This is a genomic window from Ruegeria sp. CF4 (assembly GCF_056537345.1).
Genome location: NZ_JBQFRJ010000012.1, coordinates 56,036 through 108,535, shown reverse-complemented (window position 1 = coordinate 108,535; position 52,500 = coordinate 56,036). Strand labels below are relative to the sequence as shown.

The 52,500-nt window shown below is 60.7% G+C and carries 69 protein-coding genes; 31 read left to right on the top strand and 38 right to left on the bottom strand.

The window, feature by feature from the left end; translation table 11 throughout:
- Window positions 1-275: 275 nt before the first annotated feature.
- Entirely contained in the window at window positions 276-518 is a 243-nt protein-coding gene (locus ACR0NF_RS19110; protein ID WP_480470673.1) for a hypothetical protein, read from the top strand.
- Between the two features lie 111 nt (window positions 519-629).
- A complete protein-coding gene (locus ACR0NF_RS19105) occupies window positions 630-1,094 on the top strand; it encodes a hypothetical protein (protein WP_480485043.1) in 465 nt (154 codons plus the stop codon).
- On the opposite strand, the gene ACR0NF_RS19100 is transcribed toward ACR0NF_RS19105, so the two are convergent.
- The gene (locus tag ACR0NF_RS19100) at window positions 1,091-1,855 is read right to left on the bottom strand and encodes a sulfite exporter TauE/SafE family protein (RefSeq protein WP_480470675.1); all 765 of its coding nucleotides are present in this window, start codon (window positions 1,853-1,855) and stop codon (window positions 1,091-1,093) included. The genes ACR0NF_RS19105 and ACR0NF_RS19100 overlap by 4 nt on opposite strands.
- A 144-nt stretch (window positions 1,856-1,999) precedes the next feature.
- On the opposite strand from ACR0NF_RS19100, the gene ACR0NF_RS19095 reads away from it, so the two are divergent.
- From ACR0NF_RS19095 to ACR0NF_RS19085, 3 genes are all read left to right on the top strand, one after another.
- Complete coding sequence (locus ACR0NF_RS19095; RefSeq protein ID WP_480470676.1) at window positions 2,000-3,691, top strand: acyl-CoA dehydrogenase family protein; 1,692 nt, start codon at window positions 2,000-2,002, stop codon at window positions 3,689-3,691.
- A 215-nt stretch (window positions 3,692-3,906) separates the two neighbouring features.
- Window positions 3,907-4,449 (top strand): hypothetical protein, encoded by a 543-nt coding sequence (locus ACR0NF_RS19090; protein WP_480668043.1) that lies wholly within the window; start codon window positions 3,907-3,909, stop codon window positions 4,447-4,449.
- 12 nt (window positions 4,450-4,461) lie between these two features.
- Window positions 4,462-4,854 carry an META domain-containing protein gene (locus ACR0NF_RS19085; protein WP_480668044.1) on the top strand — a complete coding sequence of 131 codons (393 nt, stop codon included), beginning with the start codon at window positions 4,462-4,464 and terminating at the stop codon, window positions 4,852-4,854.
- Here the strand turns inward: ACR0NF_RS19085 and recO are convergent.
- Window positions 4,838-5,563 (bottom strand): DNA repair protein RecO, encoded by a 726-nt coding sequence (gene recO / locus ACR0NF_RS19080; RefSeq protein WP_480470679.1) that lies wholly within the window; start codon window positions 5,561-5,563, stop codon window positions 4,838-4,840. The genes ACR0NF_RS19085 and recO overlap by 17 nt on opposite strands.
- A gap of 169 nt (window positions 5,564-5,732) precedes the next feature.
- Between recO and ACR0NF_RS19075 the strand changes: the two genes are divergently transcribed.
- Window positions 5,733-6,122 carry a VOC family protein gene (locus ACR0NF_RS19075; RefSeq protein WP_480470680.1) on the top strand — a complete coding sequence of 130 codons (390 nt, stop codon included), beginning with the start codon at window positions 5,733-5,735 and terminating at the stop codon, window positions 6,120-6,122.
- Window positions 6,123-6,131: 9 nt separating this feature from the next.
- Here the strand turns inward: ACR0NF_RS19075 and ACR0NF_RS19070 are convergent, their stop codons facing one another.
- The 3 genes from ACR0NF_RS19070 to era all read right to left on the bottom strand — a co-directional run bounded on the left by ACR0NF_RS19070 (window position 6,132) and on the right by era (window position 7,861).
- Entirely contained in the window at window positions 6,132-6,455 is a 324-nt protein-coding gene (locus ACR0NF_RS19070; protein WP_480470681.1) for a SemiSWEET transporter, read from the bottom strand.
- Between the two features lie 112 nt (window positions 6,456-6,567).
- Window positions 6,568-6,897 (bottom strand): DUF1491 family protein, encoded by a 330-nt coding sequence (locus tag ACR0NF_RS19065; protein WP_480668045.1) that lies wholly within the window; start codon window positions 6,895-6,897, stop codon window positions 6,568-6,570.
- A 55-nt stretch (window positions 6,898-6,952) separates the two neighbouring features.
- On the bottom strand, window positions 6,953-7,861 hold the full coding sequence (era, locus tag ACR0NF_RS19060; protein WP_480470682.1) for a GTPase Era: 909 nt from the start codon (window positions 7,859-7,861) through the stop codon (window positions 6,953-6,955).
- A 214-nt stretch (window positions 7,862-8,075) separates the two neighbouring features.
- Between era and ACR0NF_RS19055 the strand changes: the two genes are divergently transcribed.
- Entirely contained in the window at window positions 8,076-8,216 is a 141-nt protein-coding gene (locus ACR0NF_RS19055) for a multicopper oxidase domain-containing protein (RefSeq protein ID WP_480470683.1), read from the top strand.
- A gap of 110 nt (window positions 8,217-8,326) precedes the next feature.
- Here the strand turns inward: ACR0NF_RS19055 and rnc are convergent, their stop codons facing one another.
- The 3 genes from rnc to acpS are packed head-to-tail and all read right to left on the bottom strand — an operon-like array spanning window position 8,327 to window position 10,319.
- On the bottom strand, window positions 8,327-9,007 hold the full coding sequence (gene rnc, locus ACR0NF_RS19050; protein WP_480470684.1) for a ribonuclease III: 681 nt from the start codon (window positions 9,005-9,007) through the stop codon (window positions 8,327-8,329).
- Complete coding sequence (gene lepB / locus ACR0NF_RS19045; RefSeq protein ID WP_480660219.1) at window positions 9,004-9,840, bottom strand: signal peptidase I; 837 nt, start codon at window positions 9,838-9,840, stop codon at window positions 9,004-9,006. Before lepB ends, rnc begins: the two co-directional genes overlap by 4 nt.
- A 59-nt stretch (window positions 9,841-9,899) precedes the next feature.
- Window positions 9,900-10,319 carry a holo-ACP synthase gene (acpS, locus tag ACR0NF_RS19040; protein ID WP_480470686.1) on the bottom strand — a complete coding sequence of 140 codons (420 nt, stop codon included), beginning with the start codon at window positions 10,317-10,319 and terminating at the stop codon, window positions 9,900-9,902.
- 114 nt (window positions 10,320-10,433) lie between these two features.
- Between acpS and ACR0NF_RS19035 the strand changes: the two genes are divergently transcribed.
- The gene (locus tag ACR0NF_RS19035) at window positions 10,434-11,282 is read left to right on the top strand and encodes an alpha/beta hydrolase family protein (RefSeq protein WP_480470687.1); all 849 of its coding nucleotides are present in this window, start codon (window positions 10,434-10,436) and stop codon (window positions 11,280-11,282) included.
- A 2-nt stretch (window positions 11,283-11,284) separates the two neighbouring features.
- Here ACR0NF_RS19035 and ACR0NF_RS19030 read toward each other — a convergent pair whose 3' ends face one another.
- The 8 genes from ACR0NF_RS19030 to folK all read right to left on the bottom strand — a co-directional run bounded on the left by ACR0NF_RS19030 (window position 11,285) and on the right by folK (window position 18,138).
- A complete protein-coding gene (locus ACR0NF_RS19030) occupies window positions 11,285-12,262 on the bottom strand; it encodes an NADPH:quinone reductase (protein WP_480778785.1) in 978 nt (325 codons plus the stop codon).
- Window positions 12,259-12,882, bottom strand: a complete 624-nt coding sequence (locus tag ACR0NF_RS19025) for a LysE family translocator (RefSeq protein ID WP_480668047.1) — start codon at window positions 12,880-12,882, stop codon at window positions 12,259-12,261. The genes ACR0NF_RS19030 and ACR0NF_RS19025 overlap by 4 nt, the downstream gene beginning before the upstream one ends.
- Complete coding sequence (locus ACR0NF_RS19020) at window positions 12,879-13,499, bottom strand: LysE family translocator (protein ID WP_480668048.1); 621 nt, start codon at window positions 13,497-13,499, stop codon at window positions 12,879-12,881. Before ACR0NF_RS19020 ends, ACR0NF_RS19025 begins: the two co-directional genes overlap by 4 nt.
- Window positions 13,496-14,242, bottom strand: a complete 747-nt coding sequence (locus tag ACR0NF_RS19015; RefSeq protein ID WP_480470691.1) for a pyridoxine 5'-phosphate synthase — start codon at window positions 14,240-14,242, stop codon at window positions 13,496-13,498. Before ACR0NF_RS19015 ends, ACR0NF_RS19020 begins: the two co-directional genes overlap by 4 nt.
- Window positions 14,235-14,933 carry a DUF2062 domain-containing protein gene (locus tag ACR0NF_RS19010; protein ID WP_480778784.1) on the bottom strand — a complete coding sequence of 233 codons (699 nt, stop codon included), beginning with the start codon at window positions 14,931-14,933 and terminating at the stop codon, window positions 14,235-14,237. Before ACR0NF_RS19010 ends, ACR0NF_RS19015 begins: the two co-directional genes overlap by 8 nt.
- Before the next feature lie 16 nt (window positions 14,934-14,949).
- Window positions 14,950-17,082, bottom strand: coding sequence for a RelA/SpoT family protein (locus ACR0NF_RS19005; RefSeq protein WP_480470693.1), 2,133 nt, complete (start codon window positions 17,080-17,082; stop codon window positions 14,950-14,952).
- Between the two features lie 26 nt (window positions 17,083-17,108).
- Window positions 17,109-17,462, bottom strand: coding sequence for a DNA-directed RNA polymerase subunit omega (rpoZ, locus tag ACR0NF_RS19000; protein WP_010437681.1), 354 nt, complete (start codon window positions 17,460-17,462; stop codon window positions 17,109-17,111).
- Window positions 17,463-17,556: 94 nt separating this feature from the next.
- The gene (folK, locus tag ACR0NF_RS18995; RefSeq protein ID WP_480778783.1) at window positions 17,557-18,138 is read right to left on the bottom strand and encodes a 2-amino-4-hydroxy-6-hydroxymethyldihydropteridine diphosphokinase; all 582 of its coding nucleotides are present in this window, start codon (window positions 18,136-18,138) and stop codon (window positions 17,557-17,559) included.
- 126 nt (window positions 18,139-18,264) lie between these two features.
- Here folK and ACR0NF_RS18990 point away from each other — a divergent pair, with 126 nt between their 5' ends.
- The 7 genes from ACR0NF_RS18990 to ACR0NF_RS18960 all read left to right on the top strand — a co-directional run bounded on the left by ACR0NF_RS18990 (window position 18,265) and on the right by ACR0NF_RS18960 (window position 22,730).
- The gene (locus ACR0NF_RS18990; protein WP_480470695.1) at window positions 18,265-18,840 is read left to right on the top strand and encodes a LabA-like NYN domain-containing protein; all 576 of its coding nucleotides are present in this window, start codon (window positions 18,265-18,267) and stop codon (window positions 18,838-18,840) included.
- Window positions 18,841-19,046: 206 nt separating this feature from the next.
- Complete coding sequence (gene ispH, locus ACR0NF_RS18985) at window positions 19,047-19,997, top strand: 4-hydroxy-3-methylbut-2-enyl diphosphate reductase (RefSeq protein ID WP_480470696.1); 951 nt, start codon at window positions 19,047-19,049, stop codon at window positions 19,995-19,997.
- Entirely contained in the window at window positions 19,994-20,446 is a 453-nt protein-coding gene (locus tag ACR0NF_RS18980) for a DUF3429 domain-containing protein (RefSeq protein ID WP_480778782.1), read from the top strand. The genes ispH and ACR0NF_RS18980 overlap by 4 nt, the downstream gene beginning before the upstream one ends.
- Window positions 20,443-21,030, top strand: a complete 588-nt coding sequence (locus tag ACR0NF_RS18975; RefSeq protein WP_480778781.1) for a class I SAM-dependent methyltransferase — start codon at window positions 20,443-20,445, stop codon at window positions 21,028-21,030. The genes ACR0NF_RS18980 and ACR0NF_RS18975 overlap by 4 nt, the downstream gene beginning before the upstream one ends.
- Entirely contained in the window at window positions 21,023-21,490 is a 468-nt protein-coding gene (gene rnhA / locus ACR0NF_RS18970) for a ribonuclease HI (protein WP_480660227.1), read from the top strand. Before ACR0NF_RS18975 ends, rnhA begins: the two co-directional genes overlap by 8 nt.
- Window positions 21,487-22,110: a trimeric intracellular cation channel family protein gene (locus ACR0NF_RS18965; protein ID WP_480470700.1), complete on the top strand. Its 624-nt coding sequence runs from the start codon at window positions 21,487-21,489 to the stop codon at window positions 22,108-22,110. The genes rnhA and ACR0NF_RS18965 overlap by 4 nt, the downstream gene beginning before the upstream one ends.
- A gap of 17 nt (window positions 22,111-22,127) precedes the next feature.
- Entirely contained in the window at window positions 22,128-22,730 is a 603-nt protein-coding gene (locus tag ACR0NF_RS18960) for a COG3904 family protein (protein ID WP_480778780.1), read from the top strand.
- Here ACR0NF_RS18960 and ACR0NF_RS18955 read toward each other — a convergent pair.
- The 5 genes from ACR0NF_RS18955 to def (ACR0NF_RS18935) are packed head-to-tail and all read right to left on the bottom strand — an operon-like array spanning window position 22,727 to window position 25,134.
- Window positions 22,727-22,963 (bottom strand): GlsB/YeaQ/YmgE family stress response membrane protein, encoded by a 237-nt coding sequence (locus ACR0NF_RS18955; protein ID WP_480470702.1) that lies wholly within the window; start codon window positions 22,961-22,963, stop codon window positions 22,727-22,729. The genes ACR0NF_RS18960 and ACR0NF_RS18955 overlap by 4 nt on opposite strands.
- 1 nt (window position 22,964) lies before the next feature.
- On the bottom strand, window positions 22,965-23,201 hold the full coding sequence (locus tag ACR0NF_RS18950; protein ID WP_039541692.1) for a hypothetical protein: 237 nt from the start codon (window positions 23,199-23,201) through the stop codon (window positions 22,965-22,967).
- 6 nt (window positions 23,202-23,207) lie between these two features.
- Window positions 23,208-24,122: a methionyl-tRNA formyltransferase gene (gene fmt / locus ACR0NF_RS18945; protein WP_480778779.1), complete on the bottom strand. Its 915-nt coding sequence runs from the start codon at window positions 24,120-24,122 to the stop codon at window positions 23,208-23,210.
- 2 nt (window positions 24,123-24,124) lie between these two features.
- A complete protein-coding gene (gene def / locus ACR0NF_RS18940) occupies window positions 24,125-24,619 on the bottom strand; it encodes a peptide deformylase (RefSeq protein ID WP_480778778.1) in 495 nt (164 codons plus the stop codon).
- Window positions 24,616-25,134, bottom strand: a complete 519-nt coding sequence (gene def, locus ACR0NF_RS18935) for a peptide deformylase (protein WP_480778777.1) — start codon at window positions 25,132-25,134, stop codon at window positions 24,616-24,618. The genes def (ACR0NF_RS18940) and def (ACR0NF_RS18935) overlap by 4 nt, the downstream gene beginning before the upstream one ends.
- A 94-nt stretch (window positions 25,135-25,228) precedes the next feature.
- Between def (ACR0NF_RS18935) and ACR0NF_RS18930 the strand changes: the two genes are divergently transcribed.
- Both ACR0NF_RS18930 and ACR0NF_RS18925 read left to right on the top strand, forming a co-directional pair.
- The gene (locus tag ACR0NF_RS18930; protein ID WP_480778776.1) at window positions 25,229-26,401 is read left to right on the top strand and encodes a MalY/PatB family protein; all 1,173 of its coding nucleotides are present in this window, start codon (window positions 25,229-25,231) and stop codon (window positions 26,399-26,401) included.
- 30 nt (window positions 26,402-26,431) lie between these two features.
- A complete protein-coding gene (locus ACR0NF_RS18925; RefSeq protein ID WP_480668056.1) occupies window positions 26,432-27,130 on the top strand; it encodes a fumarylacetoacetate hydrolase family protein in 699 nt (232 codons plus the stop codon).
- Between the two features lie 97 nt (window positions 27,131-27,227).
- Here ACR0NF_RS18925 and ACR0NF_RS18920 read toward each other — a convergent pair whose 3' ends face one another.
- Window positions 27,228-27,581, bottom strand: coding sequence for a hypothetical protein (locus ACR0NF_RS18920; protein WP_480470707.1), 354 nt, complete (start codon window positions 27,579-27,581; stop codon window positions 27,228-27,230).
- A gap of 212 nt (window positions 27,582-27,793) precedes the next feature.
- Here ACR0NF_RS18920 and ACR0NF_RS18915 point away from each other — a divergent pair, with 212 nt between their 5' ends.
- A complete protein-coding gene (locus tag ACR0NF_RS18915) occupies window positions 27,794-28,783 on the top strand; it encodes a glutathione S-transferase family protein (protein ID WP_480778775.1) in 990 nt (329 codons plus the stop codon).
- Here ACR0NF_RS18915 and ACR0NF_RS18910 read toward each other — a convergent pair.
- Entirely contained in the window at window positions 28,765-29,127 is a 363-nt protein-coding gene (locus tag ACR0NF_RS18910) for a response regulator transcription factor (protein WP_480778774.1), read from the bottom strand. The genes ACR0NF_RS18915 and ACR0NF_RS18910 overlap by 19 nt on opposite strands.
- Before the next feature lie 181 nt (window positions 29,128-29,308).
- Between ACR0NF_RS18910 and cobD the strand changes: the two genes are divergently transcribed.
- The 3 genes from cobD to ACR0NF_RS18895 are packed head-to-tail and all read left to right on the top strand — an operon-like array spanning window position 29,309 to window position 32,365.
- A complete protein-coding gene (cobD, locus tag ACR0NF_RS18905) occupies window positions 29,309-30,274 on the top strand; it encodes a threonine-phosphate decarboxylase CobD (RefSeq protein WP_480778773.1) in 966 nt (321 codons plus the stop codon).
- Complete coding sequence (gene cbiB, locus ACR0NF_RS18900; RefSeq protein WP_480470711.1) at window positions 30,271-31,191, top strand: adenosylcobinamide-phosphate synthase CbiB; 921 nt, start codon at window positions 30,271-30,273, stop codon at window positions 31,189-31,191. The genes cobD and cbiB overlap by 4 nt, the downstream gene beginning before the upstream one ends.
- A 10-nt stretch (window positions 31,192-31,201) precedes the next feature.
- Window positions 31,202-32,365, top strand: coding sequence for a lytic murein transglycosylase (locus ACR0NF_RS18895; RefSeq protein WP_480778772.1), 1,164 nt, complete (start codon window positions 31,202-31,204; stop codon window positions 32,363-32,365).
- 74 nt (window positions 32,366-32,439) lie between these two features.
- On the opposite strand, the gene ACR0NF_RS18890 is transcribed toward ACR0NF_RS18895, so the two are convergent.
- From ACR0NF_RS18890 to ACR0NF_RS18870, 5 genes are all read right to left on the bottom strand, one after another.
- Entirely contained in the window at window positions 32,440-32,871 is a 432-nt protein-coding gene (locus ACR0NF_RS18890; protein ID WP_480470713.1) for a hypothetical protein, read from the bottom strand.
- A 310-nt stretch (window positions 32,872-33,181) separates the two neighbouring features.
- Window positions 33,182-33,532, bottom strand: a complete 351-nt coding sequence (locus tag ACR0NF_RS18885; RefSeq protein WP_480470714.1) for a hypothetical protein — start codon at window positions 33,530-33,532, stop codon at window positions 33,182-33,184.
- A 54-nt stretch (window positions 33,533-33,586) separates the two neighbouring features.
- Window positions 33,587-37,042 (bottom strand): chromosome segregation SMC family protein, encoded by a 3,456-nt coding sequence (locus tag ACR0NF_RS18880; protein ID WP_480778771.1) that lies wholly within the window; start codon window positions 37,040-37,042, stop codon window positions 33,587-33,589.
- Between the two features lie 141 nt (window positions 37,043-37,183).
- Entirely contained in the window at window positions 37,184-37,579 is a 396-nt protein-coding gene (locus ACR0NF_RS18875; protein ID WP_480660242.1) for a hypothetical protein, read from the bottom strand.
- 44 nt (window positions 37,580-37,623) lie between these two features.
- Window positions 37,624-38,817, bottom strand: a complete 1,194-nt coding sequence (locus ACR0NF_RS18870; RefSeq protein ID WP_480660243.1) for an aminotransferase-like domain-containing protein — start codon at window positions 38,815-38,817, stop codon at window positions 37,624-37,626.
- A gap of 151 nt (window positions 38,818-38,968) precedes the next feature.
- Between ACR0NF_RS18870 and ACR0NF_RS18865 the strand changes: the two genes are divergently transcribed.
- Window positions 38,969-39,739, top strand: a complete 771-nt coding sequence (locus ACR0NF_RS18865) for a FadR/GntR family transcriptional regulator (protein ID WP_480470718.1) — start codon at window positions 38,969-38,971, stop codon at window positions 39,737-39,739.
- A gap of 85 nt (window positions 39,740-39,824) precedes the next feature.
- Here the strand turns inward: ACR0NF_RS18865 and ACR0NF_RS18860 are convergent, their stop codons facing one another.
- From ACR0NF_RS18860 to ACR0NF_RS18840, 5 genes are all read right to left on the bottom strand, one after another.
- Window positions 39,825-40,385, bottom strand: a complete 561-nt coding sequence (locus ACR0NF_RS18860) for a F0F1 ATP synthase subunit B (RefSeq protein WP_480470719.1) — start codon at window positions 40,383-40,385, stop codon at window positions 39,825-39,827.
- 5 nt (window positions 40,386-40,390) lie between these two features.
- Entirely contained in the window at window positions 40,391-40,942 is a 552-nt protein-coding gene (locus ACR0NF_RS18855; protein ID WP_480470720.1) for a F0F1 ATP synthase subunit B', read from the bottom strand.
- Between the two features lie 86 nt (window positions 40,943-41,028).
- Complete coding sequence (locus ACR0NF_RS18850) at window positions 41,029-41,253, bottom strand: F0F1 ATP synthase subunit C (RefSeq protein WP_005981269.1); 225 nt, start codon at window positions 41,251-41,253, stop codon at window positions 41,029-41,031.
- A 48-nt stretch (window positions 41,254-41,301) separates the two neighbouring features.
- Window positions 41,302-42,060, bottom strand: a complete 759-nt coding sequence (locus ACR0NF_RS18845) for a F0F1 ATP synthase subunit A (protein WP_480470721.1) — start codon at window positions 42,058-42,060, stop codon at window positions 41,302-41,304.
- Between the two features lie 2 nt (window positions 42,061-42,062).
- Window positions 42,063-42,395: an AtpZ/AtpI family protein gene (locus ACR0NF_RS18840; protein ID WP_480778770.1), complete on the bottom strand. Its 333-nt coding sequence runs from the start codon at window positions 42,393-42,395 to the stop codon at window positions 42,063-42,065.
- A 232-nt stretch (window positions 42,396-42,627) separates the two neighbouring features.
- On the opposite strand from ACR0NF_RS18840, the gene ACR0NF_RS18835 reads away from it, so the two are divergent.
- Window positions 42,628-42,960, top strand: a complete 333-nt coding sequence (locus tag ACR0NF_RS18835) for an ArsR/SmtB family transcription factor (RefSeq protein ID WP_480470723.1) — start codon at window positions 42,628-42,630, stop codon at window positions 42,958-42,960.
- A 3-nt stretch (window positions 42,961-42,963) separates the two neighbouring features.
- On the opposite strand, the gene ACR0NF_RS18830 is transcribed toward ACR0NF_RS18835, so the two are convergent.
- The 3 genes from ACR0NF_RS18830 to ACR0NF_RS18820 form a co-directional block, all read right to left on the bottom strand.
- Window positions 42,964-43,377: a universal stress protein gene (locus tag ACR0NF_RS18830; RefSeq protein ID WP_480470724.1), complete on the bottom strand. Its 414-nt coding sequence runs from the start codon at window positions 43,375-43,377 to the stop codon at window positions 42,964-42,966.
- 90 nt (window positions 43,378-43,467) lie between these two features.
- The gene (locus tag ACR0NF_RS18825; protein WP_480470725.1) at window positions 43,468-44,379 is read right to left on the bottom strand and encodes a DMT family transporter; all 912 of its coding nucleotides are present in this window, start codon (window positions 44,377-44,379) and stop codon (window positions 43,468-43,470) included.
- Complete coding sequence (locus ACR0NF_RS18820; protein WP_480470726.1) at window positions 44,376-45,254, bottom strand: LysR family transcriptional regulator; 879 nt, start codon at window positions 45,252-45,254, stop codon at window positions 44,376-44,378. The genes ACR0NF_RS18825 and ACR0NF_RS18820 overlap by 4 nt, the downstream gene beginning before the upstream one ends.
- 119 nt (window positions 45,255-45,373) lie before the next feature.
- Here ACR0NF_RS18820 and ACR0NF_RS18815 point away from each other — a divergent pair, with 119 nt between their 5' ends.
- Window positions 45,374-45,955, top strand: a complete 582-nt coding sequence (locus ACR0NF_RS18815; RefSeq protein ID WP_480470727.1) for an FMN-dependent NADH-azoreductase — start codon at window positions 45,374-45,376, stop codon at window positions 45,953-45,955.
- Between the two features lie 68 nt (window positions 45,956-46,023).
- Window positions 46,024-46,764 carry an aspartate/glutamate racemase family protein gene (locus ACR0NF_RS18810; RefSeq protein ID WP_480470728.1) on the top strand — a complete coding sequence of 247 codons (741 nt, stop codon included), beginning with the start codon at window positions 46,024-46,026 and terminating at the stop codon, window positions 46,762-46,764.
- Here the strand turns inward: ACR0NF_RS18810 and ACR0NF_RS18805 are convergent, their stop codons facing one another.
- Entirely contained in the window at window positions 46,765-47,295 is a 531-nt protein-coding gene (locus ACR0NF_RS18805) for a prolyl-tRNA synthetase associated domain-containing protein (RefSeq protein WP_480778769.1), read from the bottom strand.
- An 88-nt stretch (window positions 47,296-47,383) separates the two neighbouring features.
- On the opposite strand from ACR0NF_RS18805, the gene ACR0NF_RS18800 reads away from it, so the two are divergent.
- A complete protein-coding gene (locus ACR0NF_RS18800) occupies window positions 47,384-47,902 on the top strand; it encodes a hypothetical protein (protein ID WP_480470730.1) in 519 nt (172 codons plus the stop codon).
- A gap of 3 nt (window positions 47,903-47,905) precedes the next feature.
- Here the strand turns inward: ACR0NF_RS18800 and ACR0NF_RS18795 are convergent, their stop codons facing one another.
- Window positions 47,906-48,793 (bottom strand): sulfotransferase domain-containing protein, encoded by an 888-nt coding sequence (locus ACR0NF_RS18795; protein ID WP_480470731.1) that lies wholly within the window; start codon window positions 48,791-48,793, stop codon window positions 47,906-47,908.
- A gap of 257 nt (window positions 48,794-49,050) precedes the next feature.
- On the opposite strand from ACR0NF_RS18795, the gene ffh reads away from it, so the two are divergent.
- Genes ffh through ACR0NF_RS18770 form a run of 5 tightly spaced genes read left to right on the top strand, consistent with a single transcriptional unit; the run spans window position 49,051 to window position 52,490 of the window.
- Complete coding sequence (ffh, locus tag ACR0NF_RS18790) at window positions 49,051-50,559, top strand: signal recognition particle protein (protein ID WP_480470732.1); 1,509 nt, start codon at window positions 49,051-49,053, stop codon at window positions 50,557-50,559.
- On the top strand, window positions 50,556-51,113 hold the full coding sequence (locus tag ACR0NF_RS18785; protein ID WP_480660266.1) for a GNAT family N-acetyltransferase: 558 nt from the start codon (window positions 50,556-50,558) through the stop codon (window positions 51,111-51,113). The genes ffh and ACR0NF_RS18785 overlap by 4 nt, the downstream gene beginning before the upstream one ends.
- Window positions 51,110-51,661 (top strand): GNAT family N-acetyltransferase, encoded by a 552-nt coding sequence (locus ACR0NF_RS18780; RefSeq protein ID WP_480470734.1) that lies wholly within the window; start codon window positions 51,110-51,112, stop codon window positions 51,659-51,661. The genes ACR0NF_RS18785 and ACR0NF_RS18780 overlap by 4 nt, the downstream gene beginning before the upstream one ends.
- Window positions 51,658-52,197: a GNAT family N-acetyltransferase gene (locus ACR0NF_RS18775; RefSeq protein ID WP_480470735.1), complete on the top strand. Its 540-nt coding sequence runs from the start codon at window positions 51,658-51,660 to the stop codon at window positions 52,195-52,197. The genes ACR0NF_RS18780 and ACR0NF_RS18775 overlap by 4 nt, the downstream gene beginning before the upstream one ends.
- Window positions 52,194-52,490: a chorismate mutase gene (locus tag ACR0NF_RS18770; RefSeq protein ID WP_039541590.1), complete on the top strand. Its 297-nt coding sequence runs from the start codon at window positions 52,194-52,196 to the stop codon at window positions 52,488-52,490. Before ACR0NF_RS18775 ends, ACR0NF_RS18770 begins: the two co-directional genes overlap by 4 nt.
- Window positions 52,491-52,500: the final 10 nt, after the last annotated feature.

Below are 52,500 nucleotides of genomic sequence, written 5' to 3'. Positions count from 1 at the left end.
GAAACCGCATGCACACGGACAAGTGCATTGCCTGTAAGCTCAACTTGAGCTATCCCAGCCTATCATCAGAAAACCGGTTGATCCGAGCGTCCTCACTCACACCAGCGCTTGGGCGACCCGACAAAGTAACGATTAAATCCACTTGGGGATGGTGTCGGACCGACAATAACAAAAGGGCTCGACCCTTTCACAATACTCAGTCCGATGCAGAACATGACAGGTAGACCATGACCGAAATTTCAAAGCTCACCGAATTACGCAAATTGATGCAGAGTATGGAACGCACCCTTGGGCTCGAAGAGCTATCTCCGGTCGAGCGTGACATTTATTATGCTGCGGAAGAGCTGTCAAAAGACGACAAAGAGGTGCGTACGTTTGGTCTGATCGAGCATACCCTGGTCCAGAGCGTCTCGCGCCCGACTTTCTTCCGCGCACTGAAATCGCTGGTGCAGAAAGGCTATCTGTCCCAAAGCGGCAGCGCCAACCGCGGGCGGTATCTGGTTCATGCGCCCAGGTGATTTTCGCCCACCTGTCGACAACGGCTGAACCCCGTGCGCAGATGGGCCTCTGACACATTTTTTGCCTCTTTGGCCTATGTGGCGGCATCGTTTCTCACATTCGAGGTTCTGATGCCCCTGCAAAACGTGTTCTTTCCAGAATATCCCAGCCACGCCAGCCTGCTGTTCCTGCCACATGGCGTTCGTGTATTGGCAGCATGGTTATTGGGCTGGCGCGCGATCTTCGCACTGCTGCCCGGCGTCTTCATCGTCTTTGCCATGATCGGCGGCTGGGATGTCTTCATGCCCAGCAGACTGCTGGCAATCGCCATAGCGGTCACCACGGTTCCGGCAGCATTCTATGCCTGCAAAGCGCTGGGATGGGATCTGTTCCCCCGCGCAGACCGGAGCCCGTGCTGGTCGTGCATCATGGGCATCGGTGTCGTGACTTCATTTCTGGTCTCGGGCCTAACCAACATGGCGTTCGGCAGCGCCACCGCCGAATACATCGCTTATCTGATCGGAGATATCTCGGGCTTGTTCTTCCTGATGCTGGGCCTACACTTCGCTTTCCGTTTTGCCGAGAGACGCAGCTAACCCATAATGCCGCGCCTCAGCAGGTTCATCCCGGCAATCAGCAGAACCAGCAATGTGAGCCGTCGGAATTGCGCCTGATCAATGCGGTCCTGCAGAAACTGGCCGCCGCGCATTCCGGCCAGTGCCGGTACAATCAGCAACGCAGAAAACACCGCCGTCTCGGTCCGCAGAATTCCTGAACCCAGATGCGCCACGACAAGCGCCACGGCTCCCAAACCATAGATCACACCCTGAACCCGCATCTGATCCTTTTTCGGCGTATTCAGCGCCGTCAGATAGGCCACGGTTGGCGGCCCCCACACGCCTGAGATGCCACCGACGGCGCCAGCCACTGCGCCGACCATGGCTTCAACCCGCAGGGAAGGTCCCTGCAGCGTCAGCTTCAGACCAAGCAGTTGCACTAGGGCGAAGAACGAGACCGGCGCGCCGAGGATCAGCAGAAAAGCCTTGGGAGACAGTAGGTTGATCAGCTGAGCACTGGCCAGAAGGCACACCAGCCCGACGCCGAGAAACACCCTGAATTTTCGGACCGATGCCACAGCGGCAGGTACACCTTCGCGCAGGGCTTGCACCCCGTTGGTCACCAACGTGGGCAGGATCAGACCCGCCAGCGCCAGTTCGGGCGGCAGCATCATGCTGAGCCCCGACACCAGCACCATCGGCATGGCAAAGCCAACCATGCCTTTGACCCAGCCAGCGACGAAAGCCACGACCAAAGCAAGGTAAAATTCCTGCGGGGACATCAGCGAAAACAGTTCCATCGGCCCTTCATATCAGCCCAAGATTTTTCTGCATTGCAAAATTAACTGAGAAATATTTGAACTTTTCACCGGCTATTTGCGTATTTTTGTTGCGCTGCACGTGCAGCATGATATGACCAGACGACCCAGCAGAGGACGTGATTCATGGCCCATGACGGACAGGATATGACGAACATGACGCAGCCAGCGGTTTTGCCCGACCTTCTGACACTCAGCGCGGCTGCATTACCCGCTGTTGAAACGGTGTTCGACAAAGCGCTCGTTTCCGTGCGCGCGATGGTGACCAGCGAAGGCCGCATCTCGGGCGCGTTGATCGAAGCACACCAGACGGCTGCGCATGGGCTGGCATGGCTGGCGACCTATCACCAGTCGCTGCAGCAGATGCAACGCTGGGCCGAAGCGCTTCAGGCCGAAGGCAAATTCGGCGAGATGGAGCAATTGCTGCACCAGATCGCATTCGGCGAATATCTGCACCAGATCGCCGGTGGTATCCCGATGAACCAAGGGGAAGTTGTGCGTTTGCAAGACCTTGGCCTCGGCTGGGACGCATTGTCGGGCTTCCAGTGCAGCGAAGTGCAGACCCTGATGGCGCAGGCCAATTCTCAGGCCGCCCGCATCCGTCTGGTTGAGCTGATGCAGGACCAGTCCGGCGCCACCATGTTTGGCGCTTCGGGTCTGGACGAAGAACTAGAAATGATCCGCGACCAGTTCCGCCGCTATGCCGTTGAAAAAGTTGAGCCAAATGCTCATGACTGGCATCTGAAGGACGAGCTGATCCCGATCGAGATCATCGAAGAACTTGCCGAAATGGGCGTGTTCGGCCTGACCATCCCCGAGGAATTCGGTGGGTTTGGCCTGTCCAAAGCCTCAATGTGCGTGGTGTCCGAGGAACTGTCGCGCGGCTATATCGGTGTGGGCTCTCTGGGCACCCGCTCTGAGATTGCTGCAGAGTTGATTATCGCGGGTGGCACGGATGAGCAAAAGGCCAACTGGCTGCCCAAGCTGGCCAGCGCCGAAATTCTACCGACTGCCGTTTTCACTGAGCCCAACACAGGCTCGGATCTGGGCAGCCTGCGCACGCGGGCCGTCAAGGACGAAGACGGTAACTATAAGATAACAGGCAATAAAACATGGATCACGCACGCGGCGCGCACCCATGTGATGACCTTGTTGGCGCGGACTAATCCCGACAGTACCGATCACCGTGGGCTGTCCATGTTCCTGGCTGAAAAGACACCTGGAACCGACGAGAACCCCTTCCCCACGCCCGGCATGACTGGTGGTGAGATTGAGGTGTTGGGTTATCGTGGCATGAAGGAATACGAGCTGGGATTTGACGGCTTCGAAGTGAAGGGTGAAAACCTGCTGGGCGGCGAAGAAGGCAAAGGTTTCAAGCAGTTAATGGAAACCTTCGAGTCTGCCCGCATCCAAACGGCTGCCCGCGCCATCGGCGTGGCGCAGAGCGCTTTGGACATTGCCATGCAATACGCGCAAGACCGCAAGCAGTTCGGCAAATCGCTGATCAACTTCCCCCGGGTCTCGGGCAAGCTGGCGATGATGGCGGTCGAGATCATGATCGCCCGACAGTTAACCTATTATTCTGCATGGGAAAAAGACCACGGCCAGCGCTGTGATCTTGAGGCCGGGATGGCCAAGTTGCTGGGCGCTCGGGTTGCCTGGGCGGCTGCAGATAACGGGTTGCAGATCCATGGCGGCAACGGCTTTGCGCTGGAGTACAAGATCAGCCGCGTGCTATGTGACGCACGTATCCTGAACATCTTTGAAGGCGCCGCAGAAATTCAGGCGCAAGTCATCGCGCGTCGATTGCTGGGCTGACGCCCTATCCGACGCGGTTTCCCCAACTGAACCCGGCCTCGCGCCGGGTTTTCTTTTTCTTCCGTGTTGTACAGGCCCCCAAGCGGCAATCTTCCGAGTTGTACAACTTGGTTTTGCGGTCACATGAGCAGAACTTCCCCCTCGGATCGGGTGCAGAAATCGGGTAAAGGGCGTCAACCAACCCAGCGCCCAAGCTGGCCAGAGGAGAATCGAGCGTGAAGATCATCATCGCAGTTTTGGCCACCTGCCTGACCCTTGCCGGATGCGCCATGGCACCGAGCACCGGGTCCGATGACGTGGACCAGCTGGCACAGGCAATCCAGCAGCTTGACGCCAAGGTTGATCCGGCTGAGGCGCGGCGTGCGGCCGAGATATCCTATGCCTATTCCAGCCAGCTGAAACAGGAATGGAACGTCACCGATTCGGCCATCATTCACAACGCGAAGATCATCAACGGGTTTCGTGAAAAAGGCCTGTGTAACGACTGGGCGCAGGCCATGACCACACGCCTGAAGCAAGAGAACTTTCAGACGCTGGACCTGCATTGGGCTACCTCTCCCCCAACCGCGTTCCGGATCATCCACCATTCGGCCCTAATCAGTGCCAAGGGAGATTCGATGTATGAGGGCATCATCCTCGACCCGTGGCGCAACAGCGGTGTGTTGTATTGGGATCAGGTGCGCGAGGATACCAAATACAATTGGCGACCCCGCCTTGAGGTGCGCGAAGAGCTGATCAGCGGCGCGAACCCCTACTGACAGGATACTGCGATGTTACGTCTGACCTTGCTCCTGCCCTTGCTGACCTTGTTCCAATGTAAAGAGGATGAGACGGTTGCCGCCTATGGCGCGGCGGATCAGACATGGGCGCTGCAGGAGATCGACGGACAGCCTTTTGAGGCCAGCGCCCTGCTGCGCTTTCCCGAGGAAGGGCGGATCGAGGGCAACGCCCCCTGCAACACCTATTCGGGCAAGCTGAACGCGCCGTATCCGTGGTTCGAGATCGCTGATCTGGCCGCCACCCGTGCGGCTTGTGCCGGGCTTGAGGCCGAAGGGTTCTATTTCGCCGCGCTGATGGCGATGACGCAATCCGAAGTGTCCGGCGATGTGCTGATCCTGCGCAACGAGGACGGGCACGAGATGGTGTTCAAAGCCGTCGAGTAAACTGCGCCACAAAGCGCGCGCGCGCCTCTGGCAGCGGAGTGTGGCCCAGCGACGGGGCCAGATGGTTTTCCAGAAAATACCCAGTCGTGCGCAGCGCATCGGCAATCTCGTCATCCGGTGCAGCGCCTTCGCCGCGCAAACAGGGTGGCAACGGCAGCAGCTTGTCGGCCCACTCCCCTGCCCCCGCCGCACTGACAGCGCGGCCTGTTTTCGGAGAGACATAGACCAGCCCCTCGGTCGCGCCCGTCACTGCGCAGCTTGAGAGGTCGAGGCCAAAGCCCAGCTCTTCCAGCAGGGCCAGTTCCCAGCGCAGATAGGCCAGTGGCCAGACCTCATCCTGCCCCAGCAAATCCATCAGCTGTTCGGTTTGCTTGTAGATCGCAGGGTGCGGTTCGCGTTCGGGCAGGCAGAAAGACAGAAGCGCCACCACCGCGTTCAGACCCGCCAGCGCCAGCCGCCCCGAAAACGCGGCCGCCGCGCGCGAGCGCAGGGGTTCGACCTGAAAGGTGCCCAGATGTTCCTCAAGCCGCGCGCGCCAGAGCACGTCCAGCTGCGCGCCGGGTTGCAGAATCGGTGCAATCTTGCGGCTGGTTCCCCCGCGCACGACACCCGCGTGACGACCGTGGGCTTCGGTGAAGACCTCGATAATCGCCGCCGTCTCACCATGGCGGCGAGAGGTCAGAAGTATGCCGTGATCACGCCAGTCCAAGCTTGGCCTCGTTCAGTCCCAGATATGTCCGCAGGAAATCTTATGGCCGTTACAGGTGCAAGGTACAAACGGGTCAGGTCAGCTTTGTGGAAGATCTTTTAAACACGTTGCGGTTCTGTGCTTCAGCTGTTAATGTTCACTTTATGTTCTTATCAATGGGATTTCAGAAATGTCACTCAACTATGTCATGATCGGTTCAAACGACGTCGCCAAAGCACGCACTTACTATGACGCGGTTGTGCCCCGGATTGGTGGGAAAGTTATCGCCGAATACATGCCGCACGCTGTCTGTTATGGGCTGCGCGACGGCGGATCGATGTGGGTTGCAACGCCGTTTGACAAAGAAGCGGCCACCGTCGGGAACGGCAATATGGTTGGCCTGTTGTGCCAAAGCGAAGCGGAAGTGCGAGAAGCGCATGCGGCGGCGCTCGCCAATGGCGGAACGAATGAAGGTGATCCGGGCGATCGCCCCCAATATGGCCCGAACTTCTTTGGGGCCTATGCGCGCGACCCGGATGGCAACAAGATGAGTTTTGTCTATCTCGGCGACGAAGGGTGAAGCTGTTCTTCAGAACGTCATACCTGCGTGGATCAGAATTCCGATGACCATCAGCAGGTTCAGCACCATCGAGATCCCGTTGCCCACATAGATGGGCAACTTTCCCACCACCAATCCGTAGGCGAACCACAGAAACGACAGTGCGGCATAGAGCGACCACGAGAGCAGCGACTGACCCGTCGCGTGTTGCGAGTGGGTAAAGTAGAGCTTGATCAGCTGCGGAAGCGTGGCGAATGGACCGACGACGCCGACAAAGACCATGAAACCCTCGAACCGCTGCATCCAGTGGCCAAGTTCCGATTTTTCCAGTTTCTCAGCAATCGTTTCAGCCACGCAAATACCTCATCGTCTTGCGCCATACTAAGGTCAGGCCTGTTCTGACCGCCCGGGTTCTGCATCAAAATAGCCGCTTTGATCCGCGCGTAAAAGGCCCATCCAGCGGGGCTTATTCAAGCCCTTCTTCACCCAGCAGGTGCCGCCCCTGACGGTCTTCGACCTCAATCACCCAGAGATCGGGGTCAAAGCTGCGTTGTCTGGTAACGGCGGCATCCACATCAGCCTCGGGGCCGCTGGAGAGTTCCACCCATTTTCGTTCGCCGCTCATCAGGTCGAAACTGCGTTGGAATGCTATTGCCCGACCATCGAGCGTATTGAGTTTGACCAGCACCGCGCCCGCAGTGTCATCGCCATGGGCCACGACGAAGGCCGGGATTTCCTGAAACCGCAGCCGTGCGAGATAGGCATGCACCCAGAATTCCGCCGTCAGCCGGGTCATCGCACGGACCTCGCCACCAGGTATAAGAATTTTCGGCGAAAATTCTTGGCCTCAGTCATGCGTTGCCGTCTTTGAAATCCAGACCCATTTCCGAGTAACGCTCGGATTCCTCCAGCCAGTTGGGCCGGACTTTCACCTGCAGGAACAGGTGGATCTTACGGTCGAGGAACTCTTCGAGTTCGGCCCGCGCCGCCTGACTGACCGCCTTGATAGTCTCGCCCCGTTTGCCCAACACGATGCCTTTGTGGCCGTCACGCATGACATAGATGACCTGATCAATCTTGGCCGAACCGTCTTTGCGCTCTTCCCAGTTCTCGGTCTCGACCGTCAGCTGATAGGGCAGTTCCTGATGCAGGCGCAGCGTGAGCTTCTCGCGCGTCATCTCGGCGGCGATCATGCGCATTGGCAGATCAGCGATCTGGTCTTCGGGGTAGAGCCACGGACCTTCGGGTAGTTCCGAGGCGAGCCATTTACGCAGGTCGTCGACGCCGTGGCCTTTTTCGGCCGAGATCATAAAGGTTTCGGCAAAGGGATAGCGTGCGTTCAGGTCGCTGGTGAGGGCCAGCAGCTTCTCAGACGGAACCTTGTCGATCTTGTTGATCGCCAGCGCGATGGTGCGGCCCTGCCCGATCTCTTCGAGCCCTTCGAGGATGCGTTCGACCCCTTCGGTGATGCCGCGATGGGCCTCGACCATCAGCACGACCACATCCGCATCAGCCGCCCCGCCCCAAGCGGCGGCGACCATCGCACGGTCCAGACGGCGGCGGGGTTTGAAGAGGCCCGGGGTGTCGACAAAGACTAGTTGCGCGTCACCTTCCATCGCCACGCCCCGGATGCGGGCACGGGTGGTTTGCACCTTGTGGGTCACGATCGAAACCTTGGCCCCGACCATGCGGTTCAGAAGGGTGGATTTGCCTGCGTTGGGCTCTCCGATCAGGGCGATAAATCCGGCGCGTGTGGTCATGTGTTCTGCGATCCTGTTTGCAAGTGCGCACCCCTATAGCAGAATGCCCGGGCGGGCCAGAGGGATTTGTCGCATTGCGACCCGGCCTGTGGATTGGGTCAAGGTGGTGCGCCGCGCCAAAGCCAGCCAAGCGATCATCCTTTCAGTGAGGCAAGACGTGAGACGTCACGGGTTTCTCCCGGGCAGCGAAACTGCTGCGGGAGTGCTTGACCTGATGACGGATACGATGTTGCCGTCGAAGGGTAAGACGGTCGAGATCGGCCTGGTCGCGGACAATCCCGGTGGCTGGGCGTTTCATTGTCATGTGATTGAACGCCAGAAAACGGGTCTGACCGGATTTCTTCGGGTTGCTTGAAGATCGAACTGGCTGCGCCAACCCGATCGATTGGGGGGCCAGCCCCCTAACCCCCTGAGATATTCTTGGCCAAATGAAGGAGGGATCCGGTACCGGGGTGGATGGTGTTGCTATTGCGTCAGCGAATCCAGAAGTGCTTTGGCCGCCGCCTGTTCAGCCTGACGTTTAGAGCCTGCGGTGGCTTGCGCTTCGGTGCCGTCCTGCAGGCGGGCGGCGATGGTGAAGATGGGGGCGTGGTCGGGGCCGGTGCGTTTGACCTCAACATAAGCAGGCGGTTTCTGGCCGCGTGCTTGCGCCCATTCCTGTAGAGCGGTTTTGGCGTCGCGCGCGTCGGCCTCGACCTTGTGGATGCGGTCGCCCCAGAGGGCGAGGATGACGTCTCGGGCCGCCTCGAAGCCTGCGTCGCGGTAGATGGCGGCGATGACCGCTTCCATCGCGTCGCCCAGCAGAGCCTGTTTGCGGCGGCCTCCAGACAGCATCTCGGACCGGCCCAGTTTCAGAACTGCTCCGAGGTCGATCTGGCGGGCGACATCGGCGCAGGCCTCTTTGCGGACCAGCGCGTTGAAACGGGGGGCAAGTTGGCCTTCGGAGGCCTTCTTGTCGGCTTCGAGCAGGGCCGTGGCCATGACAAGGCCCAGTACGCGATCACCCAGAAATTCGAGCCGCTGATTGTCAGGGCGCGTGGGCGAAGACACCGACCCGTGGGTCAGCGCGCGCACCAGCAGTTCGGGGTCGGAGAATTCGTACCCCAATCGCTGCTGGAATGCCTTTATATCGGCCGATAACTTCAATTGACCGCCTTGAAGAAGCGATCACCGCGCCATGTCCAGAAGAACAGCATCGACCGGCCTGCAGAGGAGAACATGATGCGGTCGGCGCGACCGATCAGGTTTTCGTATGGGACGTAACCGACCCCGCCAGCAGATTGCGGCAGGCGGCTGTCGGCCGAGTTGTCGCGGTTGTCGCCCATGAAGAAATAGTGACCTTCGGGCACGGTGTAGATGCCGGTATTGTCGGACCCCTGATTGCCGATGTTCAGTACATCGTATGACACGTCATTGGGCAGGGTTTCGATCAGGCGGGTCTTTTCGCATTCTCCACCAAAGCCTACGGGGCCGTTTTCGCAGCGCGGGCGCAGGCCTTGCGGGCCTTGTGGTTCGGCCAATTCACTAAAGACGCCATCGGGTTGTTGCGGCACAGGGGTGCCATTCAGGATGATCTGGCCCTGACGCACCTGAACCCGGTCACCCGGCATGCCGATCAGGCGCTTGATATAGTCGCGGCCCGTGACCGGGTGGCGGAAAACGATGACGTCGCCGCGTTCAGGCTCGCCGCCCAGAATGCGGGTGTTGTCGCCTTTCATCCAGCCGCAGATATCTTCTGCGTCGATGTTCAGTCCGACGCTGGGGATGATCAGGCTGGGGCAGGACGCGTAGGAATAGCCATAGGCCATCTTGTTGACGAACAGGAAATCCCCGATCAGCAGGGTCTGCTTCATCGAGCCGGACGGAATCCAGAACGGCTGAAAGAACAGGGTGCGGAAAACGCCCGCGATCAGCAGGGCGTAGACGATGGTTTTGATCGTCTCCCAGACGGCGTTTCCGGATTTGGCTTCCTCGGCCATACTGCTCTCTCCAGTCTGTGCGTGGTTGGGGTGCTACATGCGGGTCGGTTGGGGGCAAGTCAAGGCTGCGCGGGCGCTTCGTGAAGCGGGCGGGCCTCGATCACCACAAAGGCCTGCGCCCAGGGGTGATCGTCGGTCAGGGTGACGTGGATGATTGCCTCATGACCTTCGGGGGTCATCTCGTTCAGGCGTTCGGCGGCCCAGCCGGTGACATGCATGACGGGTTGGCCGGTGCGCAGATTGGTCACCGCCATATCCTTCCACGCGATGCCCATGCGCAAGCCGGTGCCCAGCGCCTTGGAACACGCCTCTTTCGCGGCCCAGCGCTTGGCGTAGGTGCCTGCGGTGTCGTGGCGGCGTTCGGCCTTTCGCTGTTCGGTTTCGGTAAAGACGCGGTTGCGAAACCGGTCGCCGAAGCGGTCGAGCGTGCCTTGAATGCGGTCAATATTGGCGAGGTCGGTGCCGATGCCCAGGATCATGCGTTTCTCAAGTCTAAGGTGGTGCCAATCAACTTTAAATGAGACCCAATGGCAAGCAGATCGCGGGACATGTGCTACAGTCGACCTGTTTTGTGTAGTCTGGTGGAGCTGGCCATGTTGAGAAAGGCGTTCATTTCAATCCTTGCACTCACCATTGGCCCAGTTGTCCCTGTGCTGGCCGAGCCTCAGCCTTGTGGCTCCGAGGCAGATCCCTGCCGCGTCGACGCGCTGAGCTATCGGGTGGTTTTACCTGAAAATCCCGAGAACGCGCCGAGTGTCATCTTCTTGCACGGCTATGCAGCGACGGCAAACGCAGCCGTCAATCGCGCCGCACTGGTCGATGCCTTTACCAGCCGTGGCATCGCATTCATCGCCCCCGACGGACAGGTTGATGTCGGCAATCCAAAAATCCTGGATTGGGGTGTGCACGATGGGCACCGCTGGCCTAGGGATGATTTGATTGCTCTGCAAAAGATCAAAGAAGATGCTCTGGCACGGTTTAATCTCGATCCGGGCAGAATCCTGTTGGCAGGTTATTCGCGCGGCGGGTCTATGGTATGGGACAAGGCTTGCACCGATCACGAGTTTGCGGCCGCCTACGCCTCGGCCTCTGGCGCGTTCTGGGAACCGATGTGGCGGCGCTGCAGCGGCCCCGTGCATATGCATCACAGCCATGGCTTTGCGGATCGCACCGTCCCCTTCGAAGGGCGCGAGGCAGTCTTTGGCGGCCTGCATTTCGAGCAAGGCAGCGTCATGAAATCCGTCGGCATTCTGAACCGCACAAACGGCTGCGGGCAGATGGCAAACAAGGTAAAAACCGAAGGGCCAAACTGGGACAAGCACTGGTCCAACTGCACAGCCGGATCAGTCGTTCTGTCGCTTGGCCCACATGGTCACGGGCGGCAGAGCGATTGGCCAGATCGGGTCGCCGACTGGTTCCTGGCCCTGCCAATTGGTCAATAGTATCAGACCTCCAGCACCACGGTGCCGAGCTTTTGCCCGGCCTCGACCATTGCGTGGGCTTTGGCCGCATCCGCCAATCCTCCGCCCGGGACGACGGCGTGGGTTAATGCGCCCTGCTCCAACCATGCGCCCAATTGTGCCTCGCCGCGGCGGCGGGCAATGGCGTCCAACTGATAGACGATCAGCATATGCAGACGGATGTTCTTGAACATGAAGCCGTAGAAATCCAACTCGGGCTTCATTTGTGAGGCCGAGGCATAGCTGGCGATCGTGCCACAAGGGCGGATCATCGCAAGCGAGGCCGTCTGGTTGGCGGCGAAATCAACCTCGACGATGCGGTCGACGCCGGCACCATCCGTCAGGTCCATCACCGCCTCGGTCACGTCTTGGGTGCGGTAGTTGATCCATTCGGAAGCGCCAGAATGGGCGGCTTTCTCGTCAGAACTGACGGTAGTGATCACCCGTGCCCCGCCCAGCGCAGCCATCTGGCAGGCGTAGCGCCCGACGGTGCCAGCACCTCCGGTGACAAGCACGGTCTGATCGGTGATCGGGCCATCGGCGAAAAGCGCATACCACGCGGTCATGGCGGGGATGCCGAAACAGGCACCTTCGGCAAAGCTGGTGGTGTCGGGCAGATGCACCGCCTGATCGGAGGGGAGCGCGATATATTCGGCCCCGGTGCCAAATGCGCGTTGCCATTGGCCGTTCCAGATCCACACACGCTCACCCACGCGGGCCGGATCGACACCTTCGCCAACCGCCTCGATCACCCCTGCCCCGTCCGAGTGGGGGGTGATCACCGGGAATTGCATCACCGCGCCCAGACGCGCACCGCCGCGCAGCTTGACGTCAGAGGGGTTGATACCGCTGGCATGGACGCGCACCAACACCTCGCCCGGAGCGGGGTCGGGCGTGGGCATGTCGGTTAGTTCGAGAACGTCGGATGCGGGACCAAAGCCGCGATATGTAATTGCCTTCATGACAACCTCACCGTGAAAATTTTGTAGCTGGCCACGCCGAAGAAACCGGCGAAGGCAAAATCGAACCAGCGGCGGGCGCGGTGATAGGCGTTGACCATCCGCGCAGACGAAAACAGGAAGGCGTAGCCGATGAAGACCAACAATGAGCCCGCATAGAGCATGGCGAAATAGCCCAGCAGCATGGCAAGGCTGGCATCGTTGGGGGCGACGATGGCATAGATCGACCCCCAGCTGAGGATCGCCTTCGGGTTGGTCAGGTGGATGGCTGCGCCTTTGGCAAAGATCGTGGGCAAGGAACCGGTAACCGGCTTGCCAAGCGCGACCTCATCCGAGGACAGCGCACGACGCAGGGCCTTGAACGCCAGCCAACCCAGATAAGCGACGCCGATATAGCGGATCACCTCGAACACCCAGACATTGGCCAGCATGATCGCCGACAGCCCCAACGCTGCGGCTATGCCCCACGCAGCAGAGCCCGCGCAGATGCCCAGCGCAAAGGCCAGACCGGCAGTACGGCCCTCGTTCATGGCGGTTCCGGCGATGCCCATGGTGGCGGGGCCTGGTGACCCTCCAGCCATCAGCCAGGCGATCCAGATTGCTATGAAACCAGTGGTGATCATCGCGTGAAGGCCGATCTGATCAATCCCAGACCCGCAACGGCGAACAACCCGGCGACAACTCCGTCGATCCAACGACGGAAGCGGCGATATCCGGCCATCATGCCGCTTATCGAGAACAACATCGAATAGAGGAAATTGTTGAGAAAACCTGCAAGCATGCAAATCAGCGTCGCGACGACGACCGAGAGCAGCCCGTCCTCAGGCCCGAGGCCTACTGACAAGGCCGCCATCCATGCGACAACCGATTTCGGGTTGGAGAGGTTGAGGAAAAGCCCGCGCCAGAACCATTTGCCCTTGGCGGGGATGGAAACTCTGGCCGCGTCAGATTGCAGAGCAGAGCGTCCCGACTGCCATGCAAGCCACAATAGATACAACCCACCCAGCACCTTGAGCATCATCAGAACATAAAGCGAGCTTTGTAGAACCGCGCCCATTCCGCTTGCAGCAACCAGCCCCCAGAATACCAGACCGCAGGACAGGCCCAGGCCATAAACAAGGCTGGTCTTACGCCCGAAGCTCATCGCCACTGCGGCGTTGGAAATGTTTGCAGGGCCGGGTGAGACTGCGACGACGAAAAAAGCAAGTGCAGTGATCGCCAGTGAAGTAAGGTCGATCATTCCCGCGCCTCGTCCATCAGGCGGCGCATTTCGTGGACCGCTGGAGTGAGGCCGCGGAAGATGGCTTCGCCGATAAGGAAGTGGCCGATGTTCAACTCGCGCACTTCGGGGAAGGCCGCCACCGGTTGCACGGTGTCGTAGGTCAGGCCGTGGCCGGCGTGGACTTCCAACCCAAGCGAATGGGCATAGGCAGACATTTCGCGCAGGGCTTCCAGTTCGCGCGCGGCATCATCCAGTTTGCCCTCGGCATGGAAGTCGCAATAGGCGCCGGTGTGCAGTTCAATCACTTCGGCCCCGATGCGGTGGGCGGCGTCGATCTGGCGTCGGTCTGCGGCGATGAAGATCGAGACGCGGCAGCCCACATCGCGCAGGGGCGCAATGAAATGGGCCAGCTTGTTTTCCTCGCGCGCGACTTCGAGCCCACCTTCGGTGGTGCGTTCCTCGCGCTTTTCGGGGACGATGCAGACGGCGTGCGGCTTGTGACGCAGTGCGATTTTCTGCATCTCATCCGTCGCGGCCATCTCGAAGTTCAGCGGCACGGTCAGCGCCTCCATCAGCCCTTCGATATCGGCGTCCAGGATATGGCGGCGATCTTCGCGCAGGTGGGCGGTAATACCGTCGGCCCCGGCCTCTTCAGCCAGTTTCGCGGCGCGGATCGGATCAGGGTATGCCCCGCCACGGGCGTTGCGGATGGTGGCCACGTGGTCGATATTCACGCCCAGACGCAAATGGTTGTCAGACATCTTTCGAATCCTTCATTGTCCCTGAGGTCGAGCCTAGTGGTTTTGTTGGAGGAACGTCAGCCTCTGCCTGTGCAAGGCGTTTGATTTGTTCAAACTTCGCCTTGATCTTGGCGCGGCGGCGCTGCTGATAGGTGCGGATCAGCGGCAGGCTGAGATAGGCGCAGATCACCCCGGCCACGATGCCCGGAATGACGCCGCCGATCATGTAGGGAAAGAACACATCGTCATAGAACCGGCTGAGCCCGTGCCAGTCGGCCTCACGATCCGTGAACATGGCGATGCAATTGTCTTTGAGGTCGCCCATCGCATCGGCAAACTTCCCCATCAGCCCGTCCGTGTCATGCTTGCGGAACTTGGTGCCCAGCATGAAATGCCCGGTTTGCAGGCTGATGACCGCTATCGGCACATAGGTCAGGGGATTGCCGAAGAACGTGCCGCTGAGCGCGGCCAGAATGTTGCCGTTCAGCAGGCGGGCCAGGACTGCGGCGACCAGGAAATGCAAGCCGTAGAAAGGCGTGAACGAGGCGAATACCCCTGCCCCGATGCCGCGCGCGATGCGTTCGGGGCTGTCAGGCAGGCGGCGAACCCGGTGTTTGACATAGTGAAAGGCGCGGGTCCATCCACCGCGCGGATAGACGAACTCGGACGCAATCTGAACGGCTGAGCGGCGATCTCGGCGCTTGAAAACCACTCGTGATCACCCCTTCTCAGCCAGCCGCGACAGCGGGTTTCGCGCTTTCCCGGTACCGCTCGACCGCGGCAACATCGCTTTCGGCCTCAAGCATCAGCATCAGCGAATGCAGCTGTTCAAGGTCACGCAGTTCGACATTGATCATCAGGCGGTAAAAATCCGGTTTGCGGTCGACGAATTCGAGGTTCGAGATATTGGCCTTTTTCTCGCCGATCAATGTGCAAATGCGCCCCAGCACCCCGGCATCGTTGCCGATGGTCAGATCGAGCGTCGCGCCATAGACCGCCGGGTGGGTGCCCGAATGCCAGTGCAGATCGACCCAGCGGTCAGGTTCGTTTTCATATTCGGACAGACGATCGCAGTCGATGGCGTGTACTACAACGCCCTTACCGCGAAAGGTGATGCCGACGATCCGCTCACCCGGCAGCGGCTGGCAACAAGGCGCGCGGTCGAATTTCTGGCCCGGTTCAAGCCCGATCACCGCACGACGGGGAGAAATCGCATCTCCGTCATCCTTGGTAAGCTCGGGATATACCGCCTCGACCACCTCATGGGCGGTAAGCTCGGCGCTGCCCAGACGGGCCAGCAATTCATGACGATCTTTCAGGCGCAGGTGTTTGGCGGCGGTGTCCAGCGCCTTGTCGGTGGCCTTGCGACCGAGATTTTCGAACCCGGCGCGGGCGAGTTCCTTGCCCAGCTTGATAAAGCGTTCGCGGTCCACCTCGCGCAGGGCCCGGCGGATGGCGGTGCGCGCCTTGCCGGTGACCGCAATCTCCAGCCATGTGACTTGGGGCATCTGGCCGTCGGCGGTGATGATGTCCACCGACTGCCCGTTCTTGAGGCGCGTCCACAGCGGCACGCGGATCGTATCGACCTTGGCGCCGACGCAGGCATGGCCGATGCGGGTATGGATCGCGTAGGCGAAATCAATCGGCGTCGCCCCGCGCGGCAGTTTCACCACATCGCCTTTGGGGGTGAAGCAGAAAACCTGGTCCGAGTACATCTCGAGCTTGACTGCTTCGAGGAAATCCTCGTGATCATCTTCGCTGTCGAACTGTTCGGTGAGGTTGGAAATCCACTTGGCCGGATCGACCGCAAACGGGTTTTCCGAGCGCACACCGTCACGATAGGACCAATGCGCCGCAACGCCGGTTTCGGCCACGTCATGCATCTGACGGGTGCGGATCTGAACCTCGACCCGTTTGCCGTCGCGGCCCGATACAGTGGTGTGGATCGAGCGGTATCCGTTCGATTTCGGCTGGCTGATGTAGTCCTTGAACCGCCCGGGCACCGCGCGCCAACGCTGGTGGATCGCGCCGAGGGTGCGATAGCAGTCTTCCTCGGTCCGGGTGATGATGCGGAATCCGTAGATGTCGGAAAGGCGCGAGAAGCCCTGATCCTTCTCCTGCATCTTGCGCCAGATCGAATAGGGTTTCTTGGCGCGGCCAAAGACCTCGGCCTCGATCCCCGCCTTTTCCAATTCGTGGCGCATGTCGCCGGTGATGCGATGGATCACATCGCCGGTTTCGCGTTGCAGAGTGATAAAGCGGCGGATGATCGACTGGCGGCCTTCGGGGTTCAGCACGCGGAAGGCAAGGTCTTCGAGTTCCTCGCGCATCCATTGCATCCCCATGCGGCCCGCAAGCGGCGCGTAAATATCCATTGTCTCACGCGCTTTTTGCACCTGCTTTTCAGGGCGCATCGCCTTGATCGTGCGCATGTTGTGCAGGCGGTCGGCGAGTTTGACCAGAATAACCCGAAGGTCCTTGGACATGGCCATGAACAGCTTGCGGAAATTCTCGGCCTGTTTGGTCTCACGGCTGGACAGCTGCAGGTTGGTCAGCTTGGTGACGCCATCGACCAGCTTGGCGACCTCTTCCCCGAACAGTTCGGAGACCTTGCCATAGCTGGCCTTAGTGTCCTCGATCGTGTCGTGCAGCAGGGCCGTGATGATGGTCGCATCATCCAGACGCTGTTCGGTCAGGATGGCGGCAACGGCAACGGGGTGCGAGAAATAGGGCTCGCCGGAATGGCGGAACTGCCCCTCATGCATCTGCATCCCGAACTCATAGGCCCGAGCGATGCGTTCAGCATTTGTCTTGGGATTGTAATTGCGGACCAGCGCAATCAGGTCTTCTGCTGAAATCATCCGGTCCGCACCTTTGTCGCTGGGATTTACCCCTGGCCCTGAGCCTCCATCAGAGCGCGCAGGAGCTTTTCTTCGGACATGTCGTCATCCGCGGGCTTGTCGGATTCCGCACCCATCAGCAGCGCCATCTGATCTTCTTCGGGCTCATCAACCTCGATCTGAGTCTGGTTGGCCTCGATCAGACGCTCGCGCAATTCATCGGCGCTCTGGGTTTCGTCGGCGATTTCGCGCAGCGAGACAACGGGGTTCTTGTCGTTGTCGCGGTCAACGGTGATCGGGCCACCGGCAGAAATCTCGCGCGCCCGGTGGGCTGCAAGCATCACCAGTTCGAACCGGTTCGGGACCTTGTCTACACAATCTTCGACCGTAACGCGGGCCATGGGGCGCTCTCCGTAAATGAATCCGTGGCAGGAAGGGGTTTATCTAAGCGCGAATCCCCGCCTTGACAAGCAGGAAATGCCGCAAATGCGAGGATCACAGAGGCTTGACCTCGGCCACATCCCCGGGCGGCAAGGCGGCAACCATCTGCGTCACGGTCCGGCCCAGCACGGGATGGCACCAATCGGGAGCAACATCCGCCATCGGAACAAGCACAAAAGCGCGGTCCTGCAGGCGGGGATGCGGCAGGATCAGCTGATCCGGCGCGGATTTGGCCTGATCCTCGGGCGGCAGGGTCAGCCAGCGGTGATATTCGGCCTGATCGGGCAGCACCAGATCGCCCCAGCAGACCAGATCGAGGTCCAGCGTGCGCATCCCCCAGCGCTGTTCGCGGGCGCGGCCAAACTCATGTTCGATACGGTGCAGCAGGTCCAGAGCCGCCTGCGGCGTGAGGTCCGTTTCGATCAAAACCGCAGCGTTGAGATAATCCGGCCCTGCCCCCGCCGGAAAGCAGGGGGTGGCAAAAAACCGGCTTTGGGCGCGAATCACTAACCCCACGTTAACCATTGCGCGCAAAGACTGCTTGAGTGTCACCTCGGGCTCATTATCACTCAGAGTGAGATTTGCGCCCAGCGCGATGACTGCTTTTGACAATGATTTGACCACTTCGGACCCCACATTCGGACCAGAGAATACTTGCGATGTAAGCCAAAAGGCCTATTTTAAGCGCACCATTGCACTGACCAATTAATTTACACTCACGGAGCTCACGGTGCGGTGGCTTATACCGGAAGGACCATTTTTATGTTTTACAAGGACGAACGGCTAGCGCTGTTCATCGACGGCTCGAATCTTTATGCAGCCGCAAAGGCACTGGGGTTTGACATCGACTACAAGTTGCTGCGTCAGGAATTCATGCGCAGAGGCAAACTGCTTAGAGCTTTCTACTACACAGCGCTACTGGAAAACGACGAGTATTCCCCGATCCGGCCCCTGGTGGACTGGCTGCACTATAACGGCTTCACCATGGTCACCAAACCGGCCAAGGAATACACCGACAGCATGGGGCGTCGGAAAGTCAAAGGAAATATGGATATCGAACTGACGGTCGATGCCATGGAACTGGCACCGCGCGTGGATCATATCGTGCTGTTCTCGGGCGATGGGGATTTCCGCCCGCTGATTGCCAGCCTGCAACGTCAGGGCGTCCGCGTTTCGGTCGTCTCGACCATTCGCAGCCAACCGCCGATGATTTCAGACGAGCTGCGCCGCCAGGCGGACAACTTCATCGAGCTGGAGGACCTGCGCGACGTGATCGGCCGACCTCCGCGTGAAATGCCGACCGAGCCGCGCAGCATTGCGGCTGCCGGCGGTCAGTAACTCCACCAAACCCCACCACTCACTCACCCATGGGGTTTGACGGATTATGTGCGGCCAGGGCCAGAAGCCCTGGCCGCACCACTTTTAAAGGGATAGGTGCTGAAAACACCCCTTTGCTAACAGTGATTCATGTCAGGTAAATGACGCGCTCCTGTCTGGACCATGGCAATGAAAAGACCTAGGTGTTCGGTCGAGGAGAACGCCGAATGAAAAAGCCGCCGCTGACATTGTATCTGGCCGCCCCGCGCGGGTTCTGCGCCGGTGTGGATCGCGCCATCAAGATCGTGGAAATGGCCCTGCAGAAATGGGGGGCTCCGGTCTATGTGCGGCATGAAATCGTGCACAACAAATTCGTCGTTGACGGTCTGCGCGCCAAGGGTGCGGTGTTTGTCGAGGAGCTGGATGAGTGCCCCGATGACCGCCCGGTGATTTTCTCGGCTCATGGGGTGCCGAAGTCGGTGCCTGCCACTGCTCAGCAGCGCGAAATGATTTATGTCGACGCGACCTGCCCGCTGGTCTCAAAGGTGCATGTCGAGGCGCAGCGCCATGCGGATGCCGGGCTGCAGATGATCATGATCGGCCACAAGGGCCACCCCGAAACCGTCGGCACCATGGGGCAACTGCCCGAGGGTGAGGTGTTGCTGGTCGAAACGGTCGAGGATGTGGCACAGGTGAATGTGCGCGACGCCAACAAGCTGGCCTTTGTCACCCAGACGACACTTTCGGTCGACGACACCAAGGATATCATCGCTGCGCTTGAGGCGCGCTTCCCGGCCATCGTCAGCCCGCATAAGGAAGACATCTGCTATGCCACCACCAACCGGCAGGAAGCGGTGAAGGCGGTTGCGCCGAAATCCGATGCGTTGCTGGTGGTCGGCGCACCGAACTCGTCGAACTCGCGCCGTCTGGTCGAGGTCGCCTCGCGCGCGGGCTGCGAGTATGCGCAGCTGGTACAGCGCGCGACCGAGATCGACTGGCGGGCGCTGGAGGGGATTTCGAGCATTGCCATCACCGCCGGGGCATCCGCCCCCGAGGTGCTGGTCAATGAGGTGATCGATGCGTTCCGCGACCACTACGAGGTCACTGTCGAACTGGTCGAGACCGCCGTCGAGAATGTCGAGTTCAAGGTCCCCCGCGTATTGCGGGAGCCAGCATGAGCGGTATCCCCCGCGCGCCACTGTTTCTTGGTTTGGCCGGGCTGATCCCGTTTGTCTGGGGGGCGCTGACCTATCTGAGTGGTGATCTGAACGATTGGGGCCGACAAGCGCTGGGCTCGCGGTTCGTGGGGCCCTATGTTCAGCTGTTCTATGGTTCGGTGATCCTGAGCTTCATGTCCGGCGTTCTGTGGGGGTTCGCCACCAAGACCTCGGGCAGCAAGGCGGCGACCTGTTACACGCTCTCGGTCCTGCCCGCGCTTTGGGCTTTCCTCAAGACCGGCGGAGGCCCGATTAGTGCGGGCACCAACCTTATGTATGGCTTTGCGGGCTTGCTTTTGCTGGACGTACTGTTTTCTTACTGGCGACTGACCCCGGTCTGGTGGATGCGGCTGCGCATCCTGCTCACCGCCATCGTGCTCGCCTGTCTTGCCGTGGGAGTTTACCTATGAGTGATGACCGGACAATCAATGCCTACACCAACCGGGTGTCGGACTATCTTAGTATGCCCCTGCCCGCCGAGCAGCTTGAGGCGCGGCAGGCTTTTGCCGATGCTGTTGGCGAAGGTGGATATGTGCTGGATCTGGGATCAGGACCCGGATCGGACAGCGCATTTCTGATGCGGCAGGGGCTGAAGGTGCGGGCGCTGGATGCCACGCCCGCCTTTGTCCAGCATGCGCGCGGCAACGGCGTGGACGCGCATCTGGGCACGTTCGACGATGTCACCGAAGTGGCGGAATATGACGGTGTTTATGCCAGCTTTTCGCTGCTGCACGCGCCGCGCGCGGATTTCCCGCGTCATCTGAGCGCCATCCACCGTGCGCTGAAACCCGGCGGCCAGTTGTTTCTGGGAATGAAACTAGGCACGGGTGAACATCGCGACGAGTTGGATCGTTACTACACCTATTATACCGAGGCCCAGATCGAGGACGCTCTGACCACCGCCGGATTTGCCATTGACCGTGCCGTGCAGGGTGTGGGCAAGGGGCTGGCCGGGTCTTATGACGGGTTCATTCTGGTGTTTGCCCATGCCTGATTTATTTGCCTATACCGATGGAGCCTGCTCCGGCAATCCCGGCCCAGGCGGCTGGGGCGTGCTGCTGCGCGCGATGGACGGTGAGACCGTTCTGAAAGAGCGCGAGCTGAACGGCGGAGAAGCCGAGACCACCAACAACCGGATGGAACTGCTGGCCGCGATCAGCGCTCTGGAGACGCTGGAGCGCGCCTCGGAGATCACCATTGTCACCGACAGCGCCTATGTGAAGAACGGTGTTACGGGGTGGATTTTCGGATGGAAGCGGAACGGCTGGAAGACCTCGAACAAGAAGCCGGTCAAGAATGTCGACCTGTGGCAGCGGCTGGATGAGGCGCAAGAGCGCCATCGGGTGACCTGGGAGTGGGTCAAGGGCCATGCGGGCCATCCCGAGAACGAACGCGCCGACGAATTGGCCCGCGCGGGCATGGCCCCCTTCAAACCCAAGAAGGCGCAGGCGTGAACGGGCTTGCCCTGCTGGACTATGCTTCGGTTCTGGTCTTTGCGCTGACCGGAGCGCTGGTCGCCAGCCGGGCGCAGCTGGATCTGGTCGGGTTTGCCTTCATCGCCTGCCTGACAGCGGTTGGCGGTGGCACCATGCGGGACCTTCTGCTGAATCGGCATCCGGTGTTCTGGGTTGGTCAGCCCGACTACATCCTGATCGCCTGCGGGGCGGCGGTGCTTGTGTTCTTCACCGCGCATCTGGTGGAAAGCCGGTACAACTGGCTGGTCTGGCTCGACAGTTTCGCCCTGTCCATCGCAGTGGCCGCCGGTACCGGTGCGGCTCTGTCGCTGGGTCAGTCCGGTGTCATCGTCGTGCTGATGGGCGTCACCACCGGCTGTCTGGGCGGGTTGATGCGCGACGTGGTCTGCAACGAGGTGCCGCTGGTGCTGAAACAGGGCCAGCTCTATGTCTCCTGCGCTTTTGCTGGGGCCCTGGCCGCAGTGTTGGCGACCCGCATTGGGCTGGAGGGGCTGATTGCGCTGGGTCTGTGCGCATTGGTTTGCTGGGCGCTGCGCGCCGGTTCACTGTTGTTTGGCTGGCAATTGCCGGTTTACAAGGCCCGACCACCCCGGCGATGAGGTAAAGGACACACGCGATGGTTCTCAGATATTTCCACCTGTTCGCCGCATTGTCGTTACTTGCAGCCTGCGCGGACCCGTATAACCCGGTCAGCTTCACAACCGAGGGAGAGCAGATCGTTGCCAGCGGCACAATCGACCACACAACGCTCAGCGCATTTGAAGATGTGATCGCGGAAAACCCCGGGATCAAGACGCTGGTGCTGCAGAATATCGAAGGCTCGGTCGATGATGACGCGAACGTGGTCTTCAGCCGTGTCGTGCGCGAGGAAGGGTTCGATACGGTGGTGCCGTCGGACGGGCTGGTCGCCTCGGGCGGGACAGATCTGTTTCTGGCGGGCAATCGACGGGTGCTGGAGCCCGGCGCCTGCGTGGGTGTTCACAGCTGGGGCGGCGGCGGGTATGTGGCCGCAGACCTGCCTGAGGATCACCCGGAACATGACCGCTATTTGGACTATTTCCAGGATATCGGCATCGATCCCGGTTTCTACTGGTTCACGCTGGATGTGGCGTCGGAGGACGAAATGCACTGGATGACCGCTACCGAGGCGAACCGGTTCGACATGACCTCGCGCGAGGCCCCGCGTCTGGGGTCGACTGCCACCTGCGAGGCGCGTTAGCGCCGCAGGTATGTCTGCCAGAGCCAGATCACCAGAAGCGCGCCCAGCACGGCCCCAACAAAACCCGACAGCCACCCCATTACTGTGATGAGCGTGCGCAGGATCAGCCCGCCGACCAAAGCGCCGATGATACCGATGAACATCGTGGTGGGGATATCAGCCTCGATCCGCATCAGGCGGGTGGCGAGGAAGCCTGCGGCGGCTCCGATGATGATCAGGGCGACGATGGGCATGTCACTTCCTCCAATGGGTGGGCACGATGATCAGCGCGCCAATCGAGGACAGCACCGCGTCCAGTCCGGGCGGGCCAAAGCTGATGCCGAACATGATGCGGACGAAATAGAACAGGAAGGCCCCGCCGACACAGATGATGATCGACTGCAGATAGCCGTTATGGGTGAAGCCGGTCTTTTCCGACAGGTAGCCCACAATCCCGGCGATCACGACGGTGCCCATCAGGATCATGAACATCTGGCTTTACTCCGATGACAGGCGGGTGCCGACCGGGATGGGCCAGCCCCGCAGAAACGTTTCCCTATCCTGCGCGCCTTTGCCCGCCCGTTGCAAGCGCAGCAGTTCGACCGCGCCGTCGCCACAGGCCAAGCGCAGCTGGTCGTCCAGCACCTCGCCCGGTGTGCCCTGCCCTTCGGCCAGCCGCGAAGCGAGCAGCTTGATCCGGTCACCTTCGATTTCGGTCCACGCGCCCGGGAACGGAGAGAGGCCGCGAATTTTTCTATCAACTTCGACGGCGGGGGCGGACCAGTCGATCCGCGCCTCGGATTTGTCGATCTTGGCGGCGTAGGTGACGCCGCCCTCGGGTTGTGGTTCGGGGGTCAGGCTTGGCAGCTTTTCCAGTGCTTCAACAATCAGCGCCGCGCCCATGTCCGACAGGCGGTCATGCAGTTGCGCCGTGGTTTCCTCGATCCCGATATCGGTGGCTTCGCGCAGCAGAACGGGGCCGGTGTCCAGCCCGGCCTCCATCTGCATGATGCAGATGCCGGTCTGCGGATCACCCGCCATGATCGCGCGATGGATCGGAGCGGCACCGCGCCAGCGCGGCAAGAGGCTTGCGTGGATGTTCAGGCAACCATGGGCCGGGGCGTCCAGAATGGCCTGCGGCAGGATCAGGCCATAGGCGACGACGACCGCGATATCGGCGTTCAGCGCGGCAAAACGTACCTGCTCTTCTTGTGACTTCAGCGAGGTCGGGTGGCGCACCTCCAGACCCAGCGCCTCGGCGCGGGCATGCACCGGGGTTGGGCGGTCTTTCTTACCGCGGCCAGCGGGGCGCGGGGGCTGGCAATAGACAGCGGCGATCTCGTGCCCGGCCTTGACCAGCGCATCCAGCACCGGGACCGAGAAATCGGGGGTTCCCATGAAGATGACGCGCATCGCTACCCCTGTTTTTTTGCCTTACGCAACAGCATGTCGCGTTTGACCTTGCTGAGCCGGTCGAAATACATCCGTCCGTTCAGGTGGTCGATCTGGTGCTGCACACTGGTGGCCTCGATGCCAACGAAATCGCGGCGGTCGATCTGGCCCTGCTCGTTGAGAAACTTCACCGTGACCGCTCGCGGGCGTTTCACCTTGGCCGAGACGCCGGGCAGGTTGGGGCTTGCTTCTTCATGCTCGCGCAGCTCGATGGAACTGTGAAGGATTTCCGGGTTGGCCAGACGCACGGCGCGGCCCCGCTCGGTTGAGCCATCCACGACAGCCAACCGCAGCATCACTCCGATCTGAGGCGCGGCGAGGCCGACGCCGGGCATCGCCTCCATCGTGTCGATCATGTCGTCCCAGATGGCGTGGATGTCGTCGGTGATCTCAGAGACGTCCTCGGCCTTGGTGCGTAGGCGTTTGTCGGGCCATGGCAGGCAGGTGCGCACCGTCATGTACGGGCCTTTTCGCGTTTGAGCTTCTGCATCTTGCGGGTGATCATCTGGCGCTTGAGCGGTTTGAGATAGTCGATGAACAGCTTGCCGTTCAGGTGGTCGATCTCGTGCTGCACACAAGTCGCCCAGAGATCATCGAAGGTTTCCTGCTGCAGATTGCCATCACGGTCCAGCCACGTCACGTCCACGGTCTTGGGGCGCGTGACCTCGGCATATTGGTCGGGGATCGACAGGCAGCCTTCTTCATAGACATTGGTCTCGTCCGAGGACGCAATGACCTCGGGGTTGAACATGACCAGCGGGCGCGGGGCCTCGCCCTCTTCCTTGATGCAATCCACCACGATCAGCCGATCCAGCACACCGATCTGCGGTGCCGCGAGGCCGATACCGGGCGCGTCATACATCGTCTCCAGCATGTCATCGGCCAGTTTGCGCAGATCGTCGGTAATGTCGGCCACCGGCGCGCAGACCTTTTTCAGGCGGGGATCGGGATGGATCAGGATATTGCGTTTCATGAGGCTGATTTAGGCCATCGCGCCCGCCACCGCAACGGCCCCCTTGCACATGGCGGATTTGAGGTTAGCTTTCGCCTCGACAGATGGAGATGACATGACTTTCAACGACCTGATCGACCGCCGGGGCACCAACAGCTCGAAATGGGACAAGATGGAGAAGCTATACGGCGTCTCGCCCGAGGATGGGCTGGCCATGTGGACGGCAGATTCCGACTATGCCACGGCCCCTTGCGTGATCGAGGCGGTACGGAAAGCGGCTGATCACGGCGCATTTGGCTATTCGTGGATGCATCCTGAATATCTGAATGCGGTCCAGTGGTGGATGAAGACTCGCCATAGTTGGGAGATCGACACCGATTGGATTCTGACATCGCAAGGACTGGGCAACGCGATTGCCCTATGTCTGGATGTCTGGAGCAAGCCCGATGATGGCGTGGTGATCTTCACGCCCGTTTACCATGAGTTTGCGCACAAGGTGAACAAATCCGGCCGCCGTGTGGTTGAATGCCCGTTGGTGCGTGAGGGTGAAACTTACGCACTTGATCTGGACGATGCGCAGTCGCGGCTGGACGGGTCGGAAAAGCTGTTGCTGTGGTGCTCGCCGCAGAACCCCTCGGGCCGAATTTGGACACCGGAGGAGCTGCGCGCTGTAGCCGCGTTTGCCGAGCGTAACGGGCTGATCCTGGTCTCGGACGAGATTCACCATGATCTGGTCTATCCGGGCAATACCTTCGTGCCGATGGATGTGGCTGCTCCGGATGCGCGCCCGTGGACCGTGACCCTGACCGCTGCGTCGAAGACGTTCAATATCGCGGGCCAGCGTACGGGCAACATGATCATCCCGGCTGCCAAGCTACGGGCCGAGATGCGGCACCGGATCACCACGCTGGATTACGACCCAAGCGCCTTGGGCGTCGCGATGATCACCGCCGCTTATTCGCCGGAAGGTGCGAAATGGGTCGATGCGCAGGTCGCGCATCTGGATGCGAACCGGAAACTGTTCGATGCCACCATCGCCGAGATACCCGGCCTGTGGTCGATGCCCTTGCAGGCGACCTATCTGGCGTGGGTCGATTTCTCGGGCACCGGGATGAATCACGATGAATTCGTAAAGCGGCTGCGCGAAGACGCGCGGATCGCCACATCCTCAGGTCCCGGTTTCGGCACCGGCGGAGAAACCTTCGAGCGCTTCAATCTGGCCACGCAACGCGCGCGGGTGGAAGAAGCCTGCGCGCGGTTGAAAGCTGCTTTTGGCGATTTGCAATAAACCCCGTCTGAGACCGAACGGAGGCCCATCATGCCCAATCCCCTTTTTACGCTTCCGGACATCCCAGACATCCCGGTACAAGGGGAACAGGCGACCTATCCGATAGGGCGAATTTTCTGCGTGGGCCGCAATTATGCCGCCCATGCCGCCGAAATGGGGCATGAGGTGGATCGGCAAGCTCCATTCTATTTCACAAAATCAGCGCCCAACGCGGTTTTGACCGGGGCACATGTGCCTTATCCGGCGGGCACCGAGAATTATCATCATGAAATGGAACTGGCCGTTGCAATCGGAAAGCCGGTCTTCCAGGCCACATTCGCGCAGGCCCACGCGGCGATCTTTGGCTATGGGTGTGCCCTGGACATGACGCGCCGCGACTTGCAGATCCGCGAACGCAACAAACAGCGCCCCTGGGATCTGGGCAAGGATGTGGAAAACGGCGCGGTCTTTGCCCCGCTGACCCGCGCCGATGACTGGAGCCCATCGGGTGACAAGCGCATCTATCTGAGCGTCAATGGGCAGATGAAACAGGATGCCACCTTGTCAGAGCTGGTCTGGAAGATCGACGAACTGATCTGCCATCTGTCGGGTTTCTATCATTTGCGTCTCGGCGATCTGATTCTGACCGGAACACCCGCCGGGGTCGGGCCCGTGGTCGTCGGAGACCGAATCGAAGGCGGCATTGATGGTCTGGCCCCCGTGCACCTGACCCTGACGGCCCCCGAATAAACCGTCCGACCCGATACCTGAGAATCCTGTGGCACCAAAGCTTCCGGACCGCCGAAGGCGCGGCGGGGTGTTCGTGCCACGGGTCAAGAGCTGCGCTTCAGTCGCGGGATTCAAGCAATGCGATCGGCGCATCCGGCGCGCGGTAGAAATCCAGCGGTGCCTTATCGGCGGCCACGGTGTTGCGCTTGAATTCATAGCGCATCTCACCCGCCGCTTCCTCATCCGCGATGATCAAGCATTGGTAGAGGTGGTTGGCCCCGTCATAGATATCGACCAGCCCGCGCAGACGCGGCGTGGTTTCGGCCTCGACCGTGAAGCCATCCTTCCACAATGTCAGAATTTTGAAGGTATTGTCGCCCACTTCCACCCGCAAACGGCTGGATTTCTTCAACGTAGCGATTCGGGCGGCGTCCAATTCGGCGCGAATTTCCTTGGAAACATAGGTACTCATAATAAACTTCCCCCCTTAACTCTCTCTATTCTGGACCAGATTGTGTAAAAATCCAGTGAACTGCGTCACTTGGGGCAGAGGATTCGTGATCTGTTGCGCAGTCGTCCCGCCTCTGCCTGTGCACGCATGCAGGCCAGATGCGCGCATGGTGAAATAGGAACGCGGCACGGGACGGCCTATCTTTGCCTCAATCGCAATGCGGAGGAATGATGATGGGCCTGCTTGTCGACGGCAAATGGCATGACACCTGGTATGACACCAAATCCACCGGCGGGGCGTTCAAACGCTCAGCCGCACAGTTTCGCAACTGGATCACTGCCGATGGCGCGCCCGGCCCCTCGGGGCGCGGCGGGTTCGAGGCGGAAAGCGGGCGCTATCACCTCTATGTCTCGCACGCCTGCCCCTGGGCGCATCGCACGCTGATCTTTCGTGAGTTGAAGGGGCTGAGCGACCATATCTCGGTCTCGGTCGTACATCCTGACATGCTGGACAAGGGCTGGACCTTTGAGACGGATACGCATGGTGCAACGGGGGACAAGCTGTTCGGACATGATTTCGCCCATCAGATCTATACCCGCGCCGATCCCAACTATTCAGGCCGCGTGACGGTGCCGATCCTGTGGGACAAGGTGGAGAAGACCATCGTGTCGAACGAAAGCTCGGAAATCATCCGCATGTTCAATTCGGCCTTCAACGGGATCACCGGCAACACCGATGATTACTGGCCTACAGCGATGCGCGACGAGATCGAAGAGGTCAACGCACGCATCTATTCCGACATCAACAATGGTGTCTACAAATGCGGTTTCGCCACCTCGCAAGAGGCATATGACGCCGCTATCGGCCCGCTGTTCGACACGCTGGACTGGCTTGAGGATCGTCTGTCCCGGAACCGCTATCTCATGGGTGATCGCGTGACCGAGGCCGATTGGCGGCTGTTCACCACTCTGATCCGGTTCGATCCGGTTTATCACCTGCATTTCAAATGCAACAAGCGGCGGCTGGTGGATTACCCGAACCTCTGGGCCTATACGCGCGAGCTGTATCAGTGGCCTGGCGTGGCGGAGACAGTGAACATGAACCACATCGTGCGCCACTATCACTACAGCCATGACAGCATCAATCCGCACCGGATCATTCCGGTGAACCCGGCGCTGGATTATTCAGAACCGCATGGGCGGGATCAGCGCCCGGCGGCGTAGTGTTCCACCATGGCCGCCAGATCCTCGGGCGGGGTTGAGCTTTGGACATAGGCGCAGGCATTGGCGCTGTGGGCAAAGATCGACCCGTCCGAGAAGAAGGTGGTGTTGGTGACAAAGATCACCCGCGCGTCCGGGCGGCGATAGCTGGCGAAATCCGCCACTGCCAATGCGCTGCCGGTTTCCAGAACCAGATCCAACACGATGATATCAAAGTCGGTGCCATAGAGCGCGAGTATCGCGGCCTCTTGCGTTTCGACCAAAGTGACATCGGCCCCCTGCCTTTGCAGATGCCGTTGCCAAACCCGACCAAGGTCGGGGTTACTCTCAACAATCAGTACTTTCATTTGCAACAACCTCGGCACGTGATATGGGTGAGTGGTGCCGACCCCTATGGTCCGTGATCACGCGATTTCCTTAACAAAGTGTTAACAACGCCTGCGCAGGGCTGTGATCCGGCGGATTCACTTGTGTGAACGGCAAAAATCCGCTTGAAGCAGCGCAACACGGCGATTCCGGCAGGGGCAGATGGCTGAACAGGATGACAGATTGAACCCTCGGGCCGCACGCGATCATGGCGGCGGGCTGGACGGAGCCATGGCCCGCTATGGTGGCGCGCGGGGCGACTGGATCGACCTGTCAACCGGGATCAACCCGCACCCCTACGCGGTGACCGGCCTACAGCCATCGGACTGGATGGAACTGCCTGACCATGGTGCGTTCGAGCGGCTGACAGATGCAGCGCGCGCCTTCTGGGGCGTGCCGGACGGGGCGGCGATTTTGCCAGCCCCCGGAGCCTCGGCAGTGATTGCGCGCATTCCTGCGTTGGCCGAAACGGGTCGTGTGCAGATCACCCAGCCAACCTACAACGAACACGCGGCGGCCTTTGCCGCGCAGGGCTGGACAGTGCAGGACAGCGGGCCAGCCGACGCGCGCGTGATCGTCCACCCCAACAACCCCGATGGGCGTATCTGGCAGGACGCTGACGCCAATGCGCCGCTGACCGTTATCGATGAGAGCTTCTGCGATATCGCCCCGGAGGCGTCGCTGATCCAGCTCTCGGATCAGCCCGGAATGGTTGTGCTGAAGAGCTTTGGTAAGTTCTGGGGCCTAGCCGGTCTGCGGCTGGGATTCGCTATTGGTCAGCCGGACCTGATCGCACGACTGAATGACCTGACCGGCCCGTGGGCGGTGTCCGGCCCTGCCCTGCGGATCGGCGCGCAGGCGTTGCGCGATACCATGTGGGCCGAGGCCACCCGCGTTCGTCTGGCTGACGAAGCGGCGCGGTTGGACCAGCTTGTCACGGCCAATGGCGCGCGGCTGGTCGGAGGCACCAGCCTGTTTCGCCTCTATGATGTGGATGACGCCGCTGCGTGGCAGGATCGGCTGGCCCGTGCGCATATCTGGAGCCGCATTTTCCCCTACTCCGACACCTACCTGCGCCTCGGGCTGCCGCCTGCGGATGGCTGGGCACGGTTGGAGGCGGCGCTGTGAGCACCGCCTTCGTATTGGTGTGCGCGCTGTGCCTGGACGCCGCATTGGGCGAACCCGATTGGCTGTGGTCACGCATCCGCCACCCGGCGGTGATGATCGGCAACGTGATCGGCTGGCTGGACAAACGCCTGAACCATGGCGCGCACCGGCGGATCAAGGGCGTTGCCGTTGTTCTGTTGCTGGTGATGGGGGCCTACCTGCTGGGCCGGGGCCTCGCGCTGCTCGGTCCCGTCGTCGAGATAGTGATCTGCGCAATCCTGCTGGCCCAGAAATCTCTGGTCGAGCATGTGTGCGCCGTGGGCGACGGCCTGCGCGCCTCGCTGGCCGAGGGGCGGACGCAGGTTGCGATGATCGTCTCGCGTGACACACGGGATATGACCGAGGCTCAGATCGCCCGCTCTGCCACCGAAAGTGCCGCCGAAAACCTGAGCGACGGGGTGATTGCCCCGGCATTCTGGTTTCTGGTCGCAGGCTTGCCCGGGCTACTGATCTACAAGGCCGTCAACACCGCCGACAGCATGATCGGTTATCGCAGCGAGACATACCGCGCTTTCGGCTGGGCGGCTGCGCGACTGGATGATGTGCTGAACCTGATCCCGGCACGGCTGACATTCCTGATGATCGTGGCGCTGTCCGGTCAATGGGCGCGGTGGGGCGAGATGGTGCAGGATGCACGCCGCCATATCTCGCCCAACGCGGGCTGGCCCGAGGCCGCGATGGCGCGCGCGCTGAACGTCGCGCTGGCCGGGCCGCGCAGCTATGACGGGCAGATGCGCGATCTGGCCTGGGTCAACGGCAATGCCCCGCGTGAGATCGGCGCGGCGGAGGTTTTCCGCGCATGTGACATGCTGTGGCGCGTCTGGGGGCTTGCGCTTGGCGTCGTGTCGGTGTGGGTTGGGCTGAACTTTATCTTTTGAAGGACGCCGCATGCGTTTTCTCTCTGCCCTCGTGGCCACCGCCCTGCTGACCTCTCCCGTTTTCGCGCAATGTGGAGGAGGCTTCAATGGTTTCGTGAAAGGCCTGAAATCCGAAGCGGCGCAGCGGGGGTTCGACACATCCACCGTCAACGCCTTCTTCAAGGGCGTGCAGCAGGATGGCGCAGTGCTGAAAGCCGACCGGGCGCAGGGGGTGTTTCAGAAACCGTTCATCGATTTTTCACGCCGCCTGATCTCGCAAAACCGGATCGACCGGGGCAAGGCGATGTCGCGCAAACACGACGCGGTGTTCGACCGGATCGAGCAGGAATACGGCATCTCACGCGGTGTTCTGCTGGCTTTTTGGGCTTTCGAGACCGATTACGGCGCGTTTCAGGGTGATTTCAACACCCGCAACGCGCTGGTGACGCTGGCCCATGACTGCCGCCGACCCGAGCTGTTCCGCCCGCAGGTTTTCGCGGCGATCGAGCTGTACAGCCAGGGCAATTTCGACCCTGCCCGCACCACCGGCGCATGGGCCGGAGAGATCGGCATGGTGCAGATGCTGCCGCAGGACATTCTGGACAACGGTGTTGACGGCGATGGGGATGGACAGGTCTCGCTGAAAACTTCTGCGCCCGACGCGCTGATGTCCGGGGCCAAGATGCTGTCGCATCTGGGTTGGCAACCGGGTCAACCCTGGCTGCAGGAGGTGACGGTGCCCGCGCAGATAGACTGGTCGCTGTCCGGTCCGGGCAAACCGCGGTCGATCTCTGACTGGCAGGCCATGGGCGTCAAGGCGCGCAACGGATCACTGGCCAACCTGCCTGCCTCGTTGATTCTGCCGCAGGGGCACAAGGGGCCTGCCTTTCTCGCCTATCCGAATTTCGACGTCTATTTCGAATGGAACCAGAGCTTCGTTTACGTCCTGACCGCCGCCTACTTCGGCACGCGATTGGAGGGTGCGCAGATCTATGACGCAGGCAATCCTGCCCCGGGACTGTCAGGCGCGCAGATGAAACAGCTGCAGAGCAAGCTGCAGGCGCGCGGCTATGACGTGGGTAAGATCGACGGCATTCTGGGCGCGGGGACGCGGGCAGCGGTGCAGGCCGAACAACAGCGTCTAGGACTGCCTGCGGATGCGTGGCCGACGGCGGAGTTGTTGGAGCGGTTGTGACGCGGTGTCTGCATTGAGCCCAAAGTTCCAAATGCGGCGATTGCTTTAAATGACTGCTTTGACGTTGGTGTAGCTCAATACACGCTTTGAAAAATCTTGGACGTATTGACGCTACTCTTGGTGCGATCCTGAGACCACAATTCATAACGAATACCATGCTTTGCAAGTTCCAGAAAAACCCGATGGGGGTTGATGCCTGCTGCTTCGCGATCAAAGGTCAGGACTCGGTCATCGGTCAAATGAAGCTCGAAGCGTTCCCTGGTTTCGGTGTACTCACCATCGCTGTCTTTGCCTGTACAGAGAGTTTCCAGCCTTAATGCCTTTGCAATATCCCCAAGTGCAATGTCCAAAGGTAAATTCTCACAAGGTATGGCTGCGTCCCACTTTAGCCTGCCAGCACCTATTGTGGCTTTCCAGTCTCCCGGTGTGTTTAAAACACGCCATGTTCTTCGTCCCTCGCTCAATGCAAAAGCCCCTCCTACCAAAGCGCAAAGAGCAAAAAGCACTTTGAAAACTCCCCCGATATGATCAGTCGGGTGAATAGAGAATAGGTATAGTACAGGCCATATCAGCCCGACGCAGACCCACAAAATATGTATGCTGGCGACGCGTAGCCTCGATGATCGGATAACGGACTGTTTTATCATAATTGATCGTTAGCACGGAACGGTACCAGAAATATGGCGACAGCTGCGTCAGAGTATGGATCGATCGTTTTCACCGAGTCGCATTCCGGTCAATCAACGCATTATCGGAATCGAGATTTTTCTCGGCATAGTGGGCATTGGAGGAAATGGTTGACGGTGCATTTCCGCTTCATTCCGGCCGCACCGGATAGCGATCTCCTTTCTCGTCGATCAGGATCAGCCTCTCGCCGCTGTGCACATAAAGATCGCACCGCCCGAATCCGTTGCGATAGGCGATGCAGACGCTGCCGTCTTCGGCGATGGAATAGGTTCCAAAGGCGGATTCTCCGCTGGCGTAGGTGTAGGAATAGGCACCCCCGGCCGAGAATCTGGACTGACCGTCGTCGTAGAAGGTCAGTGTCTGACCGGCCAGCGCCTCCAGCTCTTGCGGGCTAAGGGGCACGTCGCCCGGTTTAGTGGACCATTCGGCAGCTGCCAATGGCGTAGCAGTCATGAGGGCGAGGATGAGGTAACGGGTCATGCAGACAGCTTAACCCAAGACGGATAAAACAGCTCATAACGTTGAGGTGAAAAGTCAGGCGACCATCTGTTCAGCCTTCTTCAGATCAACCGAGACCAGTTGGCTGACGCCCTGTTCCTGCATGGTCACACCGAACAGACGATCCATCCGCGCCATGGTCACCGCGTGGTGGGTGATGATCAGGAAGCGGGTGTCGGTCTGGCGGCACATCTCGTCCAGCAGGTCGCAGAAGCGGGTGACGTTGGCGTCATCAAGCGGTGCGTCGACCTCATCAAGCACACAGATCGGCGCGGGATTGGCGAGGAAGACGCCAAAGATCAGCGCGGTCGCGGTCAGGGTCTGTTCGCCGCCCGACAGCAGGCTGAGGGTCGAGAGTTTCTTGCCCGGTGGCTGGCACATGATCTCAAGGCCCGCATCCAGCGGATCGTCGCTTTCGACCATGACCAGATTGGCCTCGCCACCGCCAAAGAGGTGCTTGAACAGCATCGCGAAGTTCGAGTTCACCTGTTCAAACGCGGTCAGCAGGCGTTCACGACCCTCGCGGTTGAGGCTGGCGATGCCGCTGCGCAGCGCCTTGATCGCCTCTTCCAGATCGGCCTTTTCGCCGTTCAGCGTGTCGAACTCTTCCTGAACTTCCTTGCTGTCCTCTTCTGCCCGCAGGTTCACCGCGCCCATCGCGTCGCGCTGGCGCTTGTGGCGATTGACCTCGGCCTCGAGCGCGTCGGCGGCGGGCATCTGGTCGGGGTTGGTGTCGAGCTGGTTCAGCAACTGGTTGGGCGTCAGTTGCTGATCCTCGGCAATCCGCTCAGCTGCCGCAACCACGCTTTCCTTGGCCGCATCACAGCGCGCCTCGGCCGCTGCGCGGGTTTCGCGGGCTTCCGAGGCCAGACGTTCTGCTTCGCGTTCCGCCAGCACGACCTCGCGCTGCGCTGTTTCGGCCTCGGCCAGCTTGTCGGCGGCCTCGGCCCGGCGGGCTTCGGCGGTTTCGATCAACTCGTTCAGTTCTTCCCGCGCCTCGGCAATCTCGCCGGGGGCCGCCATGGCGTCCGAGAGCTCATCCTCAGAGCTTTCCTTGCGTTCGGCCAGTTCGGAGATCCGCTTTTCCGCCGTCTCCAACCGGTGCCGCCAACCGCTGAGGTCCTTGGTGACCTCTTGCGAGCGGCGAGTGCGGGCCTCGCCTTCACGGCGCAACTCATCATGGGTCGAGCGGTGGGTCAGCATGGTGATCCGCGCGGCCTCGACCGTCTGCTTGATGTCTTCGACCTGCGCGCGGGCGCTGTCGAGGTCGCCCAACCCGGTCAACGCACCCTCTGCCTCACGCAGCTGGGCGCGGGCGGACATGGCGTCTTCCTTGTGGCGGTCGACGGCGAGGGTCAGGGTTTCCAGCTTGCCCTGCGCCAGATTGCGGTCGGCCTCGGCCCGGCTGAGCATCCGTGCGGTTTCAGCCATGCGCTGATCGGCAGCGCGACGGGCTTCGCGGGCGCGGCGGTCGGCTTCGGTGACGTCGGCCAGTTGCTGCGAGAGTGTTTCATGCGCGGCGCGGGCGCCATCGGCTTGTGCCTCGGTGCGGGCCAGTTCTTGTTTCAGCGCTTCCAGCTTGTTGAGCTGTTCCAGACGCAGGGCGGCGGCGCTTGGCGCATCCTCGGCCCAGGCGCGGAACCCGTCCCAGCGCCACAGATCACCCGATCGCGAAACCAGTCGTTGCCCCGGTTTCAGCGACGCCTGCAGACGCGCGCCCTGATCCGCATCAACCAACCCGATCTGCGCAATGCGGCGGCTGAGGCGGTCGGGGCCAGAGACATGCAGGGCCAGCGGTTCAGCCCCATCCGGCAAAGGTTGGTCACTGTCATAACCAGCAACCTGCACCCAACCCGACGGCCCGTCGCCTTCGACCAGCGGCGCACGCAGATCATCGGCCAACGCCGCGCCCAGTGCCTTTTCATAGCCCGCTGCCACGCGCAGCAGGTCGAGCACCTGCCCGCCCTCAGCCGTGTCGCGTTCCACCAGCTTGGCAAGCGCGGTGGTTTCGGCGCGGATTGCGCCCAACTCGCCTTCAGCCTCGGAGCGCTTTGCTCGCGCCTCAGCCTCACGCGCCTGCGTGTCGTTGCGCAGCTCATCCGCAGCGGCGAGTGCTTCCTCGGCAGCCTCGGCGGCTTCGCGGGCTTCTTCCTCGCCCTCTTGCGCCGTCTCAAAGGCCTCACTGGCGCGGGCCAGCGCATTGCGCGCCTCGTCCACAGCGGCGCGGGCCCTTTCCTCTTCACCCTCGGACCGAGCCAGGGTCTTGCGGCTGTCTTCTACCAGTCGTTGCGCCGATTGGTGGCGGGCCACCAGACGGGCCATGTCTTCGGTTTCCTGCGACAGGTGATCTTCGCGATCCTGCAGCACCGACGCGGCCTCGCGCGCAACTTCTGCAGCTTCAGCGACCTTCTCGTCATAACCCTCAGCGGCTTTGGCCAGCTCGCGCGCCTCCCATTCCAGCCGTTCGATCATCTCGCCCGCATCGCGGTTCAGGCCGGATTCGCGTTCGATGTCGTTGCCCAATTGCTGGATCCGGTTGGTCAGAGTCTCGATGGTCTGGCGCGCGCGGGTTTCCTGATCCGACAGCTGATCGCGCTGCACCTGCTGGCGCTGCAGGACTGCGGCGGCAATGGCCTCTTCCTCGCGCAGGGGCGGCAGGGTTTCCTCGATCTCGGCCCGTTTGGCAGCGGATTCGCGTGCGGCGGCCTCGGCGCGCGAGGCTTCGGTGATCCGGTCGCGTAGCTTTTCCTCGGCCGCCTGACGGGCCATGTCGGCCTCTTTCCAACGGCGATAGAGCAGCATCCCTTCGGCCTGACGCAACAGCTCGCCGATCTCACGATAACGCGCAGCCTGACGGGCCTGGCGGGCGAGTTGTGCCAACTGCCCGCCCAATTGTTCCAGCACGTCATCCACGCGGGTCAGGTTGGCCTCGGTGCCTTTCAGTTTCAGTTCAGCCTCGTGGCGGCGTTGATAGAGGCCTGAGATGCCCGCAGCCTCTTCCAGAATGCGGCGGCGCGCGCGGGGCTTGGCGTTGATCAACTCGGCAATACGGTTCTGCCCCACCAGTGCGGGCGAATGCGCCCCGGTCGAGGCATCGGCGAACAGCATCTGCACGTCGCGGGCGCGGACATCCTTGCCGTTGGTCTTGTAGGCGCTGCCCACGTCGCGGGTGATACGGCGGACAATCTCAAGTTGGTCGCTGTCGTTGAAACCCGAAGGCGCCAGACGTTCCGAGTTGTCCATGGTCAGAACGACCTCGGCAAAATTGCGCGCGGGCCGGGTTGCGGCACCGGCAAAGATCACATCCTCCATCGCGCCGCCGCGCATGGATTTGGGGCGGTTTTCGCCCATCACCCAGCGCAGCGCTTCCAGAAGGTTGGATTTGCCGCAGCCATTGGGACCGACGACTCCGGTCAGCCCGTCCGCGATGATCAGATCGGTCGGGTCAACGAAGCTTTTGAAGCCGGTCAGTTTGAGTTTGCTAAAGCGCAATGGCTGCTCTTGGTATGATTCCTATGGTTCGGAAGTCTGCGCAAGGGATGGGGGAGGTGTCAACGTGAATGCGCAGGATATGGGACATCTGGTCGAGTTATCCACAATATCTTGGCAAAACTACGCAGGGTTTCGCGCATCTCAGTAAGGTGTGCATTCGAAAACCTGATATCCGTAGTCGCCGGAATAGCCATAATTGACGCATTCATAAGACCGCATCATGAGCGCCCCGAAAACCAGCTTTTCCCCCAGTTCGCGGTCGCAGCCCAGCACCCCCACGGTGACCGCCGCGTCGCCCAGAACGTCCAGGAGCGGGCAGCCTGAAACCTGCGCCATGGCCAGCGCGGCCCGGTCGCGTATCGGCCCCAGACGTGGGGCGTATTGCGGGTTCACGCGGACGGCCTCGGCCAGCTCATTGCGGACGCGGACGTCGAAGACGCTGCCATTCACCGCGACGCGCGTTGCGGGCAGGTCGCGAAAATAAGGCGTGCCGCCCGAGCAGGCGGCAAGGAGCAGGAAAGCGAGCAGGCGGATCATGCCGCTGTTTTAGCGGCAATATGGTTAATGAAACCTTTCCTGCCTCAGGTGCGCAGCACCTCGCCCAGACGGCGGATACCCTCGCGGATCGTGTCCTCATCCGAGTTGGAAAAGCTCAGCCGGATCGTGTTGGCCCCAGTGTCGTCGGGGTAGAAGGCTTGCCCGGGGACAAAGGCCAGTTTGACCGTTTCAAGCGCGCGGGCCAACAGGTCAGCCCCGTCCACATCCTTGGGCAGGGTGACCCAGATGAACATGCCGCCCTCGGGCCGGGTCCAGTCGACGCCATCGGGCATATGCTGGACCAGGGCCTCCAGCATCGCATCGCGGCGGGCAGCGTAGGTGCGGCGCAGCATGGGGACATGCGTGTCGAAACAGTCCCGTGCCACCTGACATACGGCCATCTGGTTGATGGTCGAGGAATGCAGATCAGCGGCCTGTTTCAGCAGCACCAGTTGCGAGATCACCGGTTTCGCGGCAACCACCCAACCAACGCGCAACCCGGGCGACAGGGTTTTCGAGAAACTGCCGCAATAAATCGTCCGGCAGCTTTCAATCGAGCCTTTGCGGGCCTGTTCCAAAGCCAGAATCGGCGGGATCGGGTCGCCGTCATATCGCAGCGCCTGATAGGCGCCGTCTTCGATCATCGCACAACCCAGATCATCGGTAAGATCCAGCAGAGCCTCTCTGCCCCGTAGATCGACCGTCTCACCCGTCGGGTTGGCGAAGTCGGCGGAGAGATAGGCGAATTTGATCGGGCTGCCCTCGGCAGCCTCCCGGTATTCGGCGGCCCTGCGATTACCGTTGACGCTAAGCTGGTCAAAGCGTGGCTCATAGGCGTCGAACGCGTTGAGCGCGCCCAGATAGGTGGGCCAGCCAACCAGAGCCGTATCGCCCGGAGACAGGAACAGTTTGCCGAGATAATCCAGCGCCTGCTGCGAGCCGGAGGTGATCAGGATGTTGTCGATGTCGCAGTCCACACCGATCCCACGCATGTAGCCGACCAGCCAGTCGCGCAGCGGCGCATAACCTTCGCTGACTGAATATTGCAGCGCCTGTGCCTGCTGATCGGGTCCGAGCGCATTCTGGAACGCTTCAGCAAAAGCCTCTGCCGGAAACAGGGCCGGATCAGGAATACCGCCTGCGAAGGAAATGATACCGGGCTCGCCCAGCAGTTTCAGCAACTCGCGGATTTCAGATGCCTTCATCCGGGATGCGCGGGTGGCATAGAGTTGATCCATCGCTACGGGCCTCCTCTGCCCTTGTGGTGAAGATTAGGCAAAACACCCCTTATGTCAATAATGCTGACCTAATGTTTCAATCCCTGTGAGCCGCTTGAACACCCGGCCCAGACATGGTCATGTGAGTTGACCAATTTCCAGTGTAGACCTCATGCCCTTTCACAAAGTTCAGACCGAAAAACTGTCTCTGGCCGTCATGCGCCAGATCGAGCTGCTGATCCTGCGCGGCATTCTGCGCCCCGGCGAACGCCTGCCCTCGGAACGGGAACTGGCCGAACGGATGGGCGTGTCGCGCCCGTCGCTGCGCGAGGCGATATCAAACCTGCAGGAGCAGGGGTTGCTGACCGCCAAGGCCGGATCGGGCATCTATGTGGCCGAGGTTCTGGGATCAGCCTTTTCTCCCGCGCTGATCCGGCTGTTTGGAAATCATGATGAGGCGGTGTTCGACTATCTCTCGTTCCGGCGTGATATGGAGGGGCTGGCGGCCGAGCGGGCCGCCCGGATGGGTTCGGACAGCGACCTGAAAGTGGTGCAGACCATTCTGGACAAGATGGAAGCCGCCCATGCGCGTAATGCTACCGATGAAGAGGCACATCTGGACGCCCAGTTCCACATGGCGATCATTGAGGCCAGCCATAACGTGGTGATGCTGCACATGATGCGCTCGATGTTTGATCTGCTGCGGCAGGGCGTGTTCTACAACCGTCAGGTCATGTTCCATCAGCGCACCACTCGGGAAGCTATTTTGGATCAACACCGTGCCATCAACACGGCCCTGCAGGACCGTGACCCAAAGGGCGCCCGGCAGGCGGTCGAGGATCATCTGAACTTTGTCAAAGGCTGCATGGCCGATCAGCAGAAGGCCCTGCACAATGAAGAGATCGCACAGCAGCGGTTGAAGCACGAGACCGGCGAGGTCTGATCACTCACGATCGACACGTTAACAAACAAAAAAACCCGAGCGTCTGAGACCCTCGGGTTTTTTTCAAATCATATGATCCAGGCGATCAGTGCAGCTTTTCACCGACATCCGCGATGGACGCATCGATCAGCTTGTTCGCCTGAGCGGCAGTCATCTGCTTGGCCAGCACGGCGTTGGCTGCCGAAACAGCAACGGTGATGGCCTGATCGCGAACTTCCTTCACGGCAGACGCCTCAGCCGATGCGATCTGATCCTGTGCAGCGGCCAGACGGCGTGCAATGGACTTCTCCAGATCAACCTTGGCCTGCTCAGCTGCCAGAACCGCGTCTTCTTTGGCGGCGGCGACAATGGCATCGGCCTGACCCTGAACTTCGCGCTGCTTGCGCTCATACGAGGCCAGCAGGCTGCGTGCTTCTTCATGCAGGGCGCGAGCTTCGTCCAGTTCGGCCTGAATGCCGTCGGCCCGGTTGTCCAGCGCACCACCGATCATGCCGGGGACCTTGAAGTAGAACAGGACCGCGATGAAGACGATGAAGCCGAGAGTGACCACAAAGTCGGTGTTGGCAAGCGAGAAGAACGGGCCGCTTGCGGCCAACGCGGGGCTGGCGATGCCGAGGGTCAGGATAAGGGCAAGAGTGTTTCGCATGTCACTTATCCTTTCATCTGCGCGTCAATGGCACTGTCGATGGCTTTGGCATCCGCCTCGCCGCCGAGTGCTGTGACCAGTTCAGCCGCCGTATCCTTGGCAACCACTTGAATGCTTTCCAGCGCACCGGCACGGATGTCGGCAATTGCCTTTTCCGATTCAGCCGCTTTTGCAGCGATTTCCGCATCCGCCTTTGCAATCGCGTCATCCAGACCAGACTGGATTTCGGCGCGGGCTTCCGCTGCGATACGCTGTGCCTCAGAACGGGCATCGGCCAGCGCCTTGTTATAGGCCTCTTCGGCCTCGACCGCCTTGGCCTTCAGATCTTCGGCCGCAGCCAGGTCATTTGTAATGGTCCCCTGACGTTCCGCCAGAATTGCCGCGATGCGGGGCAGAGCCACGCGAGACAGGACCAGAAAGATGACGACCAGCGTAATGACCAGCCAGAAAATCTGGTTGGGGAACCAATCGAAGCAGAGCTGCGGCATCCCGACGGCGTAGCCGCTGGAATCAACGCATGTGCCTACTACTTCTTCAGCAATGGGTTCAGTCGCCATGATGTCCTCCGTCGAAACGTTGTCTTTACAACAGATGGGCCGCTATGGCTTGGGCCCATCTGCGCGTAAGGATCAGGTTCCGCAGATTATACGGCGAACATCAGCAGCAGCGAGACCAGGAATGCGAAGATGCCCAGCGCTTCTGCGAACGCGATACCGATGAACAGGGTTGCGGTCTGCGAAGCAGCCGCCGAAGGGTTGCGCAGGGCGCCGGCCAGGAAGTTGCCTGCAACGTTGCCCACCCCGATTGCGGCTGCGCCGGAACCGATTGCTGCCAGGCCTGCGCCGATGTGTGCGAGATCGCCTTCCATGATGTGTCTCCTTACGAATTGGAAGTTTCGATGTTGGGGTATCGGACCTTAGTGCGAAGGATGCAGCGCATCTTTCAGATAAACACAGGTCAGAATGGTGAATACGTAGGCCTGGATGAAGGACACGAGGACCTCGAGGCCATACATTGCAGTGATCGCCAGAACGGACACGGGCGAGATCACGGCAATCGCAGCAAAGCCTGCGAACACCTTGATCACGGCGTGGCCTGCCATGACGTTACCGGCAAGACGAATGGAGTGGCTGACGGGACGTACGAAGTACGAGATCAGCTCGATTATCGCGAGAACCGGACGCAGCGCCAGAGGCGCGCTGGAGACCCAGAACAGGCCCAGAAAGCCTGCGCCGTTCTTGACGAAACCCAATACGGTCACGGTCAGGAACACGGCCAGCGCCAGCGGGATGGTCACGGCGAAATGCGATGTAGTTGTGAAGGACATGGGCAACATGCCCAAGAAGTTCGCGCAGACGATGAACATGAACAGGGTCATGACATAGGGGAAGTACTTAACGCCTTCCTTACCGCAGATGTCTTCCAGCATCTTGTAGATGAAACCGTAGGCCAGCTCGGCCACCGACTGCATCCGCGTCGGAACAATCGCGCGCTTCGAGGTGCTGAGCACCAGCAGGGCAAAGATCGCCGCAATCGCCAGGAACAGCCACAGGGTCACGTTGGTGGGCGTGTACCAGGCAATCGCACCGTCGCCAAAGAGCGGCTTGACGATGAACTGGTCCATCGGATGGAAAGCCAGGCTGCTGCCTTTTTCTGCGGTGGTCTCGGTTGCCACGTTCAGTCCCTCTCGTCCTTCTCGGTCGCGCTTGCGGCCGCTTGTTTCTCTTGAACCTCTTTCGCGCTGCGGAGCATAACCTTCACGCCCGCGACAAGGCCCAGCAATGTGAATAGCACCAGAAAGATCGGGATCGTCCCGAGCAGGCTGTCCAGCCCGTATCCGATGCCAAATCCGATCCCCAGACCGGATACCATTTCGATGACCATCCTCCAGGCAAGCTCGCCCCCGGATACGTCAGCATCTGCGCGGGGCTTAGGCTGTTTCGCCTTTTTCGCCGCTTCGATCTTGGCCTCAAGCTGCGCCATACGCTGCTTTTGGTCGTCATCGGTCACGGGCGGTTTCCTCGCACTGTCTTGAGGCTAGGTGCTAAGGCGGTGCGCGCGCAGAGTCAACGGCGTATAAGTCGCACCTTCGCCGCCGCTAAGTATAAGATTTTTATGCTAAAAATCTTGCACACACAAAGCCCGATAGAGGCTCGGGACAACCTCAGCACGCAGACCGGGGCGAATTCGCATATTCAACCAAATGGTTGACCAAACTCAAAGGCTATGGTTCAGCGGGACCATGCCCAGTGATCTCGACACCGTATTCGCGGCCCTTGCCGATCCGACCCGACGCACCATCCTTGCGATGCTGCTTGAGGATGACATGGCCGTCACCGACGTGGCTGAACCGTTCGAGATGTCACTGGCCGCGATTTCGAAACATCTGGTGATCCTGACCAAGGCAGGTCTGATTTCTCAGGAGAAACGCGGGCGGGTCAAATGGTGCAAGCTGGAACCCGATGCGCTGCGCGCCGCCTCGGTCTGGATGCAGGGGTTCGGACAATTCGAACCGGTCAATCTGGATGCGTTCGAGCGGTTTCTTGAGGTCGAACTGCCCTCGGAAGAGCCCTAGGCGTCAGCGCACGACAAAGACAGACATACTGGCATGTTTGGCCAGATAGCCGGCATGGCTGGAAAACAGATAATCGGTGATGCGCGGCGCGTGGGTTCCCACGACAATCAGATCGGCATCGATTTCTTCTGCGGTCCGGGTCAGGTCTCCGTCGACTTCCACCGCGACATCGACCGAATGGATATTGCGCGTATGAACCTCGGCCCCGCTTTGTTCGGCGATTTCGCGGGCGCAGGCGTTCAGCTTTTCCTCTATCGTGTCTTTCTTCAGGGCAACGTCGCCGGGCTGCGTTCCGGTCACGCTGACAATGGTGATCCTGGCACCCTGCCATTTGGCCAATTGCGAGGCGACCGCAACCGCCTTTTCGATCTCAGGCGGCATATGAAGGTCAATCGGGATCATGATATGTTTGAACATTACGTCTTCCTCCTCTGCTCAATGCATAGAGAAATTCGAATGTAATGGCTTTGACCTGCCTCAAAAGGGATCAGATACGGGCAGAGAGGGCTATTCCTGAATGGGGGCGGTATTGGCCGGGGCGTCCTCGCCCTTCAGCAGCAACAACAGGGCCACGGCGGTCAGGACCGCGCCGACCAGAACCAGCGCGGTCGGCGCAGGCCGGCCCAGCGAGATCTCCCACAGGATCACCCAGCTGGGGATCAGGTAGGTATAGGCCATGACCTTGGCGGCGGGCAGGCACAGTGCCGCAAATTGCACGAGAACAAAGCTGGCGGCTGTCGCAAACAGCGAGATGTAGATCAGAGTCAGCCAGACGATCCCCGGCAGGTTCGCCCAATCGGTGGCCCGGATATCGGACCAGCCCCACAGGGTCAGGATCAGGCACCCGGCCAGCAGCGTGCCGAAGGCGAAGACAACCGCGGGTTCACCTCGGTTCAGTCGCCGCACCATCGGTGTATAGATCGCATGCGCGGCGCAGCCCCAGAAATAGATGATTTCTCCGACCCCGATCTCGAAAGCCTGAAAGGCCTGCCAATCGGCCCGGAAGATGACCCAAAGCGCCCCGACCGCGCCGACCGACAGGGCCAGTGCCATGCGCGGGGTGGTGATCTGGCGCAGCAGCACCCATCCGGCCAGTGCCGACATGACCGGGGTCAGCGTAAAGACCGCCGCCGCACTGACCGGCGGTGCGGTTTTCAAGCCATAGAACATCAAAACGAAATAACTACCAAAGAGTGCGCCCAGCACCAGATAGCGCCAGGGCGCCTGTGCCGCGCTGCGCGAAATGCCCGTCGTGGCAAGCGCCGCGACGCCGATCACCACCGCCGCAATTGCAAAGCGCGCCGCCGTGATCGCCGAGGGTGCAATCTCGTTGGCTACCATCGAGCCCAGCGAGAAGCTGCCCGCCACCAGCGCCGAGAATACCAGCATGGCCAGATGGCCGCGTGCCTGCGGTGTCACGGCAGCCAGCCCTTGGACTGATCTTTCAGGAAAGACAGGAAGGATTGTACCTTGGTGGTGCGATGCAGATCTACATGGGTCACCAGCCACAGCTTGCCCGACCACTCGGGCAGAGGCTCCATCACCTCGACCAGATCGGGGTCGCGCGCGGCCTCCCACCGGGCCATGAAACCGATGCCGGCCCCGGCCAGAACGGCTTCGCGCATGCAGAAGTTGTTGGTGCAGCGGAAGGTGATCGATTGCTCGGGCGCATTGGCGCGCAGCCAGCGGGAAAACGGCGCGCGGCTGTTTTCGTCATCGTTGCCGACGAAGTGGTGGTTGCCGAAATCCTCGACACCGGTGGGTTTGCCGTGGCGGGCGATATAGGTCTTGCTGGCAAACAAGCCGATCTCTTGCGGGATAAAGGGCTGCACCACGTTATCTGGCTGATCCGGCGCGGCCCCGGCGCGGATGGCCACATGCGCTTCGCCATATTCGAGACGGAACAGCCGGTCGCCGGTCAGGTAGCGCACGATCAAACCCGGATGTGTCCGTTGGAATTCGCTGAGCGTCGGTACGATCAAAGGGGCCAGCGAGGCCAGCGACGTCACCACCAGCTCGCCCGAGACATCATCGCCGCGCCCTTTCATGCGGCCAACCAGTTGGTTGAACTGATCCTCGGTCGCCTGAGCCACGCGCAGCAGATCCTCACCAGCCTCGGTTGGCGTGTAGCCGCGCGCGTGGCGCTGGAAAAGTTTGACGCCCAGCCGTGCCTCAATCGCGTCGATATGGCGGATCACGGTGGCGTGGTGAACGCCCAGAACATCCGCCGCACCGCTGACCGTTCCCATACGGGCCACCTGATAGGCGGTTCTCACTTCATCCCAATTGTCCATTGCATCTGTTCCACTGTGCAAATTCCAACAATATCTGTGGGTATATCTGAGTTTTGTTCGCGGATGCAACGCTCATATTCGAATGACGTTAAGCATTCCTGCAACAAAGGACCCATCGAATGACCAAGACCATCCTGCATATCGACGCCTCGGCCCGCCGCACCGGATCCGCCACCCGCGACCTGTCCGACCGCGTGGTGCGCCACCTTGGAGCCGGGCGCGTCATCCGTCGCGATCTTGCGACCCCCCTGCCCCTGCTGACCGAGGATTGGATTGCCGCCAATTTCACCCCGGCAGATCAGCGCGACGCGGTGCAGCAAGACCTGCTGGCCCTGTCGGATGAACTGGTGACCGAGCTGCAAAACGCGGACACCATCGTCATCGGCCTTCCGATCTACAATTTCTCGGTCCCAGCGGCCTTCAAGGCCTGGATCGATCTAGTCGCCCGCGCCGGTGTGACATTCGCCTATTCCGAGGAAGGCCCCAAAGGCCTGCTGGAAGGCAAACGCGCCGTCCTCGCTGTTGCCTCGGGCGGTACGGCGGTTGGTTCCGAGATCGACTTTGCCACCACTTATGCGCGCCACGTTCTGGGCTTCATCGGCATCCACGATGTCGAGGTCATCGCGGCTGACCGTATGGCGCTGGATCCCGAGGCCGCGCTGTCCAGCGCGCAGAAAGCTGTCACCGAACTGGCGGCCTGAGCCTCTGGCCATTTCTGACGGAAACGTCCAGTCTGCGCTAAGGCAGATCAGCAGATTGGGCGTTTCACATGAAGAAGATCGGGATACTGGGCGGCGTGGGTTGGGCCTCAACCGTCGACTATTACCGCGCCATCGCGGAGGGCGCAGGCCGGCATTTCGCAGATCGCGGCCACGGGTCGCCGCTGCCCATCCCGCCTATGACCATCGAGTCAGTCACGCAGGCCAAAACCCGTGCGTTGCGAGGTGTGGCCGGAGATGAAGTCAGTTGGGCCGCCTTCGACGCCGTGTTCCGCGATGCGCTGTTGACCTTGCAAAACGCCGGATGTGATTTCGGCATCATCGCCTCCAACACGCCCCATGCGCGCCTTCACGCGATCCGTGAGGGGGTTTCGATGCCCATTCTCAGCATTTTCGATGCGACTGCAGACGCGACCGCTTCAACCGGTGCGACCAAGGCGCTGGTTCTGGGCACGACGGTCACCATGCAGGCCAGCAATTATGCCGATCGACTGGCCAAAGAAGGCGTCACCGCAAATCCCCGGCTGCCCGAGCCCGAGATTGCCGAGATGCAGGCGATGATCGACAGCGATTTTTATGGCGGCGCGTCCGGCACCGCCCGCTCTCGCTTGTTGGCCTTTTGCGACAAACACGCCTCATCCGGTACGGCTGTCCTGCTGGCCTGCACCGAATTGCCTTTGGCCTTCCCCGACAATCTGGACGATCCGGTGTTCGAGGCGGATGGGCATTTGTTCATCAACCCGTCTGCCGCCCATGTCGCTGCCGCACTGAACGAAGCGCTTGAGGCGTGATCAGGGCAGCCAAGTCACCTCACACCCGATCTTGTCGAAGAATGACATCAGATCATCGCGCCTCAGCACGACGGTCCGGTCATTCACCAGAGGGTGCATATAGATGATGTCTGCCTGCTGCGCGGTGGCATCCATGAAAAAGCGCACGTCATTCTGCACCCCGTTGATCATCGCCAGCGGAGTGACCGCGCCGGGGCGAATGCCGAGGTTCTGAAACAAGCGATCCGCCGAACCAAAGGACAGGTTTCCGATCCCCAGCTCAGCGCCCAGCGCCTTGAGATCGATCTCGCGGCTTTGTTCGAGAGTCACCAGATAGTTCCGCTTCTTCTTGTCGCGCAGGTAAAGGTTCTTGAGCCGCAACGCGTTTTCGCCCGGCACCATGAACTGGTCCTCGACCCCTTTGGCGTCTTCCACCGTGCGCAGCGGGATATGGGTGTGCAACCGATAGGGCAGCCCCCAATCGTCCAGCCGCGCCAAGAGCGCATCCGAGCTGAGCGGCAATGTATCCTGAAAGGCAGATGATGCGTCCATGGGAACCTCCTGTCTGACGCGCTCATCGCGCAACGGCCGTGCAAATTCAAGCCACGACAGGTGCGGCGTTCGGTGCTAGCGTGCCGCCATGAAAGTTACACGAAATACACCGAACCAGCTGATCCTGTCAGATACGCCCTGGTTCATCGGCATCACGCTGGTCTTATTCATTCTGGCCTTCGTCGGCGCTGGCCTGTTCATGGTCAGCGAGGGTGGTGAGAGTATCTTGTTCGGTATCTTCTTCGCACTTTTCGGCGGAGGAATGGGTGTCGGAGCGTTCTGTGTCTTCGTCCGCCGGGTGCAAGTCATTCTGGATCGCAACAAGGACAGCATCCTCATCCGCAGGCAATCGGTCTTTGGTTATGACGCAGTCGAGCACAAGCTTTCAAACCTGTCGCACGCAGAGATCGAAAGCACCACATCGCGTAGCAACAAGAGGACATCGACCCTCTATCGTCCTGTCTTAATACTCGACAAAGGCATGAGCGCCGGACGGCATCCGATCGTCGAGGCATTCTCGAACGGGCGCGGCGCGCATCAAATGGTTGACGCGGTCAACGCCTGGCTGCCCGCGCGTAAGCAGGACGAAGCCCGGGAACAGGCCTGACAGTCATGGGTTTTGTCCGTGCTCCAGCCATGCCCGCTCAGCCAGGGTGACCATCTCGGACAGGCGCGTATCATATCGGGCCATATCATCTGCGGTCAGCTTGCCCTGCCACTTGTTGCTGGTCCCCGAGGCGAAGAACTGCGCATAGTCCTGAAACGCGCTTTTGAACCCGGGTTGTTGCGACGCATGTCTGGCGTTCTCTTTCATCGAACCAAAGCTTGCAGCCTGCGCTATCTCGTCGATCAACGCCGGTTCAATCTCCGTCCCCATAATCCCGGCGAGCCGTGCCACCTGCCCCGGCAAGTCCCGGCTGAGTTCGGCGTAATGCAGGAAATGGATGTTCGGCAGATGCCTGAACTGCCGAAACGACCGATAATGATGGACGAACGAGGCCAGCGTCAGATCATCGGTGCCTTTGGATGAGGCGGGTCGGTCGAGGAACATCGCGAAGGCTTCGGACATATCCTCGGGGAACAGGTAGTCCAGCCAGTCGTCTTTCATATTCGCCACATGGGCGCGCAGCGAGAAATGCACGTCGACCGGGTGGCGATGCACCACAAGGTAGGTGGCGTCCGAGGAATAGGTGATCCCGTCCAGCGGCGTGTGGGTCTTGATGCAGCGCCTGTGCGTCTGCGCCGCTAATAGCGTGTCCTGCTCCTCGCGGTCTCTGAACCCGCAATCCAGCCAGGGTGAGACCCGATTGTTGTAGATCGCGGGATCTGCGGTTTTGGTGATCAGCATACGGACCAGGGTTTGCGTCCACGTGGTGCCGCACTTGGGCGGCGTGCAGACAAAGATGTCATCCGGGCGGATTTCGAAGCTGGACCAGATGTCGGTATTGGTGACTTCACCAACATAGTCTTTGGTGCGCCTGGGAAATGGTTGACTCATCACTGATCTCCAAACTTGACCCCGACGCGAGGACGTTAGCCCAACATAGCTTTTTGCTCAAAGCGCTTGCCTTGACTCAGGGGGCGCTTGGGCGTAGAGGACCCCAAACATCCGGAAGCGTCTGACCTTCCGGTCCCTTGAGTCGTTCAGGGATCGCCCCCCACCAGCGAGTTTCGCCCGTGGGGGCAATTGTGTATTTAACCGGTGCTTCTTATCTGAGAAGCGCCATTCGAGAACCGGCATAGGAGGCCGAAGGCATGTTTGAAAATCTATCCGAACGCCTTTCCGGCGTCTTTGACCGGCTGACCAAACAGGGTGCGCTGTCCGAAGAAGACGTCAAAACCGCCCTGCGTGAAGTTCGGGTTGCCCTGCTTGAGGCCGACGTCTCGCTGCCGGTGGCGCGCGAATTCGTCAAGAAAGTACAAGAACAGGCGACCGGTCAGGCGGTGACCAAATCGATCACGCCCGGCCAGCAGGTCGTCAAGATCGTGCACGACGCTCTGGTCGATACCCTGCGTGGCGAAGAAGACCCCGGCGCGCTGAAGATCGACAATCCGCCAGCCCCGATCCTGATGGTCGGTCTGCAAGGCTCGGGTAAGACCACCACCACCGGTAAACTCGCCAAACGCCTAAAAGAAAAAGAGGGCAAGAAGGTCCTGATGGCCTCGCTCGACGTCTATCGCCCGGCTGCGATGGATCAGCTTGCTGTTTTGGGCACGCAGGTTGGTGTTGACACGCTGCCGATCGTTCCCGGTCAGACACCGGTCGACATCGCCAGGCGTGCCAAGCAGCAGGCGACGCTGGGTGGTTATGACGTTTACATGCTCGACACTGCGGGCCGTCTGCATATCGACGAAGTCCTGATGGACGAGGTCGAGCAGGTCCGCAACGTGGTCGACCCGCGTGAAACGCTGCTGGTGGTCGACGGCCTGACCGGTCAGGTCGCCGTTGAGGTCGCCGAGGAGTTCGACGCCAAGGTCGGTATCTCGGGCGTGGTTCTGACCCGGATGGACGGTGACGGGCGCGGCGGTGCGGCCCTGTCGATGCGCGCGGTGACCGGCAAGCCGATCCGCTTTGTCGGTATGGGCGAGAAGATGGACGCCCTCGAAACCTTCGAGCCGGACCGGATTGCCGGACGTATTCTGGGCATGGGCGACATCGTTGCCCTGGTCGAAAAGGCCCAGGAAACGATGGAGATGGAACAGACCGAGCGCATGATGAAGCGCATGGTCAAAGGTCAGTTCAACATGAACGACCTGAAGATGCAGCTGGAACAGATGATCCAGATGGGCGGTATGCAGGGCATGATGGGCATGATGCCGGGCATGGGCAAAATGGCCAAGCAGATGGATCAGGCCGGTCTGGACGACAAGATCCTGCGCCAGCAGATCGCCATGATCCAGTCGATGACCAAACGCGAACGCGCCAATCCGCAGCTGTTGCAGGCGAGCCGCAAGAAGCGCATCGCCGCGGGTTCGGGGATGGAGGTCAGCGACCTCAACAAACTGCTCAAGATGCACCGGCAGATGTCGGACATGATGAAGAAAATGGGCAAGATGGGCAAAGGCAAGATGCTGAAACAGGCCATGAAAGGCATGTTCGGCAAAGGCGGCCCCTCGCCCGAGGAAATGGCCGCAGGCATGGACCCCAAGGCGCTGGAACAAGCCGCCAAAGCGATGGGTGGCAAGATGCCCGGCGGCATGCCCGGACTGGGCGGCGGCATGGCCCTGCCCCCGGGTCTAAGCGGGTTCGGAAAGAAAAAATGACACCAGCACGCTGCACCCAGCCCCCGTCCGGTAAGGCGGCGATGGCAGCGGCGCAGTATCGCGCGGCCCTGCCGGTCATTCAGACCCGGCGGCTGGTTCTGCGCGCACCCACACTGGACGATCTGCCGGTATGGACGTCGATCTGCAAAGACAGCTTTGGCGATACCGAGCAGGAAGCCTGGACCGAATTCTCTTACTATACGTCCGGTTGGCTTCTGCATGGGCATGGATTGTTTGCCGTCACCCTGAAAGAAGATGATCGGGCCATTGGCTTCGTCATTCTGGGCCTCGAATGGGACGATCGCGAGCCCGAGCTTGGCTATATGATCGACGCGGATCACCGCTTGCAGGGATACGCGACTGAGGCTTGTTCTGCCGTGCGCGATTTCGGCGTTAATCTCCTCGGATCGGGGCAGTTCGTAAGCTACGTGTCTGCCAGCAACACCCGATCGAACGCACTGGCCGAACGGCTGGGCGCATCGCGAGACGCAGTGGCTGAGCGCGCAATCGGAGCGGATCAGCATGTCTGGCGTTACGGAGAGGTGCGGTCATGAGCTTCTCGCTGCCCATCCCCGTTCTTGAGACCGAGCGCCTGATTATGCGTGCACCGTCCGAGGTTGATCTGGACGCTGACACCGCGTTCTTCGCCAGCGATGCCGCAAGGTTTGTCGGCGGGCCATTGCGCCGGGATGAGGTCTGGAGGGTGGTCGCCTCGCTGCTGGGCCATTGGGCGCTGCGCGGCTATGGGTACTGGAGCGTCGATGAGAAAGACACCGGCGCTTATGTCGGTCGCATCGGCCTGTGGTTCCCCGAAGGCTGGCCTGAGCCTGAGGTCGGCTGGACGCTGATGAACCACGCCACCGGCAAGGGTTATGCGACCGAGGCCGCGCTGGCCGCACGCACGCATGCCTATGATGTGCTGGGCTGGGATACTGCGATCTCGCTCATTGATCTCGACAATCACGCCAGCAAGGCTGTGGCCAAACGTCTGGGGGCGCAGTTCGAATATCACTATGAACACCCCAAGTTCGGCAAGACCGAAATCTGGCGGCATCCGGCGCCTGCCGATCTTGTGAATGGCGGAATGGAGGCCTACGCGTGACCTCTTTCACCATCCCCACCGTCGAGACCGAGCGTCTGATCCTGCGCGCGCCGCAACTGGATGACCTGCCCGCGATGACCGCGTTCTTCGCGACCGAGCGCAGCCATATGGTTGGCGGCCCCAAGAACGAATTCGAGTGCTGGAGCTCATTGTCGAACCGGCTGGGCCATTGGGCGTTGCGGGGCTATGGCCTTTGGCACCTGACCGAGAAATCCAGCGGCGCGTTTGCTGGCTGGGCCGGCATGATCTACGTGCCCGGCTGGGCCGAACCCGAGCTGGGCTGGACCCTGATGGCCGAGTCCGAGGGCAAAGGTCTGGGCTTTGAGGCTGCGGCGGCTGCGCGTGACTACGCGGCAAGGCATCAGGGTCTGAACGGTGTGATTTCGTACATCGCCCATGCCAATGACCGCTCACGCGCTTTGGCCGAACGGCTTGGCGCATCGCTGGAACTTGAGAATGCTGAACTTTTGGGCAAACGCGCCCAGATCTGGCGCCATCCGCAGATCGACCTGACCACCGAAAGGACCGGCCAATGACCAACCCCGTGACACAGGCTGCCGCGCTGTTGAAGGACCACCGCGAAAGCATCGACCGGCTGGACGCGATCCTCGTCTATACGCTGGGCGAGCGGTTCAAGCACACGCAGGCTGTTGGCAAGCTCAAGGCCGCACACGACCTTCCCCCGTCCGATCCTTCGCGCGAGGCCGCGCAGATCGCACGGTTAGAAGACCTGGCGAAAGAGGCCGATCTGGACCCCGATTTCGCCAAGGCTTTTCTGAATTTCATCATTCAGGAAGTCATCCGACACCACAAGAAACATCAGAATTAACCGGAAACGA

Coding starts and splice junctions, on each gene's coding strand:
- ACR0NF_RS18975 (WP_480778781.1), top strand. CDS start 20,443: ATGAGTGATGACCGGACAATCAATGCCTACACCAACCGGGTGTCGGAC.
- era (WP_480470682.1), bottom strand. CDS start 7,861: ATGACCACACGCGCCGGATTTATCGCCCTGATCGGAGAGCCCAACGCA.
- ACR0NF_RS18815 (WP_480470727.1), top strand. CDS start 45,374: ATGACCAAGACCATCCTGCATATCGACGCCTCGGCCCGCCGCACCGGA.
- def (WP_480778778.1), bottom strand. CDS start 24,619: ATGACGGTGCGCACCTGCCTGCCATGGCCCGACAAACGCCTACGCACC.
- ffh (WP_480470732.1), top strand. CDS start 49,051: ATGTTTGAAAATCTATCCGAACGCCTTTCCGGCGTCTTTGACCGGCTG.
- ACR0NF_RS18930 (WP_480778776.1), top strand. CDS start 25,229: ATGACTTTCAACGACCTGATCGACCGCCGGGGCACCAACAGCTCGAAA.
- ACR0NF_RS19035 (WP_480470687.1), top strand. CDS start 10,434: ATGTTGAGAAAGGCGTTCATTTCAATCCTTGCACTCACCATTGGCCCA.
- rnhA (WP_480660227.1), top strand. CDS start 21,023: ATGCCTGATTTATTTGCCTATACCGATGGAGCCTGCTCCGGCAATCCC.
- ACR0NF_RS18980 (WP_480778782.1), top strand. CDS start 19,994: ATGAGCGGTATCCCCCGCGCGCCACTGTTTCTTGGTTTGGCCGGGCTG.
- ACR0NF_RS18955 (WP_480470702.1), bottom strand. CDS start 22,963: ATGCCCATCGTCGCCCTGATCATCATCGGAGCCGCCGCAGGCTTCCTC.
- ACR0NF_RS19030 (WP_480778785.1), bottom strand. CDS start 12,262: ATGAAGGCAATTACATATCGCGGCTTTGGTCCCGCATCCGACGTTCTC.
- ACR0NF_RS18850 (WP_005981269.1), bottom strand. CDS start 41,253: ATGGAAGGCGATCTCGCACACATCGGCGCAGGCCTGGCAGCAATCGGT.
- ACR0NF_RS18865 (WP_480470718.1), top strand. CDS start 38,969: ATGCCCTTTCACAAAGTTCAGACCGAAAAACTGTCTCTGGCCGTCATG.
- ACR0NF_RS18795 (WP_480470731.1), bottom strand. CDS start 48,793: ATGAGTCAACCATTTCCCAGGCGCACCAAAGACTATGTTGGTGAAGTC.
- ACR0NF_RS19020 (WP_480668048.1), bottom strand. CDS start 13,499: ATGATCGACCTTACTTCACTGGCGATCACTGCACTTGCTTTTTTCGTC.
- ACR0NF_RS18785 (WP_480660266.1), top strand. CDS start 50,556: ATGACACCAGCACGCTGCACCCAGCCCCCGTCCGGTAAGGCGGCGATG.
- ACR0NF_RS18885 (WP_480470714.1), bottom strand. CDS start 33,532: ATGACCCGTTACCTCATCCTCGCCCTCATGACTGCTACGCCATTGGCA.
- ACR0NF_RS19095 (WP_480470676.1), top strand. CDS start 2,000: ATGGCCCATGACGGACAGGATATGACGAACATGACGCAGCCAGCGGTT.
- ACR0NF_RS18780 (WP_480470734.1), top strand. CDS start 51,110: ATGAGCTTCTCGCTGCCCATCCCCGTTCTTGAGACCGAGCGCCTGATT.
- ACR0NF_RS18910 (WP_480778774.1), bottom strand. CDS start 29,127: ATGAAAGTACTGATTGTTGAGAGTAACCCCGACCTTGGTCGGGTTTGG.
- ACR0NF_RS19085 (WP_480668044.1), top strand. CDS start 4,462: ATGTTACGTCTGACCTTGCTCCTGCCCTTGCTGACCTTGTTCCAATGT.
- ACR0NF_RS19065 (WP_480668045.1), bottom strand. CDS start 6,897: ATGACCCGGCTGACGGCGGAATTCTGGGTGCATGCCTATCTCGCACGG.
- ACR0NF_RS19075 (WP_480470680.1), top strand. CDS start 5,733: ATGTCACTCAACTATGTCATGATCGGTTCAAACGACGTCGCCAAAGCA.
- ACR0NF_RS19025 (WP_480668047.1), bottom strand. CDS start 12,882: ATGATCACCACTGGTTTCATAGCAATCTGGATCGCCTGGCTGATGGCT.
- lepB (WP_480660219.1), bottom strand. CDS start 9,840: ATGGCCGAGGAAGCCAAATCCGGAAACGCCGTCTGGGAGACGATCAAA.
- ACR0NF_RS19005 (WP_480470693.1), bottom strand. CDS start 17,082: ATGATTTCAGCAGAAGACCTGATTGCGCTGGTCCGCAATTACAATCCC.
- cobD (WP_480778773.1), top strand. CDS start 29,309: ATGGCTGAACAGGATGACAGATTGAACCCTCGGGCCGCACGCGATCAT.
- ACR0NF_RS19015 (WP_480470691.1), bottom strand. CDS start 14,242: ATGTCTGACAACCATTTGCGTCTGGGCGTGAATATCGACCACGTGGCC.
- ACR0NF_RS18800 (WP_480470730.1), top strand. CDS start 47,384: ATGAAAGTTACACGAAATACACCGAACCAGCTGATCCTGTCAGATACG.
- ACR0NF_RS18950 (WP_039541692.1), bottom strand. CDS start 23,201: ATGTTCATGATCCTGATGGGCACCGTCGTGATCGCCGGGATTGTGGGC.
- ACR0NF_RS18830 (WP_480470724.1), bottom strand. CDS start 43,377: ATGTTCAAACATATCATGATCCCGATTGACCTTCATATGCCGCCTGAG.
- ACR0NF_RS18920 (WP_480470707.1), bottom strand. CDS start 27,581: ATGAGTACCTATGTTTCCAAGGAAATTCGCGCCGAATTGGACGCCGCC.
- ACR0NF_RS18870 (WP_480660243.1), bottom strand. CDS start 38,817: ATGGATCAACTCTATGCCACCCGCGCATCCCGGATGAAGGCATCTGAA.
- ACR0NF_RS18820 (WP_480470726.1), bottom strand. CDS start 45,254: ATGGACAATTGGGATGAAGTGAGAACCGCCTATCAGGTGGCCCGTATG.
- ACR0NF_RS18855 (WP_480470720.1), bottom strand. CDS start 40,942: ATGGCGACTGAACCCATTGCTGAAGAAGTAGTAGGCACATGCGTTGAT.
- ACR0NF_RS18810 (WP_480470728.1), top strand. CDS start 46,024: ATGAAGAAGATCGGGATACTGGGCGGCGTGGGTTGGGCCTCAACCGTC.
- ACR0NF_RS18960 (WP_480778780.1), top strand. CDS start 22,128: ATGGTTCTCAGATATTTCCACCTGTTCGCCGCATTGTCGTTACTTGCA.
- ACR0NF_RS18860 (WP_480470719.1), bottom strand. CDS start 40,385: ATGCGAAACACTCTTGCCCTTATCCTGACCCTCGGCATCGCCAGCCCC.
- ACR0NF_RS18835 (WP_480470723.1), top strand. CDS start 42,628: ATGCCCAGTGATCTCGACACCGTATTCGCGGCCCTTGCCGATCCGACC.
- ACR0NF_RS18895 (WP_480778772.1), top strand. CDS start 31,202: ATGCGTTTTCTCTCTGCCCTCGTGGCCACCGCCCTGCTGACCTCTCCC.
- fmt (WP_480778779.1), bottom strand. CDS start 24,122: ATGCGCGTCATCTTCATGGGAACCCCCGATTTCTCGGTCCCGGTGCTG.
- def (WP_480778777.1), bottom strand. CDS start 25,134: ATGAAACGCAATATCCTGATCCATCCCGATCCCCGCCTGAAAAAGGTC.
- ACR0NF_RS18990 (WP_480470695.1), top strand. CDS start 18,265: ATGTTTTACAAGGACGAACGGCTAGCGCTGTTCATCGACGGCTCGAAT.
- ACR0NF_RS18915 (WP_480778775.1), top strand. CDS start 27,794: ATGGGCCTGCTTGTCGACGGCAAATGGCATGACACCTGGTATGACACC.
- ACR0NF_RS19110 (WP_480470673.1), top strand. CDS start 276: ATGGAACGCACCCTTGGGCTCGAAGAGCTATCTCCGGTCGAGCGTGAC.
- ACR0NF_RS18805 (WP_480778769.1), bottom strand. CDS start 47,295: ATGGACGCATCATCTGCCTTTCAGGATACATTGCCGCTCAGCTCGGAT.
- ACR0NF_RS19105 (WP_480485043.1), top strand. CDS start 630: ATGCCCCTGCAAAACGTGTTCTTTCCAGAATATCCCAGCCACGCCAGC.
- acpS (WP_480470686.1), bottom strand. CDS start 10,319: ATGATCCTGGGCATCGGCACCGACCTCGCCAATATTGACCGCATTCAA.
- ACR0NF_RS19100 (WP_480470675.1), bottom strand. CDS start 1,855: ATGGAACTGTTTTCGCTGATGTCCCCGCAGGAATTTTACCTTGCTTTG.
- ACR0NF_RS19055 (WP_480470683.1), top strand. CDS start 8,076: ATGACGGATACGATGTTGCCGTCGAAGGGTAAGACGGTCGAGATCGGC.
- ispH (WP_480470696.1), top strand. CDS start 19,047: ATGAAAAAGCCGCCGCTGACATTGTATCTGGCCGCCCCGCGCGGGTTC.
- rpoZ (WP_010437681.1), bottom strand. CDS start 17,462: ATGGCCCGCGTTACGGTCGAAGATTGTGTAGACAAGGTCCCGAACCGG.
- ACR0NF_RS18770 (WP_039541590.1), top strand. CDS start 52,194: ATGACCAACCCCGTGACACAGGCTGCCGCGCTGTTGAAGGACCACCGC.
- ACR0NF_RS18925 (WP_480668056.1), top strand. CDS start 26,432: ATGCCCAATCCCCTTTTTACGCTTCCGGACATCCCAGACATCCCGGTA.
- ACR0NF_RS18875 (WP_480660242.1), bottom strand. CDS start 37,579: ATGATCCGCCTGCTCGCTTTCCTGCTCCTTGCCGCCTGCTCGGGCGGC.